The following is a 56,550-nucleotide window of genomic DNA, read 5'->3' on the forward strand; positions in this document are numbered from 1 at the left end:
AAGCCGGGCAGGCTTGGCGGACGCTCTTCCCGCCAGGCCTGCCCGGCTTTGGCCTGCCTGGGGTGCCCGTAAGGGCCCCATGTCAAATCGAGCCGGCCCCAACCACCACCCTGAGCGTTCAACACGCGAGGGCCGGTCAGCCGGCCAGGTCTCGCACCGTGCAGCAGAGTTCTTGGGTGCGCACGGCATCGGCGTAGTCGCACACCAGCAGGCTCGGGTCCTGGTGCCGCACCGCGCTCAGGAACCGTTCATCCGCGATCACCAGCGGGTCGCGGCCGACGGGGAGTTCGTGGCCGCCCTCGGCGTCCTCCCACCTCAACGCCTTGCTCGACAACGTCACCTTCCGCCCCTCGCAGAAGAACTCGATCCCAGCGTCCACAGTGCCGTGCAGGACACAGGTCGCCGTGAACACCCCCACCGCCCCCGAGCCGAACGCGAGCGTCGCCGCGCTCACCGTCGCCACGTCCAACCCGGGCTGGTCCACGAGCTCCGAACGCCGCGCCACCGCGTGCACCACCTCCGCCTCCCCGAGCAGGAAACGCGCCAGGTCGAACAAGTGCGTGGCCTGCTCGACCACCTGCCCACCGCTCTCCGCCTCGACCCGCCACCACGGCGCCGGCGGCACCAGCCCGTGCCACGCGGCCCGCACCAGGTGCGGCGGCGTCTCGGCGAGCATCCGGCGCAGCTCGGGAATCACCTCCGTCCCCCGCCAGTAGTAGCCGGCGCAGGCCATCACCCCCCTGTCCCGCAACCCCGCCTCCACCCGACGCGGCCCGACCACGTCCGTCCCGATCGGCTTCTCGACGTAGAACGGCACCCCGGCCTCGATGAGGGCGTGCTCGATCTCCCCGTGGGCCGCCGGCGGAACGCAGATCCACGCCGCGTCCACCTCTTCCCGCGCCAGCAACCCGGCAGTGTCCCGGTACGCCCGACCACCCCACCGCGCCGCCGCCTGCTCAACCCCGGACCGCCCGACGTGACCGACGATCTCAACCCCTAACCCGGCCAACGCCGCCGCGTGCCGACCCGCGATGTACCCGGTCCCGATCAACGCCACCTTCATCACGTCGCCTCCACCCCGCGCCAGACCTCGATCCGACTCCGCCAGTCCTCGGTGTGCCCGGGCGCGGGCGGCGGCGGGAACGCCGAAGGCAGACCCACCGCCATCAACGCCGCCCCGGTCGTCACGAGCCCGTCCCCCGCACGCCGGTAACGCCGCTCGGCGTCCAACCCCCGCAACCGGATCCGACGCGGCCCCTCCCCCACAGCCCCGCGCACCTGGTACACGAACACCACCACCTCACCCCGGTCACGGGACACGTACTGCACCGCGCACGGCCCGGTGTCCGACGGCGGCACGAGCCAGTGCTGGTCACCGTCGTGAATCGTCGGCCGCAGTCGCTTGTACTCGGCGATCAGCCCCGCCGCCCGCGCCCGCTCCTCCTCACCCCACCCCAGGATGTCGCCGGAGATCCCCAACACGCCCTGCATCGCGACGTGGAACCGGAACTCCGCCGGGCTGGTGCGGCCGGTGGTCGGCTCCGGCGCGTCGGCCACCCACCCGACCATCGCCCTCGGCGCGTAGGCACGGCTGAACCCGTACTGCACCCGCAAGCGGTCCGACGGGTCGGTGTTGTCGCTGACCTGCGCCAGGTCGGCCACACCGAGGATGCCCAGATCAGCCCGCCCACCCCCGCCCGCGCACGTCTCGACCATCAGGTCGGGGAACTCCGCGCGCAACCGCCCGATCACCTCGTAGACACCCCGGACGTGACGCACCCACACCTCGCGCCGCCGCGCCACCGGCGCCTGGGGCCAGCCCACCTCCGTGTACGGCCGGTTGTGGTCCCACTTGACGAAGTCGATCCGGTGTTCGCCCAACAGCGCGCGCACCCTCTCGAACACGCCCTCCCTCACGTCGTCCCGAGCGAAGTTGAGCACGAGTTGGTTGCGGGACAACGTGGTCTCGCGGTCCGGCAGGTGCAGCACCCAGTCCGGGTGGGCGCGGTGGAGGTCGCTGTCCGGGTTGACCATCTCGGGTTCCAACCAGATCCCGAAGTTCATCCCCAACCCGTGCACCTCGTCGATCAGCTCCCCCAAGCCCCGGGGGAACTTCACCGGGTCGACCACCCAGTCACCGAGCCCCGCGTGGTCGTCGGTCCGCCCCGCGAACCAGCCGTCGTCCACGACGAACAACTCGACCCCGAGCTCGGCCGCCCGGCTGGCGAGCCGGACCTGGTGACCCACCTCCACGTCGAACGACGTCGCCAGCCAGGTGTTGTAGTGCACGGGCGGCGGCGTGTCGCGGTGCCGTGCGGGCAGCACGTGGTCGCGCTGGTAGCGGTGCATCAGCCGGGCGGCCCCGTCGAGACCGCCGTCGCTGTGCCCGCACACCAGCGACGGGGTGCGGAAGTCCTCGCCCGGTTCGAGGTGCCAGGCGGAGTCGAACGGGTTCACGCCCGCGACCACGTGCAGCGCGTCGTTGCGCTCGGTCTCGAACACGATCGACCAGTTGCCGCTCCACGCCAACGCCCCGAACCAGACCGGCCCCTCCTCCCCCACCCTGCCGAGCGCGAACCAGGGGTTGGCTTCGTGGCTGGTGAACCCACGCCGGCTCTCGACCACCACCTTGCCCGGCGTCAGCTCGCGTCGGGTCAGCTGGTACTCGTCACCCCACCGGCCGTGCAGCGTCCACGACTCGTAGCGCGCGGGAGGCAGGCCGAGCACGGCGCTGGCGATGCGCTCCACCCGCAACGGCGCCGCGCCCCGGTTCTCCACCCGCACGTCACGCACCACGACGCCGTGCTCGACCACCGCCTCGAACCGGTGCTCCACCACGAGACCCGAACCCGGGTCCTCGAACACGAGCCGCAGCACGTCGTCCTCGACGTGGTCCTCGCGCAACGACAGCCGCGACACCGACGACCCGTCCTCACGGACCACCACCAGACCCGGCTCCTTGAACGCCCGGTCGCCGTGCACCGAGTACGCCAGCGGCACGCCGTCGAGGAAGTGGGCCTGCGACGGCCGGTTCCACGGCGTGTGCGGCAGGTACGAATCACCGCCCAGACCACCGCCGTCGCCGCCCCAGTGGTCGAGCACCAACGCCCCACCGTCCGCGACGGACAGCAGCATCGCGTTCCACGCCGTGCGCACCAACCAGGCCGGTCGCCCGGCGCAGGTGGTCCGACTGATAGCAGGCATCGCTCTCCCTCGATCTCGAGAAATCGCCCGGCTTTCGACGTACCGGGCCCTCGTCGGCCTTCAGCCACGAGCCGCAGCAGCGCTCCGCCCGAGCCCCGGTCGGCGGCGCCGGCCGCGGTCAGCCCTCCGGCGCGAGCCGCGCGTCGACCGCTTCGGCCGAGAAGACCTGGTCGATCACCATGTGCCGCGCCCCGTGCACACCCGCCCGGTCGCCGAGCCGGCTCTGCACGACCGCCAAGCTGCTGGTCAACGCCGACACGGTCCGCTCGTACAGCCGCTCGCGCACCGCGATGAGGAGGTGCTCGCGGGTGAGCGCGAGGTCGCCGCCGATCACCACGACGGTCGGGTTGAGCAGCGCCACCGCCGTCGCCAGCACCTCGCCCAGCAGCAGGCCCGCGTCCCGGACCAACGTGATCGCGTCCGCGTTGCCCTCCAGCACGAGGCGCACGACGTCACGGCTGGTCCGCGCCTCGATCCCCCGTTCGCCGAGCTGACGGGCCAGCGCCGCCCCGCTCGCGTGCGCGGCCAGGCAACCGGTCGCGCCGCACCGGCACCGCGCGCCGTCCACCGGCCGGGCGATCCGGATGTGGCCGATGTCCCCGCCCTGGCCGGTCGAGCCCCGCTCGGGCCGCCCGCCGAGGATCACCCCGGCCCCGATCCCGGTGCCCACCTTCACGAACAGCAGGTTGTCCACGTCCGGGTAGTGCTCGCGGACCTCGCCCAGCCCCAGCAGGTTGGCGTCGTTGTCCACGAACGCCGGGCACCCCAGGGCGTCGGCGAGCGTCTTCGCCACCGCGGTCCCGTGCCAGCCGGGCATGATCGGCGGCTGCACGGGCCGCCCGGTCCGGAAGTGGACGGGCGCGGGCAGCCCCACGCCGACCCCGGCGAGCGTGGCCCGATCCCGGCCGGCGCTCTTCAGCAGCTCGCGGCACCGCCGGATCACGAGCTTCAGCACCACGTCGGGGTCCTGGCCGATCAGCAGGTCCTCGGTGCGCTCGCCCAGCATCCGCCCGCCCGCGTCGGTCAACGCGAACCGCGCGTGCGTCGCGCCGAGATCGGCCGCCAGCACCAGCTTGTCGCTCTCCTCGAACGACAGCACCTCGGCCGGCCGCCCCGCCGTGCCGCGCCGCTGCTCGACCGCCCGGATGTACCCGGCGGAGATGAGCTGGCTGAGCCGCAGCGCGACCGTGGAGCGCGACAGGCCGGTGAGTTCCTGCAGGTCCTTGCGGGTCTTCACCCGACCGGACCGGACCAGCGCGAGGATCTCGCCCGGTGACGCCGTGAACCCGCTGCGCCCCACCCGGGATTCCCTCCTCGCCAGAGGTGTCGGACCCGCTGCCACCACCGCGTTCAGCCCTTCTCCGCGCCGCTGGTCAGCCCTTGTGAGAGTAGCCGTTCGGTCAGGAAGAACAGCAGCACCACCGGCACCGTGATCACGACCGACCCGGCCATGAGCACGGTGGTGGGGATCTCGATGCTGCCCGACAGCTGCGCGAGCCCGAGCGAGACGGTCCAGCTGTCGCGCCGTTCGACCAGGAAGAGCAGGGCGAACAGGAACTCGTTCCAGGCGATCATGAACACGAAGATGCCGGTCGCGATCACCGACGGCAGGGCCAGCGGCAGGCTGATCCGCCGGATGACGCCGACCCGGCTCAGGCCGTCGACCAGACCCGCCTCCTCGACGCTCGCCGGGATCGTGTCGAAGTAGTTCTTGAGCATGTAGATCGCCACGGGCACGGTCTGCGCGATGTAGACCAGCACCAGTCCGACCAGCGAGCCGCGCAGCTGCATCCGGGTGAGCAGCACGAACAGCGGGATCGCCAGCACGATGCCGGGGAACAGGTACACCGCCAGGAACAGCGAGCTGACGTGCCGCCTGCCGAAGAACTCCAGCCTGCTCACCGCGTACGCGCCGGGGATCGCGATCGCCAGCGCCAGCGCCACCGACGCCGTGGCCACGACGGCGCTGTTGCCCAGCAGGCTCAGGAACCCCTGACCGCCCCGCTCCACGGGCCGCAGCACGTCGACGTACGTGGCCAGGGTCAGCTCGCCGAGGTCGGGCAGCAGCGAGTCCGGCCGCCGCACCAGGTCCTCGATCGGCCGCACCGACAGCACCAGCATGGCGTAGAACGGCAGCAGCGTGGCGATCAGGAGGCACCCGATCACCACCGGCCGCAGCACGGCGATCACCGCCCGTTCGAACCGGTCGCGGGTCATGCGCCCGCCCCTTCCCGCCGCCGCAGCAGCCACAGGTAGGCGCCCAGCAGCACGGCCAGCACCAACGCCAGCAGCACGGACTGGGCGGCCGCGGCGCCGACGTTGCGCTGCACGGTCAGCAGCTCGTACACCCGCACGCTCACCACCTCCGTGCCCGCCGCGCCGCCGGTGAGCAGGAAGACGTCGTCGAACTCGTTGAACGTCCAGATGGTCCGCAGCACCACGAGCACCGCGATCACCGGCATCAGCTGCGGCAGCACGATGTGCCGGAACCGCTGCGTCGGCGTCGCGCCGTCCACGGTCGCGGCCTCCTCCTGCTCGCTCGGCAGCGCCGACAACCTGGCCAGCAGGAACAGGAACGCGAACGGGAAGTAGCGCCAGCCCTCGAACGCGATCACGGTGAGCAGCGCCGTGGGCACCGGCACGTCGAGGCCGAACAGGGTGATCTCGCCGCGTGCCCGCGACAGGAACGCGATCGGGTCGTCCCACCCGAACAGCCGCCTGCCCCAGCCGTTGACGAAGCCGAACTCCGGGTTGAGCAGCACCCGCCAGACGAACGTGACCGCCACGACCGGCGCCACGTAAGGGATGAGCATCGCGGCGCGCACGAACGACCGGCCGGGGAACGGTCGCCGCACCGCCAGTGCCGCGACCAGCCCCAACGCCACGGCGGCGAACGTCGAGCCGGCCGTGTAGACCACCGTCGTCCGCAGGCTGTCCCACATCACGTCCGACGCGAGCACGCGGGCGAAGTTGTCCAGCGTGAGCTTCTCGATCAGCCCCGTGCGGCCCACGTCGATCAGCCGCACGCGCTGGAACGCGATCAGCACCGACCACGCCAGCGGCACGAGCACGACCGCGAGCACGATCAGGAGCGTCGGGGTGAGCAGCAGCAACCCGGTGCGGGCGTCGTGCCGCCTCAGCGTGCGCGCCACCGCGGGCCCGCTACTCGCCGAGTTCCCGGGCGAGGGTGGCGGCCTGCTCGCTCGCCTTGCGCGCCGCCGCGGGCGCGTCTCCACCGCCGTTCACGGCCTCGGCCAACGCCTTGGGCACGACCAGTTGCCCGGCGACCGCGCCCGCGAGTTCCGCTTTGCCCTGGGGGAAGCCCCACCGGCTGAAGCTGCGCGGGCTCTCCTGCACCACCCGCAACGTCTCCTCGTCGTAGAACTTCGACAGCGGCGCCTTGGTGTCGACGCCGACGTCGAGCGCGCGCCACGCCTCGACGTACTGCCGCGGGTTGTCCTTGGTGCCCGCGCGGACGGGCACCTTGCCCTCGGGCGCGATGGCCAGCCAGTCCCGGTACCCGTCGGTCATCAGGTGCTCGACGAGCTTCTTCGCGTCGTCCGTGGCGGCGTCCTTGAGCACCGCGAACGACGCCGTCTCGCCGAAGGTGGTCGCCTCGCCGCCGTCGGGCCCGCTCAGCGCGGCCACCACGCCGGTGTTCCTCGCCAGGAACGTCGGGTCCGCCTGGCACTGCGGGCACGTGGGCAGCGCGTCGTTCCGCAGGCCGGCGAGCTCGTCGAGCAGGTACGACGACCAGATCACCATCGCCGACCGGCCCGCGAAGTACGTGGCGCGCGTGGTGTCGACGTCCTGGTTGCCCGCCACCGAGTGCCGGGTGATCAGGTCGGTGTAGAACTGGAACGCGCCGACGCACTCGGGGCTGTGCAGCGCCACCTGCCCGTCGTCCCCGACGAGCCCGCAGCCGTTGGCGAGCGCGAGGTGCTCGAACGTCTGGTGGGTGAACACGTCGGCGGGCGAGGTGGCGGCGGTGATCCCGGCGACGTCGCCCTGATCGAGCCGTTCGGCGGCCTGCCGGATCGCGTCGTAGCTGGTCGGCGGGCGCAACCCGGCCGCGGCGAACAGGTCCTTGCGGAAGAACAGGAGTTGGGCCCACCCGTCGCTGGGCACGACGAGCTGCGCGTCGCCCTCGCGGGTCAGCTCCAGCGACTGCGGCGCGAACGTGTCCGCGCCGAGGCCGTCCACGATCTGCTTGGCCGCGTCGGTGTCGAGCAGGTCGTCGGTGCGCAACCGGCTCATGATCGGCAGGGAGATCGACCCGATCACGTCGGGCAGCTCGCCGGACGCGGCGGCCGAGGTCAGCACGGTGGTGAGCTGGTTCTCGGCGATCGCGACCACCTCGGTCTCGATGCCGGTCCGCTCGGTGAACCGCGCCAGCAGGCGTTCCTGGGCGCGCACGCGGTCGGCGGTGTCCTCGATGGTCCAGAAGACCAGCGGGCCGTCCGCCCCGCCACCGGGATCGCCGCTGCCGCAGGCCGACAGCACGAGGGCGACGGGCGCCGCGGCGGCGAGCAGGCGCAGTCCACGTCGGGTCATGGTTGCTCCCTTCCGGCGGTCCGCGACCTCTCACGGGCCGGGGCCGGGTGTTCGGTGGCGCCACTGAACACCCCGGTTTGTCCCGTGACAACCGCCAATCCGGACGTGACTTCGGGCCCGCACCCGGGGTGTTGGCAAGCCGTTCGCCGATCGGGCCGCACCGGGATCGGGATGCCGCATTGTCGTTTTGACTGATGACGGGATTAATGTCGGCCATGCCGCAGTGGAAGATCGCCTGTCAGGAGCAGCTGCTCCCGGGCGCCTCGATCGAGCAGAAGTGGGAGTTCGCGCAGTCGGCGGGTTTCGCCGGCATCGCGCTGCGCACGCGGGGCGGCGAGGCGTTCGCGAGCAGACTGGCCGGGCTGGAGCGCGCGGCCGGCAACGGTGTCGTGATGCCTTCCGTGCGCCTGGACGTGCCGCCCCACGTCGGTGACGTCGATCGGCAGGTGTCCTCCATCGCGGCGCTGGGTGCGCTGGCCGTGGTGGTGCCGGTGTCCGACACGCGCCGGGTGCCGCTGCCTCGTTCGTCCACACAGGACAGCCCGGATCACGGCGCGCCGGCGCACGGCCTGCTGACCGACGGCCTGCGCCGCCTCGCCGAGCGGACCGCGCGGGAGGGCTTGTCGCTGTGCCTGCTGCCGGTCAACCGCTACGAGGGCCAGCCCGTCAACACGCTCGACCAGGCGGCGGAGCTGTGCCGCGCGGTGGGGTCCGCGCGGGTCGCGGCGGGCACGTTCCACATGAACATCGAGGAAGCCGACCCCGCCGGCGCGCTGCTGGCCGCGGGGCCGTGGCTCGGGCACGTCGAGCTCGCCGACTCCAACGGGCTCGAACCAGGCGCGGGCCACCTCGACTGGCCCTCGCTCTTCGCGGCGCTCGACGCCGCCGCGTACGAGGGGTGGGCGAGCGTCGCGTGCCGGCTGTCCGGTCCGGCCGACTCGGCGTTACCGGCGGCGGTCGGCGTGCTGCGCCAGGCGGGCGGATGAGGTGGTGACCATCGGGACGACACCGGAGCCACGCGCGCCGGACATCGCCGACCTGCGGCGCAAGGCCGCCGCGACCCTGCTGCGGAACTGGCGCGGGTCGGCCACCGTGCCGACGAGCGCGCTCTACCCGCACCAGTGGAGCTGGGACTCGGCGTTCATCGCCATCGGCCAGGCGCACCTGAGCCCGCGGCGGGCGTTCGCGGAGCTGACCGCGTTGCACGGCGCGCAGTGGGGTGACGGGCGGGTGCCGCAGATCGTGTTCAACCCCGCCGTGCCGGAGGACGCCTACTTCCCCGGTCCGGCGTTCTGGCGACCGCTGCCGCGGCACGGGCCACCGGCCGGTGTGCCGACCACGGGCCTGGTCCAGCCGCCGGTGCACGCCGCCGCCGTGCTCGCCGTCGCCGAACGCCACCCCGGTCAGGCCACCGACGCGGCCGTCCGGCGCCTGTACCCGCGGCTCGCGCGCTCGCACGACTACCTGTTCGAGCGGCGACGCGTGGCGTCCGGGCTGGTCGGCATCGTGCACCCGTGGGAGTCGGGGCTGGACAACAGCCCGGCGTGGGACGAGCCGCTCGGCGCGGTCGACCCCGGCCTGGCCGACGACATCACGGTCCTGCGGCGCGACCTGCGCCACGCCGACGCCGGGCACCGGCCGACGGACGACGACTACGCGCGTTACATGGGCATCGTCGCCGCCTACCGCGACCGCGGTTACGCCGACGACGACCTGCTCAGCCTGCCGTTCTGCGCCGTGGACCCGTTGTTCTGCGCGGTGCTCGCCTGGTCGGAGCACGCGTTGGCGACGCTCGCCCGGCGCGTCGGCGTCGACCCGGGCCGGCACGTCGAGCGGGCGCGGGAGTTGGCGCACCAGCTCCACACCCGGCTGTTCGACCCGGTGCTGGGGTGCTACGTGGCGCTCGACGCGCGCACCGGGCGCCGGCTCGCCAAGCGCACGGTGTCCGGCCTCGTGCCGCTGCTGCTGCCCGGCGGGCACCGGTCGGCGCTGCTGGCGACGCTCACCGGGCCGGCGTTCGCGGCTCCGGGCGTGCGCGGCGTGCCCAGCTACGACCTCACCGCGCCCGACGCCGACCCGCGCCGGTACTGGCGCGGACCGACCTGGCTCAACACCACGTGGTTGTTGTGGCGGGCGCTGCTCGCGCACGGCGAGACCCGCCACGCCGAACGGCTGGCGTCCGACATGGTCGGCCTGGTCTCCGGCGCCGGGTTCCGGGAGTACTTCCACCCGGTGACCGGCGAAGGTCTCGGCTCCGACCACTTCAGCTGGACGGCGGCGCTCCTGCTGGACGTCCTCGCGCGTGAACCGGAAGGGCGGCGATGGGAACGGTAGTGCGGCTGGACGCGCCCGGATGCGTCTCGATCACGGAGGAACCCGACCCGCCGCTGCACGCGACCGGCGTCCGCCTGCGCACGCTGTACTCGGGGATCTCGGCGGGCACGGAGCTGACCCAGTACCGCGGCACCAACGCGCACCTGGTGAAGACGTGGGATCCCGACACGCGCCTGTTCGTGCCGGGTCGGCCGGCGGTCGCGTACCCGACCGTGGTGGGCTACGAGGAGGTCGGCGAGGTGGTCGAGGTCGGCGGCGAGGTCACCGCGGTCCGGCCCGGCCAGGTCGTGTGGGGCGTGTGGGGGCACCGCTCGGGCACCGTGGTGGAGGAGGGGTACGCGGCGGCACGGGTGCTCGACCCGGCGGCGGACCCGGTGCTGGGGATCTTCAGCCACATCGGCTCGGTCGCGCTCAACGTCGTGCTGGACGCCGACATCCACGTCGGCGAGACGGTCGTGGTGTTCGGCCTCGGCGTGGTGGGGCAGATCGTCGCGCAACTCGCCCGGCGCAACGGCGCGCGGGTGATCGGCGTCGACCCGCTCCCGGACCGGCTGGAGCTCGCCCGGGCGCTGGGCGCGGACGTGGCGCTGGACGCCCGCGAGGGCGGGATCGCCGAGCAGGTCCGCGCGTTGACGTCCGGTCGCGGCGCGGACGTCGCCCTGGAGGTGAGCGGCAACCCCAAGGCGCTGCACGAGGCCGTCCGCACGGTCGCCTACAACGCGCGCGTCGTCACGGGCGGCTTCCACCAGGGCGAGGCGCGCGGCCTGTTCCTCGGCGAGGAGTTCCACCACAACCGGGTCGACCTGGTCTGCTCGCAGATCTCCGGCGTCGCGCCCGGTCTCGCGCACCGGTGGGACCGCGAGCGGCTCAACGCCACCGTCATCGACCTGGCGGTGGCGCAAGACGTGCTGCTGCGGCCGTTGGTGTCGCACGTAGTGCCGTTCACCGACGCCGCGTGGGCCTACGACCTGCTCGACTCCCGGCCGGACCAGGTGACGCAGGTGGTGCTGGAGTTCCCGGCGCCGGATGGGTACGACCACCGGCGCGGCGACGCCTAGCGCCCCGCCCCCTCGGCGGTGGCGTCGGTGGGACATCGGTGGTTTCGCCTGTCCCCCACGTCCTCGCTGGCCGCGGGTGGGTCCGGTGCGCCAGATTCCGATTGCGCCGCACCAAATCCACCTACGCCACCGATGGAGAAACCCATGCGATTGCGCAGTGCGATTCTCACCGTCCTCGCCCTGGCCGGGGTGCTGACCGCGACGAGCGCCGGCCCGGTCGGCGCAGCGGCCGAAACCGGGGCGCCGCCCTCGGTCATGGGCGGGTCCGGCCCCTACTCCGCGGGCTACGAGACGACCCTGAGGTTGACCAACCACACGATCTACCGGCCCAACACCCTGCCGACGGGCGTCAAGCTGCCCATCGTCGCCTGGGGCAACGGCGCGTGCCGCGCGGACGGGACGTGGTTCCAGAACATCCTGACCGAGTGGGCCTCGCACGGCTTCCTGGTCATCGCGAACGGCCGGCCGGGCGGCAGCGGCTCCACCGACTCGGACATGCTCGTCGACTCCATCGACTGGGCGATCGCCGAGAACTCCCGGCGCACCAGCAAGTACTACGGCCGGATCGACACCACCAAGATCGCCGTGATGGGCCAGTCGTGCGGCGGCATCGAGACCTACGAGGTGGCCGCCGACCCGCGGCTGACCACGACGGTGCTGTGGAACAGCGGCATGCTCAACGACTCGCAGAACTACCTGTTGCAGCGGCTGCGCGTGCCGATCGCCTACTTCATCGGCGGACCGACCGACATCGCCTACGAGAACGCGATGGACGACTGGCGACGGCTGCCCGCCGGGCTGCCCGCGTTCATGGGCAACCTCGATGTCGGGCACTTCGGCACGTTCGACCAGCCCAACGGCGGCGAGTTCGGCCGGGTCGGCGGGCACTGGCTCAAGTGGCACCTCAAGGGCGACCAGGCGAGCAAGGCGCAGTTCGTCGGCCCGAACTGCGGCCTGTGCGCCACCGAGTGGGACGTGATGCAGAAGAACCTGGTCTGACCTGCCCGAACGCCCCGTTGCCCGCCGCGGTCGTCGCGGCGGGCAGCGGTCGCGCCTGTGGTACGAACGGACCACAGCGCACAGGGCCGGGTGCGGCTACGGTCGGGGCCGTGCGGTCGAGGCGACTTCGGCCGCGTCCCCCTGTCACGCACGCGCACGCCGGCGCCGTTCGGCTTCGAGGAGATTCACCCATGCACGTCAATCGCACGCTGGTCGCTTCCGTGGGCGCGCTCGCGCTCCTGCTGTCGGCCTGCGGTGACGCCACCACGGGCACCGCCGCGCCCGCCGCCACCACCGAGGCGACGACGGAGAAGACCACGTCGAGCGCCGCGACGAAGAGCTCGGCCACCACCACCGCCGACGCGCCGGCCGGCGACGTCACCGCCCCCGGCGCCAAGCTCAAGGTCGGCGAGCGCGCGGTGGTCCCGTTCAAGTACGGCTCGGACAAGAACGGCACGGTCGCCATCACCGTCACGGCGATCGACCAGGGCGCCAACGCCGACCTGGCCGCGTTCGGCGAGAAGGCCAAGGGCATCACCCCGTTCTACATCAGGGTCACCGTGGAGAACGTCGGCGGCACCGACCTGTCCTACAGCTCGCTGAGCCTGCGTGCGCTCGGCGCGGACGGCAAGGGCACCGGCGTGATCATCAGCGGTGACACGAAGCAGTGCGAGTCGGAGACGGCGAAGAAGGACTTCACCACGGCGGGCGCGAAGTACGAGACGTGCGTGCTCCAGGGAGCCCGCGAGGGCGCGACCGTCGCGGGCGCGAGCTACGCCAACGGCGACGGCTACGAGGACTCCCCGATCACCTGGTCGAAGTGACCTCAGGTCACCGGCTCACGGGCAGCTCGCAGACGCGGTAGCCGAGCCCGTCGCGCTTGACCGGGATCCGCTCGAAGTCCGCCGCGAGCCGCAGGTCCGGCAGCCGTCGGCGCGGGGTGCGGTAGGCGGTCTCCGGCTCCGGCCACGCCCTGCGTCAGGTCGGCGGCGGGTCGGAGAGGCGCCCCGCCGCCTCGGGCAGGGGTAGCTCGGCGGGCTCCGCGGTCATGGTCGTGCTCCCGGGGCGAGGACCTGGCCGAGCAGGCTCTGCCGGAGCCGTCGCGCTTGTTTGGGCATGTTCCAGCCGAGGACGCCGACGGGTTCGCCGGCCTGCTCGTAGAGCGCGACGAACCGCCGCGCGGTGACGTCACCGTCCACGACGGACACCTCCGCGTCGACCGGCAGCCGGCCGAAGACCTGGAGCTTGGCGTCGAACTGGTCGGTCCAGAAATAGGGCACGGGCGTGTACGCGCGGTCCGCGCCCAGGATGTTGTCGGCCACGACCGCGGCCTGCTCGGCGGCGTTGGTCCGGTTCTCCAGGCGCAGCAAGGCGCCCAGGTGCTCGTGGTGCCACCGCGCCACGTCGCCGACCGCGTAGACGCCGTCCGCGGCACGGCACCTCGCGTCGCACACCACGCCGTTGTCGAGCCGGAGTCCGCTGTCGAGCAGCCAGTCGGTGTTGGGGACGGCGCCCAGCGCGACCACGACCACGTCGGCCGGCAGGACGTCGCCGGTGGCCGACCGCACGCCGGTCACGCGCCCGTCCCGCCCGGTCAGGCCGAGCACGGCGGCCCCGAGCCGCAGCCGCACGCCGTTCCCCGCGTGCAGGTCGGCGAGCAGGCCGGACGCGAGCGGTCCCAGCTGGGCGGCCAGGGGTGCGGCCTGCGGCCCGGCGAGGGTGACGTCCAGGCCGAGGCCGCGCGCCGTGGCGGCGACCTCCGCGCCGAGCACGCCGTCGCCGACGACCACGAGCCGTTCGGCGGCGAGCAGGTCGGCCCGCAACGCCACCGCGTCGTCCACGGTGCGCAGCACGTGCACACCGCCCAACCCGCCCTGGTCGGGCAGGGTCCTCGGCCGCACGCCGGTGGCGACGACCACGGCGTCGGCCCGCAGCACGGCCCCGGACGCGGTGCGGACGGCGCGCGTGGCCGGGTCCAGGGACACCGCCGGGTCGCCCGGCAGGTGCGTCGCGCCCAACTCCTCGAACAAGTCCGGGCCGCGCAGCTGGGCGCGTTCGGGCTCCCAGGCGCCGGCGAGGACCTGCTTGGACAGCGGCGGCCGGTCGTACGGCGGGTGCGCCTCGTCGCCGAGCAGGGTCAACCCGCCGGTGAAACCCTTGCGGCGCAAAGCTTCCGCAGTGGCCAGGCCGGCCGCCGAGGCGCCGACGACGAGCACGTCGGACACCTCAGTCACGCCCGGTCACCCAGCAGGATCGCCGCCGCCGGGCACACGTCGGCCGCCTCGCGGACCGCGGCGTGCAGGTGCTCGGCGGGTTCGGGGTCGAGCAGCACGACCACGCCGTCCTCGTCCCGCTGGTCGAACACGTCGGGCGCGGCCAGCACGCACGAGCCCGCCCCGCAGCACTTGTCCTCGTCCACGGAGACCTTCATCGGTCGCACTCCTTCGGTTCGTCGGTCCGTCACCAGCGGACGGGCAGTTCCTGGAGCCCGCCGACGACCAGGCCGTCGACGCGCGCCAGCTCGGTCGCGGGCACGGCCAGTTCCAGCGTCGGCAGGCGGCGCAGCAGCACGTCCAGCACGGCCTGGAGCTCGGTGCGGGCCAACGACTGCCCGAGGCACGAGTGCGCGCCCGCGCCGAACGCCAGGTGCGCGTTCGGGGTGCGGGCCAGGTCGAGCCCGTCGGCGTCGGCGAAGGCGTGCTCGTCCCGGTTGGCCGCGGCCAGGTTGCACACGACGGTCGTGCCGCGCGGGATGACGGCGCCGCCGACCTCGGCGTCCTCGGTGATGTAGCGCGGGATGCCGAACCCGGGGTTGGCGTCGGCGCGCAACGCCTCCTCCACCGCCGTGCGCACGAGGGCGGGGTCGGCCAGCAGCGCCTCCCACCGCGTCCGGTCGGCCAGGAGCATCCCGACCATCTTGCCGATCATGTTGGCCGTGGTCTCGTGCCCGGCCACCAGCAGGCCCTGCGAGGTGGCCAGCAGGGCCTCGTCCGGCATGACGTGCCCGGCGTCGACCGCGGCGGCGATCAGCTCGCTGATCAGGTCGTCGCCGGGGTCCGCTCTGGTGGCGGCGATGTGGGCGCTCATGTAGGCGGCGAACTCGGCCTGCGCGGCGTCGATCTCGGCCTGCGTGTAGCGGGTTAGGCTGAGCAGCGTGTTCGACCAGTAGGCGAACTTGTCCCGGTCGCTCTCCGGCACGCCGAGCATGTCGCAGATGACCCACACCGGCAGCGGGAAGCCGAGCGCCGACTTCAGGTCGGCGGGCGCGCCGTCCGCCACCATCTCGTCGATCAACCGCTCGGCCATCGCCTCGATGCCGGGCCGCAGCGCCGTCATGCGCTTGGCGGTGAACCACTTGCCGACCATGCGCCGCCACTGCTGGTGGTACTCCTCGGGCAGGGCGTTGCCCAGGCCGCTGTTGAACACGCCGCCGGACTCGTTCGCCGAGATCCGGGCCGCGTCGGGCGCGTCGAGGTTGCGGGTGAACCTCGGGTCGGACAGCACCTGCTTGACGTCGTCGTAGCGGGTCAGCAGCGACGCCCGGTCGCCGCTGGGCAGCCGGACGTGCGCGACCGGGCACCCCTGCCGCAGCTCGGCCCACTCCGCGGGCGGCTCCAGCGCGGCCGGACTCGGGATCGGGTAGTCCAGCACGTGGTCGGTGTCCCCGAGCGCCACGGCAACCGCCTCCTTCAGACTTGAGTCAATCAACTGACTTAAGACTGCCGGCGATCGGGGCGCGACGCAACGTGATGGGTCGAACGCGCAGCGGGAAGGCCTGCTACCCGCGACGTTCGGGGCCGGCGGTGTACGGGGCCGTCCACAGGCCGGTGATCGCGTCGATCAGGCCGGTCGCGGCCTCGTCCCAGGTGGACCTCGGCGTCGCGGTCCCCTCGGCGAGGGCGCGCTCGCGCTCGGCGCACACGTGCACGATCAGGTGCCGGACCATGGCGGCGCGGTCCTCGCGCACGTCGGCGGGCATGTCGGGCAGCAGGCCGATCAGGTTGTCCACCACGTGCCGCAACGAGTCCTCGGCCAGCGCCTCCTCCGCCAGGACCACCCGGAACACGGGGTCGGTCATGACCTGGGCGCTGAACCGGGCGAACCAGGTCGGGCCGCCCGCCGAGGCCAGGTAGGTGGTCACCGGGCGGACCAGGCAGGCCACCCAGTCCCGCACCTCGCGCGACCCGGCGACGGCGGCCACCGCGTCGTGGCGCAACGACTCGATGCGGGACGTGTGCCGGAGCATGATCGCCCGGACGAGGTCGGCCTTCGCGCCGAAGTGGTAGCCGACGGCGGTGTTGTTCCCCTGCCCCGCGGCGGCGCTGATCTGCCGGTTGGACACCGCGTACAGGCCCTGCTCGGCGAACAGCCGCTCCGCGGTGGTGAGGATCTGCTGCCGCGTAGCTCCGACCTGCTCCGCCCGAGGGGTCCTGCCGACGTCCGCCACCACGGTCGACACCGTACCCGGACGGACGCGACCGGACCCGTCGCCGCCGGGGGTTCGGCGCCGACGCGATCACGCGCCGACACCGGACCCCGCTCGCCGGCGCCGGTCAGGGCCGCTCCCGGCGGCTACTCGGCGTAGTGCTGGTCCGCTCCCCTGGCGCTGTGGGCGACGCTCCAGACGTAGCCGTCCGGGTCCGCGAAGGTGCCGCCGTACCCACCCCACGGCAGGGCGCCGGCGGGCTTGAGGATCGTGGCGCCCGCCTGCTCGGCCTCCGCGATGACCTCGTCGACCCGCGACTGGGCGCGGACCACGTACGTGAGGACGACCCCGCTGAAGCCGGTGCCCTCCGGGCTCGTGCCGACCTGCTCGGCCAGGCCCTCGCGCCGGTAGAAGCCGACGAGCGAGCTGCCGTCCGACTCGTAGAACACCGAGACGCCGTAGTCGTCCTTGACCTCCCAACCGAGCCCTTCCCCGTAGAACCTCTTGGACCGGTCCAGGTCCCCGACGCCGAGGAGGATCGCGGTGACGTGCGCTTGCATGCTTGTCTCCAGGTGGTTGCGCTGTGTCCGCTGCTCGGACCGGCGGGCTCGCCGCCCCGGGCCCGGCCCGGGTGTCACATCGGCGCTGCTCCGCCGGTCAACCGGTATGACAGGTCGAGAGCGGGGAGTGTGACGAATGGTCGAGCGGGACTGGCTGAGCGAGCGGTTCGCCGAGCACCAGGGCCGCCTGCGGGCGATCGCCAACCGGATGCTCGGCTCACCGGGCGAGGCCGAGGACGCGGTGCAGGAGGCGTGGCTGCGGGTCAGCCGCGCCGACACCAGCCGGGTGGAGAACCTCGGCGGGTGGCTGACCACGGTCGTCGCCCGGGTCTGCCTGAACGTGCTCGAAGCACGCCGGTCCCGGCCCGAGGACTCGGCCGGCGCGCTGCCGCCGGAGCCCGAGACGCCGCACGCGGCCGACCGGGCAGGCCCCGAGGAGGAGGCGGTGCTCGCCGATTCGGTCGGTGTCGCGCTGACGGTCGTGCTGGACACCCTGACGCCGGTCGAGCGGCTCGCGTTCGTCCTGCACGACGTCTTCGCCGTGCCGTTCGGCGAGATCGGCCCGATCATCGACCGCTCGCCGGCCGCCGCCCGGCAGCTCGCCAGCCGGGCCCGGCGCCGGGTCCAGGGCACGGCCGAGACCTCCGCCGCCGCGCGGTCGGGGAAGCGGGAGATCGTCGCCGCGTTCCTCGCCGCCTCCCGGAACGGGGACTTCGCCGCCCTGCTCGCCCTGCTCGACCCCGACGCCGTCGCGGTCGACGACCTCCGCGGGGCCGAGGCGGTGGCGGCGTTCTTCGCCGGCCGGGCCCAGGCCGCCCGCCTCGCGCTGGTCGAGGGCGAGCCTGGGGCCGTCTGGTCGCACCACGGCAGTCCGAGGGCCGTCTTCGCCTTCACCACCGAGAACGGGAAGATCACCCGCATCGCCATCGACACCGACCCGGACCGACTGCGCGACCTGGACGTCGTCTACCTGGCCACCGGCCGCGAGGAGCGGCCGTGACCGGTGTCGACCTCAGGCTCGCGTCCTTCGCCCTCGCCGTTCGCGACCTCGACGAGGCGCTCCGCTTCTACCGCGACGTGCTCGGGTTCGAGGTGCGCGACGGCGCCGGAGGGGTGCGCCGGGTCGCCGTCGGCCCGCCGTCGCAGCCGGACGTGCGGATCGTCCTGCTCGAATCGCCGGGTGACGAGCGGACCGGCGAGGGCTGCCTGGTCTTCGTGACCGACGACTGCGACGCCACCTTCGAGCACGTCGAGGCAGCGGACGCGGAGGTGCTGCAGGAACCGATCAGCAGGCCCGGCGGCGTCCGCGACTGCGCCTTCCTCGATCCGTCCGGCAACCTGCTTCGCTTCACCCAGTCGTGACGGCACCTCCCGTGGCACGTGCCCGGCTACGCTGCCGAAGTGCAGCCGGACCACCCCCTCGTGCGCGACGTCCACCCCGGGCTCGTCGACGAGTTGACCGCCCTCCTGGAGGCCGCGGGGGAACACGACCTGGCCGTCCGCGTCCGGGACGTCCGCCTGGTCTCGCGGTGCGACTGCGGTGACGACTTCTGCCAGAGCATCCGCACCGCCGACCACCCCGCGGGGCAGCCGTACGGCGAGGGGCACCGGTGCGTGCCGCTCCTGCCCGCGACCGGCATGCTGAACCTGGACGTCGTGGTGGACCGGATCATGTACATCGAGGTGCTCGACCGGCCGCCCCTCCGGGTGAGCTGACGTCCCGCTGGGAGGAGAACTCGATGGTCCCGGTTTCGGTCGTGACGGGCGCCGGTTCGGGTGTGGGGCGCGCGGTCGCCCGCGCGCTGCTCGACGCCGGTCACCGGGTCGCGCTCGCCGGACGACGTGCCGACCGGCTGGCCGAGACCGCCGACCGGTCGCCCGCCGGGCAGGTGCTGGTCGTGCCGACCGACGTCACGGTGGAGGCGTCGGTGGACGCGCTCTTCGCCACCGTGCGCGACCGGTGGGGGCGGGTCGACGTGCTGTTCAACAACGCCGGGACGAACGTGCCGCCGACGCCGTTGGAGGACTTCACCGTCGAGCAGTGGTCGACGGTGGTCGGCACGAACCTGACCGGCGCGTTCCTGTGCGCCCGCGCCGCGTTCCGGGTGATGCGCGAGCAGGACCCGCAGGGCGGCCGGATCATCAACAACGGCTCGGTCTCCGCCCACACCCCGCGCCCCGACGCCGTGGCCTACAACGCGAGCAAGCACGCCATCACCGGGCTGACCAAGTCGATCTCGCTGGAGGGCCGCCGCCACCGCATCGCCTGCGGCCAGATCGACATCGGCAACGCCGCGACGCCGTTGACCGGGCGGATGGCCGAGGGCGTCCGGCAAGCCGACGACTCGATCGCGGCCGAGCCGACCATGGACGTCGGGCACGTCGCCGACGCGGTCCGCTACATGGCCGGCCTGCCGCTGGACGCCAACGTGCAGTTCATGACGGTCATGGCGACCACGATGCCGTTCATCGGGCGTGGCTGACCCGCCCGGTCAGCCCCTCACCGCCGCGGCCACGTCCCGGATCGTGCCCGGACCGACCTGGCAGCAGCCGCCGACCAACCGCGCGCCGCCCGCCACCCAGCCGGCCACGCGCGCGGGCTCGAAGGCCGGTGCGCCGGTCCAGCTCCGGGCGGTGGCGTCCCAGCCCTGACCGCTGTTCGGGTACACCACGACGGGCTTGCCGGTGACCCGCCGCGCGATGGCCACGGCCTCGCCGACGTCGGCCGGGTCGCAGCAGTTGACGCCGACGGCGACCACCTCGGCCACGCCCCGCACGGCCTCGAACGCCTCCGCCAGCGGCTGACCGGCGCACGTCCGCGTGCCCCGCGCGCTGTAGGACAGCCACAGCGGGACGCCCGACCCGGCGACCACCCTCAGCACCGCCTCGGCCTCCTCGACGTCGGGGATCGTCTCGACCGCGAGCAGGTCCGCCCCCGCCTCGGCGAGCACCTCGACCCGGGGCCGGTGGAACGACTCCAGGGCGCCCGGCGCGAGGCCGTACCGGCCGCGGTACTCCGAGCCGTCGGCGAGCATCGCGCCGTACGGGCCGACCGACGCCGCCACCCACCGCGGTCCGTCCACTTCGGACGCGGCACGGCGGGCGAGGGTCACGCTGTCGCGCAGCAGGCCGGCCGTGTCCGCCGCGGTGAGGCCACGCCGGGCGAAGCCCTCGAACGTGGCCTGGTAGCTGGACGTGATCGCGACCTCGGCGCCGGCCCGGTAGTACGCCAGGTGCGCGGCCGTGATCGCGTCCGGGTCGGTGAGCAGCAGGCGGGCCGACCACAGCGAGTCGGACAGGTCGTGCCCGGCGGCCGTGAGCGCCGTCGACAAGCCGCCGTCCAGCACCACGACCCGGCGGGCCAGCACGTCGGACAACCGTTCCTCGGGCACGGCCACGACCCTACAGAGTTGACACTTGTCAATTTCATGACAGGTGTCATACTCGGTGCGTGGACCAGGCGGCACGCGGCACGGATCGGAGGGTCCGCCGCTCGCGGTCCGCCCTCCTGGGGGCGGCCGTGGCGCTGGTCTCCGAACGCGGCACGACGAACATCCCGATCTCCGACCTCGCCGAGGCCGCGGACGTCAGCCGGCAGCTCGTGTACCAGCAGTTCGGCGACCGCGACGCGCTGCTGACGGCCGCCGCGCTCAATCTCGTGGAGACCGGGTTGCTGCCGGACGTCACGGGGGCCGCGGACCCGTCCGACGAGCACGCCCGGGCGTTGATCGCGGCCCGGCACTTCGCGCGGCACCGGCCGTTCTACCGGGCGATGCTGACCGGACCGTGCGCCTACCGGCTGAACGTGGCGTTGAGCGGCCTGCTCAGCCCGTTCGACCGGGAGCTCGTGCGGCGGATGCCCGGCGTGCCGCAGGCGCCGGACGTGCTCGACGACCTCACCGCGTTCGTGACCGGTGGGTGGGCTGCGGTGGTCAACACGTGGGTGGTCGAGGGGCCGGAGCCGCTCGACCCGGAGGCGTTCGCCGAACGCCTGATGCAGGTGTTCTCGGTGATCACCGGGGGCGTCCGGACCGAGGAGGACGATCGGTGAACCTGAGCAGCCACCGCATCCAGCGCCTGCTGGGCCTGGACCCGCCGATCACCCGGGACCTCGTCGTCCAACGCGACCTGCGCACGCCCATGCCCGACGGCGTCGAGCTGCTCGCGGACCGCTGGGCGCCGCGGGTCGGCGGCGAGTCGTTGCCGACCGCGCTGCTCCGCGGCCCGTACGGGCGGCGTGGCGCGATCGGGACGGCCCTGGCGCGGCCGTTGGCCGAACGCGGGTTCCAGGTGCTGGTGCAGAGCGCGCGCGGCACGTTCGGCTCGGGCGGCGCGTTCGACCCGATGCGCCACGAGCGCGAGGACGGCCTGGCCACGCTGGCGTGGCTGGTGGAGCAACCGTGGTTCGGCGGCTCGATCGTGCTGGTGGGCGCGAGCTACCTCGGGCACGTGCAGTGGGCCGTGGCCGACAGCCTGCCGCCGCAGGTCAAGGCGATGATCCCGCAGGTTGTCGAGTCGGCGTCGACGCTGGAGTTCCTGCGCGCGGACGGGTTCTCGCTGGAGGCGCCGTTCGCGTGGGCGGTCGCGGTCGCGGGCCAGGAGCGCCGCTTCGCCCGGCTGCGCAACGTGCTCCAGGGCCGCAGGACCCGCCGCGCGCTGACCACGCTCCCGCTCGGTCGCGCCGACGTGGCCGCCACCGGACGCCGCTCGGACTACTTCCAGGACGTCCTGGCCCGCGACGCGGACGACGAGCGGTGGGTCGCGATGGACCACCGGCGCCGGGTGGCGCGAACGACGGTGCCGGTCAGCTCGATCGCCGGCTGGTACGACATCTTCCTGCCCGGCCAGCTGCGCGACTTCCGGGTCCTGCGGGAAGCCGGACGTCCGGCGCGGCTCACCGTCGGGCCCTGGACGCACATGTCCCAGACCGACACCGCGATCCGGGAGGCCCTGGGGTTCGGTCTCGCCCTGGCACGCGGCGAGGAGCCGCCCGAGCGCGCTCCGGTGCGGCTGTACGTGACGGGCGAGGAAGCCTGGCGCGACTTCGACTCCTGGCCACCGCACGGCTACGAGCCCCGGCGCTTCCACCTCCGGCCCGGCGGCGGGCTGGGCGAGCAGCCTCCCGTCGAGTCGACGCCCGACCGGTACCGGTACGACCCGGCCGACCCGACGCCTGCCGTGGGCGGTGTGCGGCTGGTGTCCGACAGCGGTCCGGTCGACAACACCGCGCTGGAGGCCCGGCCGGACGTGCTCACCTACACCACCGAGCCGCTGGCCGAGGACGTCGAGGTGATCGGCGACGTGACGGCCGAGGTCTGGTTCCGCTCCAGCCTGCCGCACGCCGACGTGTTCGTCCGGCTGTGCGACGTCGACCCGCGCGGCCGTTCGGTGAACGTCTGCGACGGCCTGGTGAGCCTGTCCGGCGCGGACGCGACGACCCGCGCCGAGGTCACGCTGTGGCCGACCGCCCACCGCTTCCGGCGGGGGCACCGGGTCCGGGTGCAGGTGTCCAGCGGCGCGTTCCCCCGGTACGCCCGGAACACCGGCACCGGCGAACCGCACGCCACCGCGACCCGGCTCCTGGTCGCCGAGCAGTCCGTCCACCACGACCCGGACCACCCGTCGGCCATCGTCCTGCCCGTCCGGCGGCCGTCGGGCGATTAGCGGTCAGGCGGGCGGCAGCGGGCGGCAGCGGGCGGTCAGGCGGGCGGCGGTCAGGCGGCACGGGCGGCGACGACGAACTCCCGCATGAGCCCGTGGTCCTTGACCCCGCGGCTCGCCTCGATGCCGCTCGACACGTCCACACCCCATGGCCGGGCGCGGCGGACGGCTTCGGCGACGTTGTCCACCCCGAGGCCGCCCGCCAGCAGCCAGTCGCCGTCCGGCCGGGCGCCGTCGAGCGCGGCGAGGTCCCACTGGTGGCCGGAGCCGGCCTGGGGCGAGTCGAGCAGGAGCATCCGCTCGCCGTACGCGCCGACCCGCACGTCGGTGTCCGCCGTCAGCGCGACCGCCCGGACCAGCGGCACCCCGGCCGCCGCCACCTCGTCGAACGCCGCACGCGGGTAGTCGCCGTGCAGCTGCACCGCGCCGATACCGGTCTCCTCGGCGAGCCGCCGCACGTCCGCCGCCGCCACCCCGCGGAACACGCCGATGGACAGCACGTGCGGCGGCACCTCGCGCACCAGCCGCCGCGCGGTCTCGGGATCGACCTGCCGGACGCTCGCGCTGAGCACGAAACCGACCGCGTCGGCGCCCGCGTCCACGGCGGCGGCGACGTCGGCCGCCGTGCGCAGCCCGCACAACTTCACGTACATGCCGCAGACCTTAGCGACGAGCCTCCCGTGCCATCGGAGCCAGGCCAGGCGCCACCGCCGTCCTCACGGCGCGGGGATCAGGCCCTCGTGCCGCACCGTCCACCCGTCGGCGGGGAAGCCGGGGTTCGGCGGGCCACCCTCCCAGCCCGCCGCCATCAGGGCGACCGCCGCCAGCAACCCGCCGTTGCCCGGCAGGTACACCGGGAGCCACTCGGACTGCCGGTTGTGCCCGTTGGCCAGGTAGCCGTTCTTCGGCGTGTCCATGAGCAGCACGTCCAGCGCGGTCCGGGGCTCGCCCAGGCGGGTCGCGGTCATGGCCATCGCCGGGTAGTCCCAGCCCCACGTGCTCGACCAGTCCCAATCGGACAGCACGTCGTGCAACGTGGCCCGCATGACCCCGTGGTCGACCACACCGGTCTCGGGCACGAGACCCAGCGCGCACAGCATCGACGGGTGGTCCTCGCGCACCGTCCACGGCGGCGTGCCGATCGCGGCGTACCGGCCGGCGCGCACGGTCGGCGGCACGAGGCCGTCCGCCACCGCCGTCCACGACGGCTCCTCCGCCAACCCCGACCACACCCGCCACCGCTGCGCCACCCGCAACGCCCACGCCCAGTACGCCAGCTCGAACGTCGGGTTCACGACCGCCGCCCGGTCGCGGTAGTACGACTCCTGGGCGGGCACGAGCGGCGGCCCGAGCGCGTAGCCACCGCCCGTGGCCACCGCGAAGTCCGCCATGAACGCCGCCGTCTCCAGCACGCACTCGCCGTAACGCGCCACCGCACCGCGATCACCCGACCGGCGCACCAGCTCGGCCAGGTGGATCAGGTGCGGCTGCTGCCACACCAGGAACGCCCCGATCGGGCTGGGGCTCTCCCGCCCGTCCGGCCCGACCTGCTTCGGCCACCGCGCGCCCCGACAACCCTGGCCACGCGCCGTGGCGCGGGCGACGCCCAGGCTGCGCGAGTACCAGCCGAGGCTCCTGGCCAGCAGCGAAGCCCTGCCCCACAACGGGAAGTGCGCGCCGTGCCACCAGTGCATCTCCAGGTGGAACCGGCCGCGCCAGCTGTTCGCCGTCAGCCCGGTCTCGGCCGGCGGCAGCGAACCCGCGCACTGGATGGCCGTGAGGTACTGCGACAGCACGATCCGCCGCTGCAACTCCGGCGCGCGTTCGTCCGCGCTGGAGTCGAGCTCGACCACGCCGCCGGACGACCAGAACCGCGGCCACCAGCGCTCGCTCGCGATCAACGCCTCGGTGAACGCCACCGGCTCGGCGCCGCCGCCGAACCGCACCCCGAGTTCCAGCACGTCGCCGTCGGTCGCCACCACGAACTCGTGCGGCCCGGTCCGCCGCACCGCCGCACCCGCGTTGACATGGACGCGCACCGAGAACCGGGTCGAGTCGAGCCTGCGGTCGATCCGGACGCCGTCCGCGAGCACGTGCGGCACGCTGTCGTGCCGGTCGGGGCGCTCCCAGTCGGCGGCGTCGTGCCACGACTCCGAGCCGTACGGGAACGCGATCCGCACGGCCAGCCGACCGCCCGCGAGCCCCGGTGACGCGACCCGCACCCCGAGCGCGTCGAGCTCCGGGTGGCAGCACGTGGTCACCCGCACCGGCATCCCCGCCAGCAGGAACGCGCTGGTGATCGTCCCCGTCCACAGGTCGAGCCGTTGCCTCGGCTCGTGCAAGTCGACCGGATCGGGCGACGTCCCGTCGACGACCAGCCCGATCCGGGCCAGGTCCAACCGGTGCGGGTTGGCGCGCAGCCACCGCTGGCCGGGTGTGGCCGCGTCGAAGTCGGCGAGGTCGACGTACGGCACCCGGCCGCGCGGCGTGTCGTACGAGCGGACGCTGTCGGCGAGGTCCGGCACGTGGCCGGGCGCCGGCACGCTGTGCCAGCCCCACTGCGCCATCGTGCCGAGCAGCGTGCCGCCGTCACCCGCGTACACCTGCGGGAACGTCTGCAACCCGGTCACGTCGACCGTGGCGCACAGCTCGCCGTTGCCCACCGACAGCGGCGACCGCGGGTCGACCCCGGTCACCTCCACGGCGTACCGGTCCACCAGCGCCCTGCGGTCGATCGGGGTCATCAGCCGATCGCCGCGGCGACCTCGTCCACGAACCGCCGTGCCGCGTCCGGCGGGCCGAGCCGGTCGAACAGCACGTCCGAGTTCACCCGCTGGAGGATCTGCACCGTGTCCGTGGACCCGACCGGGCCCGGCACCAGCTCCTCGGTGACCTTGCCGCCGACCTCGTCGATGAACGCCACCTCGACCTCCTGGTGCTCGTCGAGCGAACCGGCGATGCGCTCGCGGATGGCCTCGTTCGCCGGGATGCCGCGGTCCGTGCCGATGGCCGCGCCCGCCGCCGGGTCGTTGACCAGGAACGAGATCAGGTTCGCCGCCGCCTCGGGGTGCTCGGTGGCGGCGTTGACCGTGTAGAGCTGCGAGGCCTGCAACCACATGCCCGGCTGCCCGGCCGTCGACTCACCCGGCGCGCGCAGCATCACCAGCGGCTGGGCGGACGCGGTGCGCAGCGCGGTCAGCCGGTTGCTCCAGTCGAACCGCATCCCCGCGACGCCGCGGCCCATGAGGGTCTGCTCGGGCGCGGACAGGGCCGCCTGCTCGATGGTCACGGTGGCCTGCGGCGTGCTGCCGGCGTCACGCAGCCGTGTCGTCATCCGGAACCACTCCTCGACGCTGCCGGTGCTGATGCCGACCTTGCCGTCGGGAGTGTGGAGCCCTTCGCCGCGTTGCTTGGAGAAGATCTCCAACGTCTCCGGCGCGGTCGGGTCCTCCACGCCGACCGTGCCCTCCGGGGCCTTGTCGGCGAGCTCGCCCGCGATCCGCTCGCAGTCCGCCCACGTCCACTTGTCGTCGTCGGGCAGCGGCACCCCGGCGGCCTGGAAGACCGCCGGGTTGACCACGATCCCGTAGGTGTTCACGCCGGTCGGCACGCCGTACTGGACGCCGTCGAACCTGCCGTTGGCCACCGCGGGCCCGTCCAGCCCGCCCAGGTCGAGCGAGCCGCCCACCTCGGCCAGGTCGAGCAGCGCGCCGCGGCCGCCGTACTCGCGCGGGTACACGCCGCCCATCGTGATCACGTCCGGCGCGTCGTCCGCCGCGACCTGGGTGGCGATCCGGTCGAAGTAGGCGTTGAAGTCGGCGTAATCGCCCTTCACCGCGATGCCGGGGTTCGCGGCCTCGAAGGCGTCGATCGCCTTCTCCGTGGCCTGGGCGCGCTGCTCGTTGCCCCACCACGAGAACCGCAGCTCCACCGGTCCCCCGGCCTCGTCCGGGCCGGACGAGCAGCCCGCCAACGCCAGCGCCGCGACACCGACCAGGCACAGCACCAGTCTCGTCATGACCGTCTCCTCACTTGATGCCCGTCGTCGCGATCCCCTGGGTCAGGTAGCGCTGCCCGGCCAGGAAGAAGCCGAAGATCGGCGCCAGCCCGACCACCGACATGGCGAACAGCGGCCCCCACGAGCTGCGGCCCTGACCGTCCACGAAGGTGCGCAGCGCCACCGGGACGGTGTGCAGGTCCTGGTCGGTCAGGAAGATCAGTTGGCTGAAGAAGTCGTTCCAGGTCCAGATGAACGTGAACACGGCCGTGGTGGCCAGCGCCGGCGTGCACAGCGGCATCACGATCCGCCAGAAGATCCGCCAGTGGCCGCAGCCGTCGATGCGGGCCGCCTCGTCCAGCTCCGTCGGCAGCGACCGGATGAACTGCACCATCAGGAAGACGAAGAACGCGTCGGTGGCCAGGAACTTCGGCACGACCAGCGGCAGGTAGGTGTTGATCCAGCCCAGCTCGGAGAACAGCACGTACCGGGGCACGATCAGCACGTGGATCGGCAGCATGATCGTGGCCAGCATCATCGCGAACATGACCTTCTTGCCGCGGAACTCCAGCCGGGCGAACGCGTACGCGGCCATCGAGCACGACAGCAGGTTGCCCACCACCGAGGCCACCGCGATGATCGCGGAGTTGGTGAGGTACCGCTGGAACGGCGCGCCGAGCGCGGTCCAGCCCTCGACGTAGTTGGCCAGGGAGAACTCGCTCGGCCACGGCGACGGGTCGCGGAAGATCGTGTCGGTCGGCTTGAACGAGCTGGACACCAGCCACAGCAACGGGTACAGCATCACCACGCCGAGCACGACCAGCAGGCCGTGGCGCAGCGGCGCCGGCAGCCGGCGTTCGCTCCGGAACGGGTCAGTCACCGTAGAACACCCATCGCTTGGCCAGCAGGAAGTTCACCGCGGTCAGCGCCGCGACGATCACCAGCAACAACCAGGCCAGCGCCGAGGCGTAGCCCATCTGGAACGAGCCGAAGCCGCGTTGGTAGAGGTACAGCGTGTAGAAGAGCGTCTTGTCGGACGGACCGCCCGTGCCGCCGCTGACCACGAACGCCTGCGTGAACGCCTGGAACGCCCCGATCAGCTGCAGCACCAGGTTGAAGAAGATGATCGGGGTCAGCAACGGCACCGTGACGTGCCGGAACCTGGCCCACCGGCCCGCACCGTCCACTGTGGCCGCCTCGTAGTACATGGCCGGTATCTGGCGCAGGCCGGCCAGGAAGATCACCATCGGCGCGCCGAACGTCCACACGTTGAGCAGCACCAGGGTGCCCAGCGCGAAGTCCGGGTGCGCGATCCAGCCGACGCCTTGGACCCCGACCAGGGCCAGCAGGTCGTTGACCAGGCCGGCGGTGCCGAACATCTGCCGCCACAGGATGGCGATCGACACGCTGCCCGCCAGCAGCGACGGCAGGTAGTAGACCGAGCGGTAGAACGCCAGGCCGCGCAGGCCCCGGTCGAGCAGCAGGGCGAGGCCCAGTGCCACGGCCAGTTGCAGCGGCACGGAGACGAACACGTACCGGAACGTCACGCCGAGCGAGTTCAGCAGGCGTTCGTCGCCGACCATCCGGGTGTAGTTGGCCAGGCCCGTCCACTTCGGCGGGCGCAGCAGCGAGTAGTTCGTGAACGAGAGGTAGAGCGAGGCCAGGATCGGGCCGATGGTGATCGTGACCATCCCGATGATCCACGGCGCCAGGAACAAGTAGGCCGCCCGACCGTCGCGGCGGCGCAGGTTGCCCTTGGTCCGGGAGTCGGCCATGCGTCCTCCTCGGCGAGGTCGCGCGCCGAGCCGGCCCGGCGCCACAGTCGGGAAACCGCTTTCTTCCGCGAGGACCTGTCTACCATCCAGCGCGCATTCCCTTGCCCAGCTTCGATAATTTGCGCAATGTTCAGAAAAGGAGGCGTTGGCGTTGCGGGCTCGGCGGCTGGATCAAAATGGAGAACTTCACCACCGGCTACCCGGCCAGGGAATCGTTGCAGCGCGCGGGTTGCGGTCGGCGTTGGGCGAGGAGGGGTACCGCCGCTTCTCCGACCGGTTCCTGGACGACTTCTTCGGGCCCGAACGCGCGCGACCGGCTCATCGGGCGGTGCGCGGAGCAGGGCATCTACACGATCCTGGACCTGCACGCGTTGCCCGGCGCGCAGAACCAGCACTGGCACAGCGACAACCCGATGCACCGAGCGCAGTTCTGGGTGCACCGGCCCTTCCAGGACCGGGTCGTGCACCTGTGAGAGGCGATCGCCGCCCGTTACGCGAACCGGCCGGAGGTGGCGGGCTACAACCCCGTCAACGAGCCGGCCGACCCGACCGGCGAGGTGGTCGGCCCGTTCTACCGGAGGTCGGAGCGGGCGATCCGGGCGGTGGACTCGCGGCCCGTGCTGTTCCTCGACGGCCACCGCTGCTCGACCGATTTCCCGGTGTTCGACGAGCCCTTCGCCGACGCGGCGTGCAGCGCGCACGACTACGCCCTGCCCGGGATCGCGCGGGACGGCCGGTACCCGGGCACGACGCGTGGCGGGTTCTTCGACCGGGGTGTCGTGGAGCAGACCTTCCTGCGACGCACGGAGTTCATGCGGCGCACCGGCACGCCGAGCAGGATCGGCGAGCTCGGCCCGGTCTACACCGGTGACGAGTCGATCGACGCGTCCCGGTATCGGTTGCTGCGCGACCAGTTGGAGATCTACCACGAGCACGGGGCGAGCTGGAGTTCGTGGACGTACAAGGACATCGGCTTGCAGGGCCTGGTCCACACCCGGCCCGATTGCGCCAACCTGCGCCGCGGCTCCGCCCGGACCACCGCTCCTGACCTCGGACCTCCGACAACCGCTCCCCTGCCCCTGCTCCCCTGCTCACCGGCCCCTCCGCTGACCTCTGTCCCCTGACCTATGCCCCCTGACCGTTTGCGTTGGACCCCCGTCCACCTCCCTTCGCCGTGACCGGCACTACCGCGGGTCGCCGCGATGCCGTCCCAATCGCGATACTGGACCCGTGACCGCGAGAGAGCCCCGCCTGGAGATCGAGTACTGCACGCAGTGCCGGTGGCTGCTGCGCGCCGGGTGGACCGCGCAAGAGCTGCTGACCACCTTCACCACCGAGCTGGGCGAGGTCGCCCTCGTCCCCGGCACGGGCGGTGTTTTCGACGTCCGGCTCGACGGCGAGACCCTGTGGTCCCGCAAGGCCCAGAACGGCTTCCCCGACTTGGCCGTGCTGAAGCAACTCGTCCGCGATCGAATCGCCCCCGACCGCAACCTCGGACACACCGACCGCCACCGGAAAGCGCCACCCCAGTAGGTCAGGGCTCGACGGGGCGGCGGCGGTGCGGTGAGTCGGCGGCGGTGCGGCAGGTCAGCGGTTGCGGTCGGCGGTTGCGATGGGTCAGCAGGTCAGGAGGTCGGCAGCTCTGCGGGCCCAAGTCCCACACCTCAGACTCGCCACCCGGTCGGCCCCACGACCGATCAGGCCGCGAGCCGGTCGGACACACCACGGTGAGACCCGCCATCCGTCATGCCCCGCCGCTCAGGCCCGCGACACAGCACACACCACCGGCCCTGCCCGCGACCGAGCAGGCACACCGCCCGCCAGGCTGCCACGCGGTGAGACCCGCCACCCGCCAGGCGCGCCACTCGTCAGGTGCGCCGCCGGTCGGCCCCACCGCCGAGCAGGCGCGCCGCCGGCCAGGACCGAACCCGCCCGGCACGCCACCGGTCGCCCGTGACCGGTCAGGCGCATGACCGGTCAGGCGCGTGAACGGTCAGGCGCGTGAACGGTCAGGGGGTGGTAAGTAGGCGGCGACCTCGGCCAAGGCGTCCAGCGTCTCCGGTTCGAGGTGGCCGGCCGCCGGTTCGGCTTCGGCGATGGTGATGGTGCTGCCATCGGTGTCGGTGCCGTAGTGGTGGCCGGTGAACGCGATGTCGGCCAACCCGAGCAACGACGCCCCGAGCGGCCGGATGTCGCCGCTGCCATGGCGGTCCTCGATCCGCTTGAACGCCCGCACGTCACGCGCGCTCCGGAAACCGACCCAGGCCACCGACACCACCGCGTTGTTGCCGCTCCCATCCCCGACCGCGATCACCATCCGGTCCAGCGAAGTGCACGGCGTGCGGGTGAAGAACTCCCGGACCTCACCGTGCGACGCCGACAGGCACTCCACCTGCTGCCGCACCCTGTCGTCCAACCTCCGCATCCCCATCCGCTGCCACGCGCCGTCACGATCACCCCGCTTCGCCGCCCTCTGCCCGTCCACCTTGCGCGCGGCCACGCCGGGCGACCCCGCCGAACTGCCCGCGCTCGCCCCCAGCAGTCCGCCCCCGCCGGCCACGCCCGCGGAACCGACCAGGCCCAGCACCAGCACCCCGGCCGCCACCACGGCCCCCGCACCCCCCTTCTTGCCGTTGATCGGCCTGACCCGGCCCTGCCCGTCGGTGTAGAAACCCGGTGCCATCACTCGCTCCCCCGCTCGGTCGGTATCCCCGATCGGCAAGCTATCGACGGGCACCGACAATTCCGGCCCCTTCTCCGACCTGGTCACCCGATCGAGCGACACAGAAAACGGGGCCCCGCGCGCGAACGCGGGGCCCCGTCCTCAGTGGAGCGTGGTTCAGCTGGTCGGGAAGTTGTCCGTCGTGCTGATCCGGCTCTTGAGCAACGCGCCGGACTCGGTGAGCACACCGCTGCTGGAGTAGTCACCGCCGTTGCACGTGCCCGGGCGCAGCGCGGCGCTGCTCTCGTTCGCGTCCGAGTACGTCCAGTTCGCGTAACCGATCTTGAGCTGGTCCAGCAGGTCCAGCCAGGCGACGGTGCTCGCCCGGTCGAACGTGCCGCCACCGGTGGCCAGCACCGTGCCGAACTCCGTCACGAAGAGCGGCAGCCGCTGCGCGGCACGGCTGACCGCGGCGCGGTAGTTGTCCTTGTGGCTCGCGGCGTAGAAGTGGAACGCGTACATGATGTTCGTGGCGTTGACCGGGTTGTTGATGACCTCGGTCTCGCTGGAGCCCTCCGACACGCCCAGCGACGACCAGGCGCGCGTGCCGACGATGACGACGGCGTCCGGGTCGGCCGCGCGGATCACCGGGATGACCTGCTCGGCGTAGCTCTTGATCGACGCCCAGCTCACGCCGTTCGGCTCGTTCGCGATCTCGTAGATCACGTTCTTCTTGCTCGCGTTGCGCTGCGCGACGGCGGCGAAGAAGGTCTTGGCCCGCTCCAGGTTGAAGTTCGGGTCGCCCGGGGTGAGGATGTGGAAGTCGATCATCGCGTACATCCCGCGCGCCTCGGCCATGTCGACCAGGCTGTTGACGCGGCTGGTGAACCCGGACGGGTTGGTCTCGTAGCCCTGTTCCTGCACGTACATCGCGATGCGGAACAGGTCGGACTTCCAGTCGGTCGCCAGCGCGTTGAGCGAGTTGTTGTTGTAGCACTTGTCGAACCACTGGATGCCGTGCGTGCTCATGCCGCGCAGCTGGATCGGCCGGTTGTACTGGTTGCACAGGTTGACGCCGCAGACCCGCAGCTGGCCGTTGATCTCGACGGGGGTGCGGCCGACCGGCGGGTTCGTGGTCGACGTCGTCGTGGTGGTTGTCGTGGTCGTGCCCGTGGTCGAACCGGTGCAGGCGACGCCGTTGAGCGCGAACGACGTGGGCGTCGGGTTGCTGCCCGAGTACGCGCCGACGAACCCGAGGTCGGTCGACGCGCCGGTGGACAGCGTCCGGTTCCAGTCGACGTTGGTCGCGGTGGCCGTGGAGCCCGACTGGGTCCACGTGGCGTTCCAGCCCTGGGTAACCCGCTGGGAGCTGTTCGGGAACGCGACGGTCAGCGACCAGCCGCTGACGGGGTCGCCGAGGTTGGTGACCTTGACGCTGGCCTGGAAGCCGCCGGACCACTGGCTCGTCACGGCGTAGTCGACCTTGCAGCCCTGGGCGGCGGCCGCGGCGTTCGGCAACATCGTCGCCGCTGAGCCGAGGGCCACCGCGCAAGCGGCAAGCACTGCGGTGGAGCGCTTCACTGAGCCCCTCCTCATCTCGAAGGATGTCTGGGAGCGCTCCCAGACCCGCCGGGAACGTACACCCGGATGGGCGCGCGCGTACAGAGGGCGTCTCACACAATGACATCCCGCCGTGACGCTCCGTGTCGCCGACTCGCCGCTCGGCCACCGCCGACCAGCGGGATCAAGGCCGGGGAAGCGACCCCCGGAGGCAGGCCACCCGGAGCACGGTGGCGAGGTCGGCGGTGGCCGGTCGGCCGGCCAGGCGAGGGGGCAGGTCCACGGTCACCGCACCCCCTCCACCGCCTGGGCGCACCGACGGCACTCGCGGGCCGACGCCGCGACCGTGCCGTGCGCCGCGGTGGCCAGCACGCCGGCGATCGCGGTCAGCGGCCAGTCGGTCGACAGCGCCGCGGTGACGCCCAGCGCGACGGCGGCGAGCGCCATGCCCACCGCGGCGGCGGACGCCGTCCACGCCACGGCCAGCGGCAGCCGGTGCGGCGTGGGCAGCATGCGGGTGAGCGGACCGGTGGCCACCAACGCCGTCACCGCGAGCAGGCCGGCGGCGGTGGCCAGCGCGGCCAGGTGGACGGCGAGCGCGCCCAGTCGCCAGTCGCCGGCGGCGCCCACGAGCAGTTGGCACACCACGAGGACCGGCACGGTGACGGCGGCGACGCGGGCGGTGCGGCGGGTCTGGGCGATGGTGAGCTCGCGCTGGAACGACGGCGCGATCTCCTCCGCCGCGCCGAAGTCGCGCACCGCGTGACGGGCCGCCTGGTCCTGCGGCACGCCGAAGCGGGTCTGCGCCTCCACCGCGTCGACCAGGCCGTCGCGCACCTCGCGCATCATCGCGGCCTTCGCCCGCGCCGGACCGTGCAGGGACGCGGCCAACGCCTCCAGGTAGTCCTCGACCGGCTGCGCGGCGCTCACGTGGCGTGCCCCGTCGACGGGGTCAGGTCGAGCACGGCGCCGATCGTGGCGGTGAAGTCCCGCCACGTCGACCGCGCGTCGGCCAGGCCGCGCCGACCGGCGTCGGTGAGCTCGTAGCAGCGCCGGGGCCGGTCGGCCACGGGCTGCCAGCGGCTGCGCAGGAAACCCAGCCGTTCCAACCGGTTCAACGCCGGGTAGACGGTGCCGGTGCGCAGTTCGAGCGCACCGCCGCTGCGCCGCTGGACCGCGGTGATGACCGCGTAGCCGTGCAGCGGTCCCGGTTCGAGCACCGCGAGCAACATCGCGTCCAGGTGCCCGCGCACCGCGTCCGCCTTCATGGGTTGGCAGCCTACACACCATCTAGGTAGGTGTGATACCTATTGGCAGCCGACATATGTCGTCTGTCTACGTACCAAGGAGCCCTGGTGACCAAGCTGCTGCTCTCGGTCCACGTGATCGCCGCGATCCTCGCCGTCGGGCCGATCGCCGTGGCCGCCTCGCTGTTCCCCCGCTTCGCGCGCGAGTCGCCGACCGGCGTCGCCGCGTTCCTGCACCGGACGTGCCGCACCTACACCGTCGTCGGCGTCGCCGTGCCGGTCTTCGGCGTCGCCACCGGCGCGAGCCTCGGCGTGCTCGGTGACGCGTGGCTGCTGGTGTCCGTGCTGCTGACGGCGGTCGCGGCGGGCCTGCTGGCGTTGGCGATCCTGCCCGCGCAGCGGCGGGTGCTCGACGGCGCGACCGGTGCGGCGAAGCGGCTCGCCATGACGACCGGCGTGTTCAACCTGCTGTGGGCGGTCGTGGTCGTGCTGATGATCGTGCGCCCCGGCTCCACGACGGGGGCGTGACGTGAGACGGAAAAGCCCGGTGCGGTGGCCGGGTGGGCCACCGCACCGGGCTGTCCGCTACGCGATCAGCTCGCGGCGCAGGTCGGCGTGATGCCCGACGCCGAACCGGTGCCCTGGAAGCCGAACTCGGTCGACATCCCGGCCGGGACGCTGCCGTTGTAGCTGACGTTGCGCCACTGGACGGTGCCCGTGTTGCCGCTGCGATCGGCGCTCCACGCGTTGGTGACCGACACGCCGGACGGCAGGTTGGTCGTGACCGTCCACCCGTTGATCGCCGACGATCCGGCGGTGACCTTCACCGTGGCGACGAACCCACCGTTCCAGGAGTTCAGCGACACCGAAGCGGTGCAGCCACCCGGGCCGGGGATCGTGGTGGTGGTCGTCGTCGTGGTGGTCGTGGTGGTGGTGTCGGTCGTGGTCGTCGTCGTCGACGTGGGCACGGTGGTGCCGCCGCTGTTGAGGGCGTTGAGGGTGGAGGTGTAGGCGGGCTTCTTGTTGCCGGAGCCGTCGAACAGCAACGGGGTGCCCGAGGCGCGCCACGAGTCGGTGTCGCGGATGCCCCACACGGTGATGCCGGTGCAGCGGGCGACCGCGAGGCACGCCTTCACGACGCGCTCGTAGTTGGAGGCCTGCGCGGAGCCGGAGCCCTCGATGTCGAGCTCGGTGATCTGCACGTCCACGCCGAGGTTGGCGAAGTTCTGCAGCGTGGTCTGGTAGTTGCTCGGCACCGGGCTCTGGCTGTTGAAGTGCGACTGCAACCCGACGCAGTCGATCGGCACGCCGCGGGACTTGAAGTCCTGGACCATCCGGTAGACGGCCTGGGTCTTGGCGTGGGTCCAGTCGTCGGTGTTGTAGTCGTTGTAGCAGAGCTTCGCGCCCGGGTCCGCCGCCCGCGCCGCCCGGAACGAGGCCTCGATCCAGTCGTTGCCGGTGCGCTGGAGGTTGGAGTCACGACGCGCACCCGAACTACCGTCCTGGAACGCCTCGTTCACCACGTCCCACGCGTAGATCTTGCCGCGGTAGTAGGTGGCGACCTGGGTGACGTGGTTGAGCAACGCGGACCGCAGCGCACTGCCCGACATGCTCTGCATCCACCCCGGCTGCTGCGAGTGCCACGCCAGGGCGTGGCCACGCACCCGCATGCCCTGACTGCGTGCGTGGTTGACGATCCGGTCCCCGTTGGTGTAACTGAACCTGTTCTGCTGCGGCTCAGTCGCGTCCATCTTCATCTCGTTCTCGGCCGTCACCATGTTGAACTCACGGTTCAGGATCCCCATGTACGTGGAGTCGCCCATCCTGCCCGCGGCGACAGCCGTGCCGAAGTAGCGGCCCGACTCGGCCGCGGAGGCGCCGAGAGTGGTCCCTGCGCTGGCCGACGTCGCCAGGAGCACCGCGGCACCCGTGGTGGCGGTGACCAACGTCGACACGAGTGCCGCTCGCAACACTGACCTCGATGTCAGCTTCATGTTTGCACCTTCTGGGAGCACCTGCGGGTTCGGCAGGTGGTGGTTGGGTTGCTCGGGCGACCCGGACCGCCGGAGCGGGGTGATCCGGATCCGCACACTTGGCGAGGGAGGGCCCGGTGCCACGGGATTCCTCCACGCCAACGACAGTTCGTTGAGTTCGGTCCTCCAGAGCGTGCGCGGCGCAGGCCGGAACCGTCGGGGGCGGCACCCGACCGCGTCCGGCCTGAAACTTTTAGAAGTATTAACCGAAACAGATAGGTCTGGCAAGCACCGAAAATCGGCAGCCTTTCGGGCCTGCGCAGGCTCCGACCTGGCCGTCGACCAGGTCATCAGGCACCCGAACTCAGCCGAAACGGTTCACCGCAGCCCGACCTCCTGGCCCATAAACCCTGTTGAGACACCATATGGCGGCCCTCTGAACCGATACCGGCCGCCGCCATCCGACACCGGGTGCCATATTCGGCCAACTTCGAAACTGTTCGAAAGAAGATTCGCAACTTTATCGGTCCGCGTGGTCCGATTACCGGCAGTCGGATTACGCCGATCGCACCTGTGCCGACCCGTTCGGCCGCACCGCTACAGCGGCCAACCCGTGTACGCCTCGGCGAGGTGCGTGGCGGCGGCCGTGCTGGAGGTGACCAGTTCCAGCTCGCCCAGCTGCCGCTTCACGTCGAACGGCGAGCCGGCCGGGTCCGTGTGCAGCATCGACGTCATCCACCACGAGAAGTGCTGCGCCCGCCACACCCGGCGCGCCGCGGTCGGGGCGTAGGCGTCCAACGACTCGGTGGACCCGGCGCCGAAGTACTCCTCCAACGCGCGGGCGAGCACGACGACGTCCGCCACCGCGAGGTTGAGTCCTTTCGCGCCGGTGGGCGGCACGACGTGCGCGGCGTCCCCCGCCAGGAACAGCCGGCCGTGCCGCATCGGCTCGCACACGTAGCTGCGCATCGGGATCACGCCCCGGTCGAAGATGCGGCCCTCCGCCAGGCCGAACCCGTCGCCCGCGACCCGCGCGTTCAGCTCGGCCCAGATCCGGTCGTCGCTCCAGTCCTCGGCGCGCTCGTCGGGGTCGCACTGGAAGTACATCCGCTGCACCTGCGGCGTCCGCGTGCTGATCAGCGCGAACCCGCGTTCGGAGTGGGCGTAGACGAGCTCCTTCGAGGACGGTGGCGCCTCGGCCAGGATGCCGAACCACCCGAACGGGTAGGCGCGGAAGTAGTCGGTGCGCTCGCCGTCCGGGATGGAGCGCCTGCTGACGCCCGACGAGCCGTCGCACCCGGCGATCACGTCGCAGCGCAGCTCCACCGGCGTGCCGTCGGCGTCGGTGAAGGAGATGACCGGCTCGTCGGACGTGACGCCGTGCAGCGCGACGTCGCTCGCCTCGAACCGGATGTCGGCCCCGGCCGCGAGCCGTGCCGCGATCAGGTCCTTGAGCACTTCGTGCTGCGGGTAGAGCCACACCGCCCGGCCGGTGAGCCCGGCGAAGTCGATCCGGTGGCCCTGGCCGCCGAACCGCAGCTCGATCCCCTCGTGCCGCGCGCCCTCGGCCAACGCACGCGCGCCGACACCCATGGCGGACAGCAGCTCCACCGTGCCCTGCTCCAGGACGCCGGCGCGGATCGTCTGCTCGATCGCCGCACGGCTGCGCGTCTCGACGACCACGGAGTCGATGCCGCGCTCGGCCAGCAGGTGGGACAGCACCAGGCCGGCGGGGCCCGCGCCGACGATTCCGACTCTTGTTCGCATGGGTCAACCCAAGGGCGGCGTGCGACCGTTCGCCAGGATCGACTTCCACTGGGTGAAAGTCGCGGCGATTCCGCGCCGGCCGGGCGGATACGTTCGGTGTCCGGCGTTCGAAGGAGGACCTGCATGGCGGTCAACCGCGACGCGCCCCGGCGCTCGATGGCCGGGCGGGCGCTGGCGCTGCTCGGCGTGTTCGACGCCGAGCACCCGCGGCTCACGCTGACCGAGCTCGCGCGGCGCGCGGACCTGCCGTTGGCGACGGTGCACCGGTTGGCCCGCGAGCTGGTGTCGTGGGGCGCGCTGGAACGTGACGCGGACGGGGGCTACAGCATCGGCCTGCGCCTGTGGGAGGCGGCGACGTTGGCGCCGGTGGCCGGTCGGCTGCGGGAGGTCGCGCTGCCGTTCATGCAGGACCTCTACGAGGCGACGCGCGAGAACATCCACCTCGCCGTGCACGACGGCTTCGACGCGCTGTACGTGGAGAAGCTCTCCGGCCACCGCTCCGTGCCCATCATCTCCCGGATCGGCGCCCGGCTGCCGCTGCACGCGACGGGCGTCGGCAAGGCCCTGCTCGCCCGCGCAGACCCGGAGTTCGTGCGCCGCTACCTCGCCCGGCCGCTGCGCCGCCACACCCGGTACACGATCACCGAGCGGGCGCGGCTGGCGCGCGACCTGCGTGCCACGGCGGAACGCGGGTACGCGCTGACCAACGAGGAGATGACGCTCGGCTCGTGCTCGGTCGCCGTCGCCATCCCGGCGGACGGCCACGAGCCGCCCGGCGCGCTGGGCATCGTGGTCCGCTCGGTGCGCACCGACCTGCACCGCCTCGTGCCGGACCTGCGTGCGGCGGCGGACGCGATCGCACGGCGGCTGGACGACCTCGCGCAACGCGGGGTGTGGACGTAGGACGCGCGGGGTCAGGGGACGGAGACCGAGCTGAGGTCGCGGGTGCCTGTCTCCTTCAACGCCAGCACGCACACCACGGTCAGCAGGCAGAACGCGGCGATGGTCGACGAGATGAGCGTCAACCCCTGCCCATCGGTCGCCCGCTGGATCTCGGCGAACAACAGCGGCGCGATCCCCGCGCCCAGCCCGGCGACCTGGTAGCCCAGGGACGCGCCCGTGTACCGGTTCTCCGTGCTGAACAGCTCGCTGTAGAGAGCCGCGAGCGGCCCGTACATCATCGGGTGGATCACGCCCTGGCCCAGCACCAGCGCCACGGTCAGCAGCACCGTGTCACCGCTGTCCACCAACGGGAACAGCACGAACGCGTACACCGCCATCGCGATCGCGCCCGCCACCACGACCGGCCGCCGGCCGAACCGGTCCGACGCCGCCGCGAACCCGAGGATGCCCACGACGGCGCAGGCGGAGGACAGCGTGAGCGCGTTGAGCACGGTCTGCCGCGCGTGACCGGCCGCCACGCCGTGTGCCAGGACGAACGTCGTCAACGTCGACTGCGCCACGAACGCGGCCAGCCCCACACCGATGCCCAGCAGCAGCACGCGCGGGTGGTTGCGCAGCACCTCGACCACGGGCGCCCGCCGCTTGACGCCCGCGTCCAGCACCGCCTGGAACGCCGGTGTCTCGTCGACCCGGTGCCGCACGAACAACCCGACGCCGAGCAGCACGATGCTGAGCAGGAACGGGATCCGCCAGCCCCAGTCCAGGAACGCCCGTTCGCCCACCAGCGCGGCGGTCGCCGTCAGCGCCAACGTCGACAGCACCATCCCGCACGGCGCGCCGGCGTTGGTGAACCCGGCCCACAGCCCGCGCCTGCGGGTGGCGTGCTCGGCGGACATCAGCACCGCGCCGCCCCACTCGCCGCCGACCGCGATGCCCTGCACCACGCGCAGCGCGACCAGGCCGACCGGCGCGAGCCAACCCACCTGGGCGTAGGTGGGCAGCAGTCCGATGAGGAAGCTGGCCACGCCCATCAACGTCATGGTCAGCACGAGCATCCGCTTGCGGCCCAACAGGTCGCCGAAGTGTCCGAACAGGACCCCGCCGAGCGGGCGGGCCAGGTAGCCGGTGGCGAACGTGCCGAAGCTCGCGATGGTGGCCACGAGCGGGTCGAGGGAGGAGAAGAAGACCTTGTTGAACACCACGGCTGACGCGGTGGCGTAGAGCAGGAAGTCGTAGTACTCGATCACGCTGCCGACGAAGCTCGACGCGACGGCGCGGCGGAGTTGGACGTTGGGTGCGTTCGGCGTGGTCGACATGGTGGTGGCCCCCTCAGGGGTAGTGCCGGTACACGGCGCGCGCGACGCACGCCGGCTTGTCCGAGCCGTCGATCTCGACGGTGAAGTCCAGCACCAGCTGGACGCCGTCGCCCGCGACCTCGTCCGCCGAAGCGACGCGACCCGCGAGCCTGATCTTGTCCCCGACGCGCACCGGGCTGGGGAAGCGCACCTTGTCCAGCCCGTAGTTGACGCTCATCCGGACGCCGTCGACCGCCAGCAGCTCCCCGAACATGGGGATGATCAGCGACAACGTGAGGTAGCCGTGCGCGATGGTCGTGCCGAACGGTCCCGCGGCCGCCCGCTCGGGGTCGACGTGGATCCACTGGTGGTCGTCGGCGGCGTCGGCGAAGGCGTCCACCCGGTCCTGGGTGATCTCGCGCCACCCGGTGTGCCCGAGGTCGTGCCCGGCCAGCGCGAGGAGTTCCGACGCTCCGGTGACGGTGGTGGTCATGTGCGCTCCGAGTCCGTGGTGTCGAGGCCGAGCAGCCTGGCCGCGTTGTGCTTGAGGATCTTGGGGCGGACGGCGGGCTTGAGGTCGAGCGCCTCGAAGTCCGCCAGCCAGCGGTCCGGCGTGATCACCGGGTAGTCCGAGCCGAAGAGCACCTTGTCCTGCAGGAGTGAGTTCGCGTAGCGGACGAGCTGCGGCGGGAAGTACTTGGGCGACCACCCGGACAGGTCGATGTGCACGTGCGGCTTGTGCGTGGCCACCGCCAACGCCTCGTCCTGCCACGGGAACGACGGGTGCGCCAGGATGATCCGCAGCTCCGGGAAGTCCACGGCCACGTCGTCCACCAGCACGGGGTTCGAGTGCTTCAGGCGGATGCCGCCGCCACCGGGCAGGCCCGCGCCGATCCCGGTCTGCCCGGTGTGGAACAGGGCGGGCACGCCGAGTTCCTCCATGACCTCGTACAACGGGTACGCCATGGGGTCGTTCGGCGCGAAGCCCTGGAGGCTGGGGTGGAACTTGAAACCGCGCACGCCGTGCCGCTCGACCAGCGCGCGCACCTCCCGCGCGCCCGCACGGCCCTTCCACGGGTCGACGCTCCCGAACGGGATCAGCACGTCGGAGTGCTCGGCGCAGTTCTCGGCGACCTCCTCGTTCGAGATCCGCGGGTGGCCGGTGGCGTGCTCGGCGTCGACGGTGAAGACGACCGCCGCCATCCGCCGTTCCCGGTAGTACGCCGCGGTCTCGTCGACGGTCGGTTGGCGGTGGCCGTGCGCGCCGAAGTACGTCGCCGAGGCGGCCAGCAGTTCCGGGCTCAACGAGGGGTGGCCGTCCCTCGACACCTCGGCGTGCGTGTGCACGTCGATGGCCACGAGCTCGTCCAGGGCGAGGACCACGTCAGGCCTCCGGCGGTGTCGGCGCCGGGATGCCGAAGGTCTCCGGTTCCGCGCCGACGCCGCTCGCCCACGACTCGGCGATGGCGTCCGCGGTCCACCCGCCGTCGGCGAGCGCCACCGCCTTCTCGCGGGGGTGCGCCCAGAGGGCGAGCCGGTCGCCGCCGATGCCGATGGCCTGGCCCGTGATCCGCCGTGCCGCGTCGGAGGCCAGGAAGACGATCAACGACGCGACGTCCTCCACCGTGCCGAGGCCCTCGTCGCGGCGCAACCAGTCCGGGAACGGCGCGCCGGTGCGCTCGGCCTCCTCGATGACGGGCGCGAACGCCGGGATGGTCCGGGTCATCTCGGTCGCGGCGACCGGCACCACGGCGTTGACCGCGATGTCCGCGCGGGCCAGCTCGAGCGCCCACGTGCGGGCCATCGCGACGATGCCCGCCTTCGCCGCCGCGTAGTTGGTCTGCCCGAAGTTGCCGCGCTGACCGGCGGGCGAGGAGATCAGCACCAGGCTGCCGCCCCGACCCTGCTCCCGAAGATGGATCGCGGCCGCGCGGGCGCAGGTGAACGTGCCGCGCAGGTGCACGTCGACCACCGCGTCGAAGTCGTCGTCGGACATCTTCCACAGCACGCGGTCGCGCAGGATGCCGGCGTTGGCGACCAGGACGTCGAGCCCGCCGAACTCCTCGACGGCGGTCGCGACCAGCCGGTCCGCGGTCGAGGTCGGACCGACCGGCGCGACCACGGCGACCGCGCGTCCGCCGTCGGCCGCGATCGTCTTCACCACCGCGTCCGCGGCCTCCGCGTCCACGTCGTTGACCACGACCGCCGCGCCCGCCCGCGCCAAGGCTTCCGCGTACGCCCGGCCCAGACCACGGCCACTGCCGGTGACCACCGCGACCTTTCCCAGCAACTCCATGCCGGCGAACATACGGCACTTTTGTGACGGCGGTCCAGAGTCTGCCCAACATTGGGGGTGTGGAGGTGGGGTGGGATCGGTGTGGCGGCGCGGCGGCGCGGGGTGAGTTCGGCTCGATTTGACATGGGGCCCCTACGGGCACTCCAGGCAGGCCAAAGCCGGCAGGCCCGGCGGGGAAAAGCGTCCCGCCAGGCCTGCCGGCTTCGACCAGCCTAAAGCACCCGAACCCATGTCAAATCGGGCCTAGGTGGGGATGTGGCGGGTCCGTTGTGGGTAGTTGGTGAGGGCCTCGGAGGTGGAGGCCCGTTGTGGTAGTTGGGTGAGGGCCTCAGAGGTGTGGAGGTCGGTGAACCGGGTGCGGGCTCCCGGCGCGGTGGGCGGGAGCCCGCACGGGGCTCAGGGCGGCTCAGGGCGTCACAGGGTCCGCTCCAGGTGGTCCGACATCAGCCGGACGAAGCGGGACGGGTCGGGCAGGTCGCCGCCCTCGGCGAGCAGCGCCATGCCGTGGAGCAGCTCGGCCGACTCGGCGAGCGACGGGTCCTCGCCGCCGCGGTCGGCGAAGGCCTTGTGCAGGCCGGAGACCAGGGCGTGGTCGGGGTTGAGCTCCAGGATCCGCTTGACCGGCGGCAGCTCCTGGCCCATCGCCCGGTACATCTTCTCCAGGGTCGGGGTCAGGTCGTGCGCGTCGCCGACGACGCACGCGGCCGACGTGGTCAGGCGCGAGGACAGCCGCACCTCCTTGACCTGGTCGGTCAGGGTGGAGGTCATCCAGGTCAGGAAGTCGGCGAAGTCCTTCTGCCGCTCCTCCGCCCGCGCCTTCTCCTCCTCGGTCTCCAGGTCGACCTGCCCCTTGGCGATCGACTGGAACGTCTTCTCCTTGTACCCCGGCACGGCGTCGACCCACATCTCGTCGATCGGGTCGGTGAGGATCAGCACCTCGAAGCCCTTGGCCCGCAGCGCTTCCAGGTGCGGCGAGTTCTCCACCGTGGCCCGCGAGTCGCCGGTCATGTAGTAGATGTGCCGCTGGTCGTCCTTCATCCGCTCGACGTAGGCCGCGAGCGTGGTCGGCTTCTCCGCGTCGGCCGTCGAGGCGAACGAGGCGATGTCGAGGATGGCGTCGCGGTTGTCGGGGTCGGCGAGCAGGCCCTCCTTGACCGCGCCGCCGAACTCGCGCCAGAACGTCTCGTAGGACTCGGGCTTGTCGGCCATCATGGCCTTGACGGTCGAGAGCACCTTCTTCACCAGCCGCCGGCGCACCTGCTGGATCTGGCGGTCGTGCTGGAGCAGCTCGCGCGACACGTTGAGCGACAGGTCCTGGGCGTCCACCACGCCCTTGACGAACCGGAGGTACTCCGGCATCAGCTCTTCGCAGTCGTCCATGATGAAGACGCGCTTGACGTAGAGCTGCACGCCCCGCTTGCGCTCGCGCATGAACAGGTCCAGCGGCGCCTGGGACGGGATGAACAGCAGGGCCCGGTACTCGAACACGCCCTCGCCGTGCATCCGGATCGTCTCGAGCGGCTTGTTCCAGTCGTGGCTGACGTGCCGGTAGAACTCGGCGTACTCCTCCTCGGTGACCTCGGAGGCGGGCCGCGCCCACAGCGCCTTGCGCGAGTTGATCGTGGTCGGCTCGGCGCCGTCCTCCGCGGCCAGCCGGATCGGCCAGGTGATGAAGTCGGCGTACTTCTTGACGATCTCGGTGATCTTCGCGGTCGACGTGTAGTCGGCGAGGTGGTCCTCGGGGTCGGCCGGCTTGAGGTGGAGGGTCACGGAGGTGCCCTGCGGCGCGTCGTCGACGTCCTCGATCGTGTAGGTGCCCTCGCCGGTGGACTCCCACCGGACGCCCTCCGCGCGCGGGTGCCTGGTCACCAGCGTGACCTTGTCGGCGACCATGAACGAGGAGTAGAAGCCGATGCCGAACTGGCCGATGAGGTCCTGCGAGGCGGCGGAGTCCTTCGACTCCTTCAGCTTCTGCAGGAACTCGGCGGTGCCGGACTTGGCGATCGTGCCGATGAGCCCGATCACGTCCTCGCGGGTCATGCCGATGCCGTTGTCCCGGATCGTGAGCGTGCGCGCCTCCCGGTCCACCTCGATGGCGACGTGGAGGTCCGACGTGTCCGCGACCAGGTCCTTGTCCCGGAACGTCTCCAGCCTGAGCTTGTCCAGCGCGTCCGAGGCGTTGGACACCAGCTCGCGCAGGAACGTGTCCTTGTTCGAGTAGACCGAGTGGATCATCAGCCGCAGGAGCTGACGCGCCTCCGACTGGAACTCGAGCGTTTCCACGTTCGTCCTTTCTGTTCGACCTTCGTCGAATCGTCATCGTATCCAGTCGTCCGGCGGACCGGGACACCACCGAAAACCGGTCGATCAGCGGGGTCGGCGATCTCTATGGTTCACCCGGAATCCAGTGGTGGGAGGGGTCATGCGCACGCCGTACCCGCGCACGCCGCACCTGCCGTGGTCGCCCGGCGCGTCGGCGGACGACGTGCGGGTCGCCGACCTGGACGCGCTGAGGGGCCGTGAGGTGGTGGTCACCGAGAAGCTCGACGGCGAGAACACCACCCTGTACGCCGACGGGGTGCACGCGCGGTCGCTCGACTCGGCGCACCACCCGTCCCGGTCGTGGGTCAAGGGGCTCCAGGGGCGGATCGGGTCGCGGTTGCCCGCAGGGTGGCGGATCTGCGGCGAGAACGTCTACGCACGTCACTCGATCGGGTACGACGACCTGGAGAGCTGGTTCTACGGGTTCTCCGTGTGGGACGGCGACCGCTGCCTGGACTGGGACCGGACCGCGCGGTTCCTGCGCGACCTCGGCGTGCCCGTGCCGCCGGTGCTGTGGCGCGGGGTGTTCGACGAGCGGGCGTTGCGCCGGCTGCGCGTCGACGCGGCGCGGCAGGAGGGGTTCGTCGTGCGGACCGCCGAGGGGTTCGGGCGGGCCGAGTTCGGGCGGCGGGTGGCGAAGTGGGTGCGCCCGCACCACGTGCGGACCGGCACGCACTGGATGGCGGCGCCGGTGGTGGCGAACGGGCTCGGGCCCGGCTCCGTGCTGTGGGACGTGCGGTCGGGCGCGCCGTTCGAGCTGTCCGCGCTGCTCGACGCGGTCGGGCTCGACGGTGACGAGGGCGACGTGGAGCCGGCCGCGGCGGTGGCGGCGGGGTTGAGCGGGGAGGCCCGGCTGGCGGGGGTGCTGGCGGTGGCGGCGCGCCGGCTCCGGCGCGGGCGGGTGATGTCGTTGCTGGCGGGTCCGGTCGGGGTCGGGGTGGCGCGGCGCGTCGGCGATCTCGTGGGGTTGCACCGGCTGCTGCACGAGCCGTTCCCGGACGAAGCGCGGCGGGCCGGGCTGCTGCGCTTCTCGACCGCGGTGGACCTCGACGTGCTGCACGCCGTGTCGGCCGCCGTCGCGCCCGGCGCGGACGCGCGTGACCAGGTGGCCTGGTCCGCCTTGCACGCGGAGGACGTCGGGTCGTTCGACCGGTTGCGGTCGGGGCTGCGCGAGCGCTCGGGGCCGGCCGCCGACCGGTGCTGGGCCGAGGCGCGGGACGCGGGCATCCGGGCCGGGCGGGTGCCGGACGTGGAGGAGGCCGTCGCCGCGACGTGGCGGTGGCGTGCCGGCGGGTTCGGGTCGGTGGTGCACCTGGTGGGGTTGTCGGGCAGCGGCAAGTCGACGTTCGCCGCGGGGCTGCCGGCCGACGTCCGGGTGTCGTTGGACGACCTGCGCGAGGAGGCGGGTGACCGGGCCGACCAGCGGGTCAACGCCCGGGTGCTGCGGGCGGGGCTCGACCGGCTCGACGCCGCGCTGCGCGCGCGCCGGACCGTGGTGTGGGACGCGACGTCGCTGGTCGAGCCGCAACGGGCGTTGGTGCACGCGGTCGCGCGGCGGCACGATGCGATGGTGACGCACGCGGTGGTGCTGGTCGACGAACGGGAGGTCGCCCGGCGCAACGGGTCGCGGGCGCACGCCGTGCCGGCCGCGGTGCTGGACGCCCAGGCCCGGCGGTTCAGCCCGCCCTACCCGTGGCAGGCCCACCGCACGTGGTACGTCGGCGCGGGCGGCGCCGTGGAGTCCGCGGACGATTCCGGGGAGCCGTGATGCGCACGAGCGAGCAGGTCTACCACCAGGTCCGCTGGGATCCGCGCTTCGACCCGGCGCGGTTCGTGCTGGGCGTGCAGCAGCGCGGGGTGGGGCCCAAGCGGATCGCGCTGCCCGCGTTCACGCCGGGCGGTGAGGTGCCGTGGCACCGGGTGCTGTTCGTGGAGGCGGACGGCGAGGTGGTGTGGGACCGGGCCACCGGGCTGGACCGGGTCGGCGAGTCGGCGGCGGGCCGGGTGCGGGCACCGCGCCTCCTGCGTGCGCCGGTCTTCACGGCGAGCACCCCGCACGCCTGGGACCCGTTGCACGGCTGGGTCCCCGCCGGCGAGGTCACGTCGGTCGTTCGCGACCCGTCTCCCGGGGGTCGCGCTTTTCGAGGTCGGGCGCTCAGTGGCGAGGCCGGCTCCGGCCGGGCTTCAGAGGCGGCGCGATTCCTCACGTGGAACGTGCTGTGGGACCGCTACGACAGCGATCGCATCGACACGGCCCGCCGCCGTCCGCTGCTGTTCGGCGAGCTGGCGGCGGCCGACGCGGACGTGATCGCGTTGCAGGAGGTCGAGCCCGACCTGCTCGCCGCGCTCATCGCCCAGCCGTGGGTGCGTGCGGGCTACACGCTCGACGTCGACCCGACCGGGCCCGACGTCGACCGCACCGGGCTGGTGGTGTTGAGCAGGCTGCCGGTGCTGGAGGCCGCCCGGTTCCCGCTCGGCTCGCACAAGGCCGTCGCCGCGATCGTGGTGGAGACCGCCGGCGGGCCGCTCGTCGTCGCGGCCACCCACCTGACCAGCGATCACACCGCGAACGGGCAGGCCTTGCGGAAGGCGCAGCTCGGGCGGGTCGCGGAGGCGTTCGCCGGGGTGGCGGGCGACGTGGTGCTGGTCGGCGACTTCAACGACGGCGGCCGGCGGCCGGCCGCCGCGCTCGGGATGCGCGACGCGTGGCTGGAGGCGCGTGACGACGAGCCGCCGACGTTCGACCCGGTGGTGAACCCGCTGGCGGCGGTGTCCTCGCTGTCCGGCCGCCGGTCGCGGCTGGACCGGGTGTTCGTGCGCGGCGGGTGGCGGTGCGTCGGCGCGGAGCTGGTCGGTGATCGGCCCGTCGACGGCCGGTTCGCCTCCGACCACTACGGGGTGCTGGCGCGGTTGGCGGCCGTCGTGCCGTCCGCCGGTGTGCTCGACTCGGCGCCGACGCCGCGGACCGCGGTGGTGTGGCTGCCGGGGCCGTGGGAGGAGGTCGAGCGGGTGCGGCGGGAGCACGACTACCGGGCCGACCGGTGGCCGCCGCACGTGACGCTGCTGTTCGGGTTCGTGCCGGAAGCCGACTTCGACGGGGCCGTGCCGCTGCTGGCCGAGGCGGTCGCCGGTGTGCCGCCGTTCCCGGTGGTGGTGGACGGCGTGCGGGAGTTCGGGCCGGGTGTGGTGTGGCTCGACCCGGCGGCGGCCGGTGCCACGCCGTGGAGGGCGCTGCACGACGCGGTGCGGCGGCCGTTCCCCGCCTGCCGGACCAGGGACGACTTCACCCCGCACCTCACCGTCGGCCGCTCGCGGCAGGCGGCGGAGCGGGTCGGCGCGCGGTCGGGCCGGGTGGACGAGGTGGTGGTGCTGTCGAGGCGGGGCGACGGGCCCATGCTGCCGCGCGCGGCGGTCGCGCTGGGCACCGGCGAGGTGCGGTGGTTCGAGGAGCCGGCCACCCCGCCGGGACCGTCGCTGGACGCGGTGGCCGACCGCGTCACCCGCGCCTTATCGGCTGCGCTCGGCACCCGGTCGGGCGCGCCGGACGTGGTGCACGTCGTCGGCTCGCGGCGGATGGGGTGTGGGTTGCCCGAGGCCGACCTCGACCTGGTCGTCGAGGTGGCGGATTCGACGACCGTGGCCGAACGGGTCGCCGCCGCGCTGCCCGGGGTGGTTGTCCGGCCGGTGGTCGGTGCGCGGTCGCCCGGGTTCCGCTTCGTCGTGGACGGGCTCGGGGTGGACCTCGCGGTGGCGGCGGGCGACGGGGTGGCGTTGAGCGCGGTCGGTGACGCGGAGGCGGTGCGGGCGGCGGTCGGTGGGCGGGGTGAGGACTTCGCGCGGTTGGCCCGGGCGGTCAAGGGGTGGGCGCGGGCGCGTGGTCTGGACTCGGCGCCGTTCGGCGGTGTGCCCGGGCTGGGGTGGTCGGTGCTCGCGGCGCGGACCGTGCGCGAGTGGGACGGGCCGGACCTGCTCGCCGGGTTCTTCGCGACCTGGGCGGCGTGGGACTGGCGTGACCCGATCGGTTTGGCGACCGCCCCGGAGCGCACCGGCGCGCCGGTGACGATCATGACGCCGACCGCGCCCGTGCGCTCGTGCACCGAGCAGGTCGGCCCGGGGTTCCGCGACCTGCTGACGGCCGAGCTGTACCGGGCGTGGGAGCTCGTGGAAGCGGGAGCTCCCGGGCTGTCCGCACCGCCCGACGCGCACCGCGTGCACGCCGCCTGGGCGCTGGTCACCGTGCCGCACGACCTGGTCGGCCCGGTCCGCGGCCGGATGCGGGCGTTGCTCACGGCGTTGGAGGTGGCGGGGACGCCGGACGCGCACGCGTGGCCGCGGCCGGTCGAACGCACGCCGGACGCGGTCCGGTACGCGATCGGGTTGGGCCGGCGCCCGGTGTCTCCCGCGGCCCTCGCCGATGTGGTTGCCTCGTGGCGGAGCGGGCTGCGCGGTGTCGACGTCGTCCGGGTGGGCAACGGCGACGTGCCGACCCTGCGCTGAGCAGGCGATCGGTCGAGGAGGAGGGGGTTCTCGTGGAGTTCCAGGACGTGGTCCGGCGCAGGCGGATGGTGCGGGAGTTCACCGACGAACCGGTGTCGGACGAGAGCGTGCGGCGGATCATGCGCAACGCGTTGCGCGGCCCGTCGGCCGGGTACTCGCAGGGTCAGGCGTTCCTCGTGCTGCGCGGCGAGGAGACGGCGGCGTTCCACGAGTCGGTCCGGCAGCTGTGGACCGCGGACACCGCCAAGACCGCGCCGGTGATCGTGGTCGCGTTCGCGGTGAAGGACGCCTACCTGGACCGGTACGCCGAGCCGGACAAGGGGTGGACCGACCGGAGCGAGGACCACTGGCCGGTGCCGTTCTGGCACATCGACACCGGGATGGCCGTGCTGCTGATCCTGCAGACCGCGGTCGACGAAGGGCTCGGCGCGGTGTACTTCGGCATCGCCGAGGAGGACTTCGACCGGCTGCGCGCGGAGTTCGGCGTGCCCGCGAGCCACGTGCCGATCGGCGCGATCGCGATCGGGCACGGCGCGGAGCAGGGCGTCTCGGAGGGCGCGTCACCGTGGACCCGGAGGCGGCGGCCGTTCGAGGAGGCCGTGCGCTTCGGGCGCTGGTAGCCGGCCGCGCTGCCCGTGCGGCGTGCCGCACGGGCAGCGCGCGGGTCAGTCGGACTTCGTGCCGTACACCCGGTCGACCTTGATCGTCACGAGCACCCGCCGGTCGGACACCATGGCCGCCCGGTACTCGTCCCAGTCGGGGTGCTCGCCCGCGGCGCGGCGGTAGTAGTCCACCAGCCCCTCGACCTCCGGGCCGTGCGGGTCCGTGCTCGGCCCGGCGATCGTGGCCGTGCCCTCGACGGTGGCCCACTTCCACCCGTCCTGGCTGGTCACCTCCAGCGCGACCCGGGGGTCGCGGCGCAGGTTCGCGACCTTGGCCGTCCCTTCCGTGGTCGACACCCGGATGACGCCCGCCTCCTGGTCGTAGGAGGGCATGATCGGGGAGAGCTGGGGACGGCCGTCGGCCTTGATCGTCGCGAGCACGCCGATCTTGCTCTGGGCGAGCAGCGCGTGCGGGTCGAATCCTGTCTCGGTCATGCAGGCACCAACCTCCGGCCGACCGCCGCGTATTCCACGTTCCGCCGCACTTTCAGGTGAACTCCGTGCCCCCACCAGGATTCGAACCTGGACTGGTCGCGTTCTGAGCGCGATGCCTCTTCCGTTGGGCTACAGGGGCTTGGTGCGGTTCCGGGGATTCGAACCCCGACTGGACTGGCCCTCAACCAGACGCCTCTACCACTTGGGCTAGAACCGCGAGCGGACGCGCTCCGCGAAACGACGAAGCCGCCCGGATCGGTCTCCCGATGGGCGGCTCCCGCAGTCCTGACGCGGTCACGTCACGGCGGGGAGTCCGCAAGACCCAGCAGGAGCAGGAGCTCGTGCTGCCGCATGTCCGCCATGACTCCCGCCCTTCCGCTGTGGTGTGCGATCAGCTTGCCCCGAACCACCGGGCAGCGCAACGCTTTTATCGCACGGCCCGCACTATCCACTCAGGACAACGATCGCCCCGGCCTCCTCGGCAAGGTCGAGAGCGAGACCGCCGACGCCGCCAGGAGCAGCAGCATCGCCGTCGGGGCGAGGGCCGCCCACGGCGCGCGCTCCAGGTACGGCAGCGACTCGGCCAGCATCAGCCCCCACTCCGGCGTCGGCGGCGGCGCACCCAGGCCGAGGAAACCCAACGACGCCAGGGCCAACGCGATACCGGGCAGCCGCAGCACGGCGTGCCGCGCGACCGGACCCGCCACCGCGGGCAGCACGTGCCGGGTCAGGACCCAGGACGGCGCCGCGCCCAGCGCACGCACCGCGGCGACGTGCGTGGCCGCGCGGTTCTCCCGCACCAGCGCCGCCGCGTGGGCGGCCAGCGGCGGCCACGACACCAGGCCGACCGCGATGGACGCGCCGACCGCGCCCGGACCGACGGTCGCCGCGACCAGGATGCCCGCGATCACGGGCGGCACGGCGTTGGCGGTCTCGGCGGCGCCCTCGGCCAGGCCGGGCAGGAAGCCGAAGACCAGCGCCACCGCGAACGAGCACGCGCACACCAGCACCGTGACGCCGAGCGTGGCCGCCGCACCGTGCCCCACCCTGGCCAGCACGTCACGGCCCAGCGCGTCCGTGCCGAACGGGTGCGCCCACCCCGGCGGCGCGAGCCGGGCCGCCGCGTCCACCCGCAGCGGCTCACCCAGCAGTCCCCAGCAGACGACGACCACCGGCACCACCGCGCCCACCACGACGACCACGCGGTGCGGCAGGCCGACCGGGGCCGTCACGGGCGGTGGAGCAGGCAGGACCGCGTCGCGCAGCGCCTGCCCGAGCATCCGCCGCCGGACACCGGCCACGAGCGCGCCGCCCACCAACCCGAGCAGCACGAGCGCGAGCACGGACCCCTGCAGCAGCGGCAGGTCCTGCGCCTCCGCGGCGCCCAGCGCGGTCCGGCCGAGGCCAGGCACGGCGAACACCACCTCCACCGCGACCGCTCCCCCGGTCAGCCCCACGGCGACCAGACCGAACTGCGGCAGCACGGCGGGCAGCGCACGACGTGCCGCGGCCCGCCCGATCACCCCCGGCGAACACCCCCACGACCGCCACAGCACGACCCAGCGCTCCTCGAACACGGCGGGCAGCGCGTCGTCCACCAGCCGGCCGAGGATGCCGCCCGCCGGCAGGCCCAGCGCCAACGCGGGCAGCACCAGGTGCTGCGGCCCCCGCCAGCCGTAGGGCGGGAACCAGCCGAGCCACACCGACAGGACCACCAGGAGCACCGTGGCCAGCAGGAACTCGGGCAACGCGGCCGGCACCGCGGCGGTGGCGCCGGTGCGCGCCCGTGCCGTCCCCCTGGCGCCGCGCACGACCGTCGACGCCGACAGCGCGGCGGCCAGCGCCAACGCCACCACCAGCGCCGCGCCCATCAGCGCCAGCGAGACGCCCAGCGCGGACAGCACGGAGGGCAGCACCTCGCCGCCACCGACCCACGACCGGCCGAGGTCGCCCCGCAGCGCGCCCGCGAGCCAGTCGCCGAACAACGCCACCGGCCCGGCGTCCAGCCCCAGTTCGCGGCGCACCGCGTCCAGCGCCTCCGCCGTCGGCTCCTGCTCGGCGGAACGGGCGCGCAGCACCGACAGCGCCGGGTCGCGCCCGGACAGCCACGGCAGCAGGCCGATCACCGCGACGACCGCGGCGAGCCCGCCAGCGCGGGAGACCAGCGCGGTCACCGCAGGCGGGTCGCCGACGTGATCAGCGTGCGCTCGCGCGGGTCCTTGGCCGAGTCGACCACCGACGTCGCGTCGCCCTGGATCACGCGCTCGTGCAGCATCGGGATCGCCGCGTCGGTCCGCAGCACCGCCGCCTCGGCCGCCAGGATCGCGGCCCGCCGCTGCTCGCCCGCCTCGGTGGCGGCGGCGGTCCGCACGGCCGCGTCCACGTCACCGTCGCACAACCGGGCGATGTTGAAGGAGCCCGCGCAGGTGAAGTCCGACTGGAGGTACGCGACGGGGTCGCCCGAGTCCAGCACGGTCGCCCGGGACAGGATGAACGCGTCGAACTTCCCGGCCAGCGCGTCCTCCTCGATGTGCGCGTACTCGCGCACGACCTGGGTGACGGTGAACCCCGCGTCCTGCAACTGCTGTTGCAGCACCGAGGCGACCTCGGGCAGCTCGGCGCGGTCGGAGAACGTGGCCAGGGTGATCGGGACGCCCTTCGGGTCGGAGGCCTTGGCGCGCTCGGCGAGCGGGGCGCGTCCGGCCGCGGCCCACGGCAGCGCGGGTCCGAGCAGCCCTCCGGCCACGTCGGCGCGGCTCTCGTAGACGCTCCGGACGATCTCAGCGGCGTCGATCGCCTCGCGTGCGGCGGCGCGCAGGCCCTGGTCCTGGAACGGTCCCGCCTTGGTGTTCAGGTACAGGGTGTTGGTGCGCGGCATCGGCACCTCGGTGATCGTCGCCTGGTCGAGCAACGCCGCCTGCGAGACCGGCACGGCTTCCGCGACGTGCGCCTCACCGCTGCGGATCGCGGCGGCACGGGCGGTGCCGTCGGGGACGAACGACACGTCGATGCCCTCGGCGGCGGCCTTCGGGCCCCAGTAGCCGTCGTAGCGGTCGAGGGTGGCGGTCGTCGTGCCGTTCACCGCGACCAGGCGGAACGGTCCGGTGCCCGTGCCGACCGGGTCGACCTTGCCGTCCGCGCGGTAAGCGCTCTCCGCGAGGATCGCCAGCTGCGGTGACGAGAGCCGTTGCGGCACCAGCGGGTCGGGTGTGCCGGTCGTGACGACGACGGTGTCCCCCGCCGCCTCGGCGGTCAGCTCGACGCCGTCGAGGATGCGCGGCTTGGGCGAGGCGGCGGTGGCGCGGGTGAGGGTGTTGGCGACGGCCGCGGCGGTCAACGCGGTGCCGTCGTGGAAGGTCACGCCCTGGCGGACGGTGAACTCCCAGGCCTGCTCCGAGATCCGCCGCCACCCGGTGGCCAGGCCGGGCCGCGCGTCGCCGTCCGCGTCGAGGGTGACCAGCGTTTCCGCGGTCGACCAGCGCGAGAGCTTGAACGCGTCGTCGCTGAACGGGGTCAGGCCCGAACGCGGCGGTTGCAGCATCGCGAGCTTGATCCGCCCGTCGGACGGTTCCGCGGCAGGGGCGAAGCAGCCGGTCAGCAGCAGGGCGCACGCCACGAGAGCGGCGGCGGAGGAGCGGTGGCGCACGGATCGTCCCAGCGTTCGGTGACAGGGCGCCGTGAACCTAACAAGATGATTATCGTTCCCAATAGCGGATGTGGGCACCGCCACGTGAGGCGGGCGTCGCGGCCTGCCTCACGTGGTCGGGCGCGCGTGACCAGGCCGAAGGCGATAAGCAGCGTGACCAGCTACGGCGTCGTTCGGCGGACGACTACCATCCCCCGCATGCCGGAACCCCGGGCGCTCGCGGACCTGTCGTTCGCCGCCTACCTGGAAGACCACGACGGCGGGCGACTGGAGTCGGGTGGTGACTACAACGTCGTCCACATCGCCGACCGGGAGTTCCCCGAACCCGCCGCCGGCAACGCGCGGTTCAGCGAGTCGGCGCTGTCCGCGGTCCGGTTCACCGAGGGCACGCTGCGGCGGTCGCGGTTCAACGACGTGTGGCTGCACGGCGTCCAGGTCATCGGCACCGACCTGGCCGAAACCGGGTGGCTCGACGCGGAGGTGGTGAACAGCGCGTTCGCCGGGGTGGCGATGTTCGAGGCCGGCCTGAGCCGCGTCACGTTCTTCGGCTGCAAGCTGGTCTCGGTCAACCTGCGCGGCGCCGCGCTGCGCGAGGTCGCGTTCGTCAACTGCGTCCTGCGCGACGTGGACTTCACCGAGGCCGAGCTGACCGACGTCACGTTCCCCGGCTCGACGCTCGAAGACCTCCGGTTCGAGGGCGTGAAGCTGAAGAAGGTCGACCTGCGCGAGGCCGCCGAGCTGGGCATCCGCGACGGGTTCGCCTCGTTGCGCGGCGCGACGATCACCTCCACCCAGGCGATCGACCTCGCGCCGGCGTTCGCCCACACGCTCGGCATCGTCATCAAGGACAGCTGAGCTCCCACGGGCTCACGGCACGGGCAGGGTGATCCGGAACGTCGCGCCCGAGCCGGGTTCGGCGGCGGCCGTGACCGTGCCGCCGTGCGCCTCGACCAGGTGCCGGGTGATGGCCAGGCCCAGGCCGCTGCCGCCGGTGCTGCGGCTGCGCGACTTGTCCGCCCGCCAGAACCGCTCGAACACGTGCGGCAGGTCGTCCGGCGCGATGCCGACGCCGGTGTCGGCCACCTCGATCACGACGCCGCCGTCGAGCCGGGCCGTGACGGTCACCGCGCCACCGGCCGGCGTGTAGCGGATCGCGTTGGTGACCAGGTTCTCCACCGCCTGCCGCAGCCGCACCGGGTCGGCGACCAGGAACAGCTCCCCCTCGGTCCGCGCGGTGACGGCGACGTCGCCGTTGGCGTGCGCGGCCACCACCTGCTCGATCACGTCGGCCGCGTCGATCGGCTCCGGGTGCAGGCGCAACGTGCCCGCGTCGGCCTGCGCCAGGTCGTGCAGGTCGTCCACGAGCCGTTGCAGCACCAGGGATTCCTCCGCCAGCAACGCCACCAGCCGCTGGTCGGTCGCCGCGACGCCGTCCTGGGCCGCCTCCAGCCACCCGGTGACGTTGCTCAACGGCGTCCGCAGCTCGTGCGCGACGTCGCCGACCATCGCCTGGCGCTGCCGCTCGGTGTCGGCGAGCTTGGCCGACATGGCGTTGAACGACCTGGCCAGCTCGCCGATCTCGCCCTTGGCCGCGGTCACGCGCACCTCCCGGTCGCCCGCGCCCATCCGCTGGGTCGCGGCCGTGAGCGCGCGGATCGGCCGGACCAGGTGGTTGGCCGTCAGCCAGGACGCGAGCCCGGCCAGGGCCAGGATGCCGAGCGCCGTCCACGCGATGCGCGTGACGCCCGCCGTGGACAGGTCGACGGTCGCCGGTCGCGCACCCGTCGGTTCGGTCAGGAACAGCAGGGCGGCGGGTGCGACGTACGGCGCGAGCTGCTGGCGCCGGGCGGAGGCCAGGCACGCCGCTTCCGCGGGCGTGCTCTCCGCGGTCGGGCGCGGCCAGTCGGAGCCGTCCCGCGCCAGCCACGGCGTCAAGGCCGCCTTCAGAGCCGAGGCTCCGGGACAGCCCTTGACCAGCTCGTACAGTTCGGCGCCCGCCTTGTGCTCCGTCTCCGTGGGCGTGTACAGCGCGTCCTCCACGGGGCACTCGTCGTACCGGGCCGGCGGCAGGGTGCGCGGCCCGCGCAGCACCGGGCGCCCGCTCGGCTGCACCACCACGGTCCGCCCGTCGCACGCGGCGACGGTCTCGGCCCGGGCCTGCAGGTCATGGCGTTCGGCCGGGCTGAGCTTGAACGGCCCGATCGCGCGGGGGTCGATCTCGTCCTCCACGCCCGGCTTGAGCACCGGGTTCACGTTCAGCGGGTCCACGACCACGGTCGGGTTCACCGGCAGCTGCGGCGAGCCGGCGTCACCGGAGTCCGCGATCGGCGCGCGGTCCCACGTGGTCAGCGCGATCCGCCGGCCGGTCTCGTCCGCGAGGGCGTCCACTGTGGACTGGACGTCGGCCCAGGACGGGTGGTCGGCCGCGTACCCGAGCAGCCGGTCGTAGATCGACGCGTCGGTGGCCAGCGCCTCGCCCTGCTCCTGGCGGATGCTGCCGGTGGTGGCCTGGGTGGCGAGCCAGGCGGTGACCGCGATGGACGAGCCCGCGATCAGCAGGGACACCGAGAAGATGCGGAAGAGCAGGCTCATACCAGCTTGTAGCCGATCCCGTAGACGGTCAGGAGCCGACGCGGCCGGCGCGGGTCGTGCTCGATCTTGCGGCGCAGCTTGACCACGTGCACGTCCACGGTCCGCTCGGTGGTGAAGCCGTCCTG

The 56,550-nt window shown here is 72.8% G+C and carries 53 protein-coding genes and 2 tRNA genes (1 of these 55 only partly in view); 20 read left to right on the plus strand and 35 right to left on the minus strand.

Annotated elements, in window-relative coordinates:
* Window positions 1-136: 136 nt before the first annotated feature.
* From ACZ7GX_RS19445 to ACZ7GX_RS19470, 6 genes are all read right to left on the minus strand, one after another.
* A complete protein-coding gene (locus ACZ7GX_RS19445; protein WP_498778435.1) occupies window positions 137-1,063 on the minus strand; it encodes a Gfo/Idh/MocA family protein in 927 nt (308 codons plus the stop codon).
* Window positions 1,063-3,204: an alpha-galactosidase gene (locus tag ACZ7GX_RS19450; RefSeq protein WP_498778436.1), complete on the minus strand. Its 2,142-nt coding sequence runs from the start codon at window positions 3,202-3,204 to the stop codon at window positions 1,063-1,065. Before ACZ7GX_RS19450 ends, ACZ7GX_RS19445 begins: the two co-directional genes overlap by 1 nt.
* 118 nt (window positions 3,205-3,322) lie before the next feature.
* On the minus strand, window positions 3,323-4,504 hold the full coding sequence (locus tag ACZ7GX_RS19455; protein WP_498778437.1) for an ROK family protein: 1,182 nt from the start codon (window positions 4,502-4,504) through the stop codon (window positions 3,323-3,325).
* Between the two features lie 50 nt (window positions 4,505-4,554).
* Complete coding sequence (locus tag ACZ7GX_RS19460; protein ID WP_498778438.1) at window positions 4,555-5,421, minus strand: carbohydrate ABC transporter permease; 867 nt, start codon at window positions 5,419-5,421, stop codon at window positions 4,555-4,557.
* Window positions 5,418-6,356: a carbohydrate ABC transporter permease gene (locus tag ACZ7GX_RS19465; protein WP_498778439.1), complete on the minus strand. Its 939-nt coding sequence runs from the start codon at window positions 6,354-6,356 to the stop codon at window positions 5,418-5,420. The genes ACZ7GX_RS19460 and ACZ7GX_RS19465 overlap by 4 nt, the downstream gene beginning before the upstream one ends.
* Window positions 6,357-6,366: 10 nt before the next feature.
* Window positions 6,367-7,758, minus strand: coding sequence for an ABC transporter substrate-binding protein (locus ACZ7GX_RS19470; RefSeq protein ID WP_498778440.1), 1,392 nt, complete (start codon window positions 7,756-7,758; stop codon window positions 6,367-6,369).
* Between the two features lie 194 nt (window positions 7,759-7,952).
* On the opposite strand from ACZ7GX_RS19470, the gene ACZ7GX_RS19475 reads away from it, so the two are divergent.
* The 5 genes from ACZ7GX_RS19475 (at window position 7,953) to ACZ7GX_RS19495 (ending at window position 12,973) form a co-directional block, all read left to right on the plus strand.
* A complete protein-coding gene (locus ACZ7GX_RS19475; protein WP_498778441.1) occupies window positions 7,953-8,744 on the plus strand; it encodes a TIM barrel protein in 792 nt (263 codons plus the stop codon).
* A 4-nt stretch (window positions 8,745-8,748) separates the two neighbouring features.
* Window positions 8,749-10,092, plus strand: a complete 1,344-nt coding sequence (locus tag ACZ7GX_RS19480) for an MGH1-like glycoside hydrolase domain-containing protein (RefSeq protein WP_498778442.1) — start codon at window positions 8,749-8,751, stop codon at window positions 10,090-10,092.
* On the plus strand, window positions 10,080-11,150 hold the full coding sequence (locus tag ACZ7GX_RS19485) for a zinc-dependent alcohol dehydrogenase (protein ID WP_498778443.1): 1,071 nt from the start codon (window positions 10,080-10,082) through the stop codon (window positions 11,148-11,150). Before ACZ7GX_RS19480 ends, ACZ7GX_RS19485 begins: the two co-directional genes overlap by 13 nt.
* A gap of 144 nt (window positions 11,151-11,294) precedes the next feature.
* Window positions 11,295-12,149, plus strand: a complete 855-nt coding sequence (locus tag ACZ7GX_RS19490; protein WP_498778444.1) for a poly(ethylene terephthalate) hydrolase family protein — start codon at window positions 11,295-11,297, stop codon at window positions 12,147-12,149.
* 191 nt (window positions 12,150-12,340) lie between these two features.
* Window positions 12,341-12,973 (plus strand): hypothetical protein, encoded by a 633-nt coding sequence (locus ACZ7GX_RS19495; protein WP_498778445.1) that lies wholly within the window; start codon window positions 12,341-12,343, stop codon window positions 12,971-12,973.
* 222 nt (window positions 12,974-13,195) lie between these two features.
* On the opposite strand, the gene ACZ7GX_RS19500 is transcribed toward ACZ7GX_RS19495, so the two are convergent.
* The 5 genes from ACZ7GX_RS19500 to ACZ7GX_RS19520 form a co-directional block, all read right to left on the minus strand.
* A complete protein-coding gene (locus ACZ7GX_RS19500) occupies window positions 13,196-14,383 on the minus strand; it encodes an NAD(P)/FAD-dependent oxidoreductase (protein ID WP_498778446.1) in 1,188 nt (395 codons plus the stop codon).
* Window positions 14,380-14,580, minus strand: a complete 201-nt coding sequence (locus ACZ7GX_RS19505; RefSeq protein ID WP_053719766.1) for a ferredoxin — start codon at window positions 14,578-14,580, stop codon at window positions 14,380-14,382. Before ACZ7GX_RS19505 ends, ACZ7GX_RS19500 begins: the two co-directional genes overlap by 4 nt.
* A gap of 29 nt (window positions 14,581-14,609) precedes the next feature.
* Entirely contained in the window at window positions 14,610-15,824 is a 1,215-nt protein-coding gene (locus tag ACZ7GX_RS19510; protein WP_498778447.1) for a cytochrome P450, read from the minus strand.
* Between the two features lie 103 nt (window positions 15,825-15,927).
* Window positions 15,928-16,608: a TetR/AcrR family transcriptional regulator gene (locus tag ACZ7GX_RS19515; RefSeq protein ID WP_498778448.1), complete on the minus strand. Its 681-nt coding sequence runs from the start codon at window positions 16,606-16,608 to the stop codon at window positions 15,928-15,930.
* Window positions 16,609-16,721: 113 nt separating this feature from the next.
* Window positions 16,722-17,135, minus strand: a complete 414-nt coding sequence (locus ACZ7GX_RS19520; protein WP_498778449.1) for a VOC family protein — start codon at window positions 17,133-17,135, stop codon at window positions 16,722-16,724.
* A 136-nt stretch (window positions 17,136-17,271) separates the two neighbouring features.
* Here ACZ7GX_RS19520 and ACZ7GX_RS19525 point away from each other — a divergent pair, with 136 nt between their 5' ends.
* From ACZ7GX_RS19525 to ACZ7GX_RS19540, 4 genes are read left to right on the plus strand one after another with little or no spacing between them, the layout of a single operon-like run.
* Window positions 17,272-18,135, plus strand: coding sequence for a sigma-70 family RNA polymerase sigma factor (locus tag ACZ7GX_RS19525; RefSeq protein ID WP_498778450.1), 864 nt, complete (start codon window positions 17,272-17,274; stop codon window positions 18,133-18,135).
* Window positions 18,132-18,497: a VOC family protein gene (locus ACZ7GX_RS19530; protein WP_498778451.1), complete on the plus strand. Its 366-nt coding sequence runs from the start codon at window positions 18,132-18,134 to the stop codon at window positions 18,495-18,497. The genes ACZ7GX_RS19525 and ACZ7GX_RS19530 overlap by 4 nt, the downstream gene beginning before the upstream one ends.
* 39 nt (window positions 18,498-18,536) lie before the next feature.
* Window positions 18,537-18,851: a hypothetical protein gene (locus tag ACZ7GX_RS19535; protein ID WP_498778452.1), complete on the plus strand. Its 315-nt coding sequence runs from the start codon at window positions 18,537-18,539 to the stop codon at window positions 18,849-18,851.
* Between the two features lie 23 nt (window positions 18,852-18,874).
* A complete protein-coding gene (locus ACZ7GX_RS19540; protein ID WP_498778453.1) occupies window positions 18,875-19,618 on the plus strand; it encodes an SDR family oxidoreductase in 744 nt (247 codons plus the stop codon).
* Window positions 19,619-19,627: 9 nt separating this feature from the next.
* Here ACZ7GX_RS19540 and mmuM read toward each other — a convergent pair whose 3' ends face one another.
* Window positions 19,628-20,527, minus strand: coding sequence for a homocysteine S-methyltransferase (mmuM, locus tag ACZ7GX_RS19545; protein WP_498778454.1), 900 nt, complete (start codon window positions 20,525-20,527; stop codon window positions 19,628-19,630).
* A 59-nt stretch (window positions 20,528-20,586) separates the two neighbouring features.
* Here mmuM and ACZ7GX_RS19550 point away from each other — a divergent pair, with 59 nt between their 5' ends.
* Window positions 20,587-21,186: a TetR/AcrR family transcriptional regulator gene (locus ACZ7GX_RS19550; protein WP_498778455.1), complete on the plus strand. Its 600-nt coding sequence runs from the start codon at window positions 20,587-20,589 to the stop codon at window positions 21,184-21,186.
* A complete protein-coding gene (locus ACZ7GX_RS19555) occupies window positions 21,183-22,799 on the plus strand; it encodes a CocE/NonD family hydrolase (RefSeq protein WP_498778456.1) in 1,617 nt (538 codons plus the stop codon). The genes ACZ7GX_RS19550 and ACZ7GX_RS19555 overlap by 4 nt, the downstream gene beginning before the upstream one ends.
* A gap of 50 nt (window positions 22,800-22,849) precedes the next feature.
* Here ACZ7GX_RS19555 and ACZ7GX_RS19560 read toward each other — a convergent pair whose 3' ends face one another.
* From ACZ7GX_RS19560 to ACZ7GX_RS19580, 5 genes are all read right to left on the minus strand, one after another.
* Window positions 22,850-23,449, minus strand: a complete 600-nt coding sequence (locus ACZ7GX_RS19560) for a phosphoribosylanthranilate isomerase (protein ID WP_498778457.1) — start codon at window positions 23,447-23,449, stop codon at window positions 22,850-22,852.
* 63 nt (window positions 23,450-23,512) lie between these two features.
* Window positions 23,513-25,540: a hypothetical protein gene (locus ACZ7GX_RS19565; RefSeq protein ID WP_498778458.1), complete on the minus strand. Its 2,028-nt coding sequence runs from the start codon at window positions 25,538-25,540 to the stop codon at window positions 23,513-23,515.
* The gene (locus ACZ7GX_RS19570) at window positions 25,540-26,814 is read right to left on the minus strand and encodes an ABC transporter substrate-binding protein (RefSeq protein ID WP_498778459.1); all 1,275 of its coding nucleotides are present in this window, start codon (window positions 26,812-26,814) and stop codon (window positions 25,540-25,542) included. Before ACZ7GX_RS19570 ends, ACZ7GX_RS19565 begins: the two co-directional genes overlap by 1 nt.
* A 10-nt stretch (window positions 26,815-26,824) precedes the next feature.
* Complete coding sequence (locus ACZ7GX_RS19575; RefSeq protein ID WP_498778460.1) at window positions 26,825-27,673, minus strand: carbohydrate ABC transporter permease; 849 nt, start codon at window positions 27,671-27,673, stop codon at window positions 26,825-26,827.
* Window positions 27,666-28,568, minus strand: a complete 903-nt coding sequence (locus ACZ7GX_RS19580; protein ID WP_498778461.1) for a carbohydrate ABC transporter permease — start codon at window positions 28,566-28,568, stop codon at window positions 27,666-27,668. The genes ACZ7GX_RS19575 and ACZ7GX_RS19580 overlap by 8 nt, the downstream gene beginning before the upstream one ends.
* Before the next feature lie 176 nt (window positions 28,569-28,744).
* Here ACZ7GX_RS19580 and ACZ7GX_RS19585 point away from each other — a divergent pair, with 176 nt between their 5' ends.
* The 3 genes from ACZ7GX_RS19585 (at window position 28,745) to ACZ7GX_RS19595 (ending at window position 30,101) form a co-directional block, all read left to right on the plus strand.
* The gene (locus tag ACZ7GX_RS19585) at window positions 28,745-29,041 is read left to right on the plus strand and encodes a hypothetical protein (protein WP_498778462.1); all 297 of its coding nucleotides are present in this window, start codon (window positions 28,745-28,747) and stop codon (window positions 29,039-29,041) included.
* A gap of 36 nt (window positions 29,042-29,077) precedes the next feature.
* Window positions 29,078-29,692: a glycoside hydrolase family 5 protein gene (locus ACZ7GX_RS19590; protein ID WP_498778463.1), complete on the plus strand. Its 615-nt coding sequence runs from the start codon at window positions 29,078-29,080 to the stop codon at window positions 29,690-29,692.
* Window positions 29,693-29,798: 106 nt separating this feature from the next.
* Window positions 29,799-30,101, plus strand: a complete 303-nt coding sequence (locus ACZ7GX_RS19595) for an Rdx family protein (protein WP_498778464.1) — start codon at window positions 29,799-29,801, stop codon at window positions 30,099-30,101.
* 460 nt (window positions 30,102-30,561) lie between these two features.
* Here the strand turns inward: ACZ7GX_RS19595 and ACZ7GX_RS19600 are convergent, their stop codons facing one another.
* The 4 genes from ACZ7GX_RS19600 to ACZ7GX_RS19615 form a co-directional block, all read right to left on the minus strand.
* Complete coding sequence (locus ACZ7GX_RS19600) at window positions 30,562-31,251, minus strand: hypothetical protein (RefSeq protein ID WP_498778465.1); 690 nt, start codon at window positions 31,249-31,251, stop codon at window positions 30,562-30,564.
* A gap of 156 nt (window positions 31,252-31,407) precedes the next feature.
* Entirely contained in the window at window positions 31,408-32,811 is a 1,404-nt protein-coding gene (locus ACZ7GX_RS19605; protein WP_498778466.1) for a cellulase family glycosylhydrolase, read from the minus strand.
* 264 nt (window positions 32,812-33,075) lie between these two features.
* Window positions 33,076-33,720, minus strand: coding sequence for a permease prefix domain 1-containing protein (locus ACZ7GX_RS19610; protein WP_498778467.1), 645 nt, complete (start codon window positions 33,718-33,720; stop codon window positions 33,076-33,078).
* On the minus strand, window positions 33,717-34,058 hold the full coding sequence (locus tag ACZ7GX_RS19615) for a PadR family transcriptional regulator (RefSeq protein ID WP_498778468.1): 342 nt from the start codon (window positions 34,056-34,058) through the stop codon (window positions 33,717-33,719). The genes ACZ7GX_RS19610 and ACZ7GX_RS19615 overlap by 4 nt, the downstream gene beginning before the upstream one ends.
* Before the next feature lie 87 nt (window positions 34,059-34,145).
* Here ACZ7GX_RS19615 and ACZ7GX_RS19620 point away from each other — a divergent pair, with 87 nt between their 5' ends.
* Complete coding sequence (locus ACZ7GX_RS19620) at window positions 34,146-34,565, plus strand: hypothetical protein (RefSeq protein WP_498778469.1); 420 nt, start codon at window positions 34,146-34,148, stop codon at window positions 34,563-34,565.
* A gap of 65 nt (window positions 34,566-34,630) precedes the next feature.
* On the opposite strand, the gene ACZ7GX_RS19625 is transcribed toward ACZ7GX_RS19620, so the two are convergent.
* Together ACZ7GX_RS19625 and ACZ7GX_RS19630 are read right to left on the minus strand one after the other, a co-directional pair.
* Entirely contained in the window at window positions 34,631-36,031 is a 1,401-nt protein-coding gene (locus ACZ7GX_RS19625) for an endo-1,4-beta-xylanase (RefSeq protein ID WP_498778470.1), read from the minus strand.
* Between the two features lie 576 nt (window positions 36,032-36,607).
* Entirely contained in the window at window positions 36,608-37,777 is a 1,170-nt protein-coding gene (locus ACZ7GX_RS19630; protein ID WP_498778471.1) for a 4-hydroxybenzoate 3-monooxygenase, read from the minus strand.
* 123 nt (window positions 37,778-37,900) lie between these two features.
* Here ACZ7GX_RS19630 and ACZ7GX_RS19635 point away from each other — a divergent pair, with 123 nt between their 5' ends.
* Window positions 37,901-38,680, plus strand: a complete 780-nt coding sequence (locus ACZ7GX_RS19635) for an IclR family transcriptional regulator (protein WP_498778472.1) — start codon at window positions 37,901-37,903, stop codon at window positions 38,678-38,680.
* Window positions 38,681-38,691: 11 nt separating this feature from the next.
* On the opposite strand, the gene ACZ7GX_RS19640 is transcribed toward ACZ7GX_RS19635, so the two are convergent.
* The 5 genes from ACZ7GX_RS19640 to htpG all read right to left on the minus strand — a co-directional run bounded on the left by ACZ7GX_RS19640 (window position 38,692) and on the right by htpG (window position 44,554).
* Window positions 38,692-39,996 carry an MFS transporter gene (locus ACZ7GX_RS19640; RefSeq protein WP_498778473.1) on the minus strand — a complete coding sequence of 435 codons (1,305 nt, stop codon included), beginning with the start codon at window positions 39,994-39,996 and terminating at the stop codon, window positions 38,692-38,694.
* Window positions 39,997-40,009: 13 nt separating this feature from the next.
* Entirely contained in the window at window positions 40,010-40,468 is a 459-nt protein-coding gene (locus tag ACZ7GX_RS19645) for a MaoC family dehydratase (protein WP_498778474.1), read from the minus strand.
* Window positions 40,465-41,358 carry an amidohydrolase family protein gene (locus ACZ7GX_RS19650; protein WP_498778475.1) on the minus strand — a complete coding sequence of 298 codons (894 nt, stop codon included), beginning with the start codon at window positions 41,356-41,358 and terminating at the stop codon, window positions 40,465-40,467. Before ACZ7GX_RS19650 ends, ACZ7GX_RS19645 begins: the two co-directional genes overlap by 4 nt.
* Window position 41,359: 1 nt before the next feature.
* Entirely contained in the window at window positions 41,360-42,271 is a 912-nt protein-coding gene (locus tag ACZ7GX_RS19655; RefSeq protein ID WP_498778476.1) for an SDR family oxidoreductase, read from the minus strand.
* Window positions 42,272-42,685: 414 nt separating this feature from the next.
* Complete coding sequence (htpG, locus tag ACZ7GX_RS19660; protein ID WP_498778477.1) at window positions 42,686-44,554, minus strand: molecular chaperone HtpG; 1,869 nt, start codon at window positions 44,552-44,554, stop codon at window positions 42,686-42,688.
* 139 nt (window positions 44,555-44,693) lie between these two features.
* Here htpG and ACZ7GX_RS19665 point away from each other — a divergent pair, with 139 nt between their 5' ends.
* The 3 genes from ACZ7GX_RS19665 to ACZ7GX_RS19675 are packed head-to-tail and all read left to right on the plus strand — an operon-like array spanning window position 44,694 to window position 49,710.
* Window positions 44,694-46,361 (plus strand): RNA ligase family protein, encoded by a 1,668-nt coding sequence (locus ACZ7GX_RS19665; RefSeq protein WP_498778478.1) that lies wholly within the window; start codon window positions 44,694-44,696, stop codon window positions 46,359-46,361.
* Window positions 46,361-49,090 (plus strand): RNA repair domain-containing protein, encoded by a 2,730-nt coding sequence (locus tag ACZ7GX_RS19670; RefSeq protein ID WP_498778479.1) that lies wholly within the window; start codon window positions 46,361-46,363, stop codon window positions 49,088-49,090. The genes ACZ7GX_RS19665 and ACZ7GX_RS19670 overlap by 1 nt, the downstream gene beginning before the upstream one ends.
* Before the next feature lie 32 nt (window positions 49,091-49,122).
* Window positions 49,123-49,710, plus strand: coding sequence for a nitroreductase family protein (locus ACZ7GX_RS19675; RefSeq protein ID WP_498778480.1), 588 nt, complete (start codon window positions 49,123-49,125; stop codon window positions 49,708-49,710).
* A 45-nt stretch (window positions 49,711-49,755) separates the two neighbouring features.
* On the opposite strand, the gene ACZ7GX_RS19680 is transcribed toward ACZ7GX_RS19675, so the two are convergent.
* From ACZ7GX_RS19680 to ACZ7GX_RS19700, 5 genes are all read right to left on the minus strand, one after another.
* Window positions 49,756-50,187, minus strand: a complete 432-nt coding sequence (locus ACZ7GX_RS19680) for a PPOX class F420-dependent oxidoreductase (protein ID WP_498778481.1) — start codon at window positions 50,185-50,187, stop codon at window positions 49,756-49,758.
* 66 nt (window positions 50,188-50,253) lie between these two features.
* Window positions 50,254-50,326 (minus strand) — tRNA-Leu (locus ACZ7GX_RS19685).
* Window position 50,327: 1 nt separating this feature from the next.
* Window positions 50,328-50,404: transfer RNA gene (locus ACZ7GX_RS19690), tRNA-Leu, on the minus strand.
* 235 nt (window positions 50,405-50,639) lie between these two features.
* Complete coding sequence (locus tag ACZ7GX_RS19695; protein ID WP_498778482.1) at window positions 50,640-52,361, minus strand: ABC transporter permease subunit; 1,722 nt, start codon at window positions 52,359-52,361, stop codon at window positions 50,640-50,642.
* The gene (locus ACZ7GX_RS19700) at window positions 52,358-53,833 is read right to left on the minus strand and encodes an ABC transporter substrate-binding protein (protein WP_498778483.1); all 1,476 of its coding nucleotides are present in this window, start codon (window positions 53,831-53,833) and stop codon (window positions 52,358-52,360) included. Before ACZ7GX_RS19700 ends, ACZ7GX_RS19695 begins: the two co-directional genes overlap by 4 nt.
* 198 nt (window positions 53,834-54,031) lie before the next feature.
* Between ACZ7GX_RS19700 and ACZ7GX_RS19705 the strand changes: the two genes are divergently transcribed.
* Window positions 54,032-54,688, plus strand: a complete 657-nt coding sequence (locus ACZ7GX_RS19705; protein WP_498778484.1) for a pentapeptide repeat-containing protein — start codon at window positions 54,032-54,034, stop codon at window positions 54,686-54,688.
* Window positions 54,689-54,700: 12 nt separating this feature from the next.
* Here ACZ7GX_RS19705 and ACZ7GX_RS19710 read toward each other — a convergent pair whose 3' ends face one another.
* Both ACZ7GX_RS19710 and ACZ7GX_RS19715 read right to left on the minus strand, forming a co-directional pair.
* Window positions 54,701-56,425, minus strand: coding sequence for a sensor histidine kinase (locus ACZ7GX_RS19710; protein ID WP_498778485.1), 1,725 nt, complete (start codon window positions 56,423-56,425; stop codon window positions 54,701-54,703).
* A protein-coding gene (locus tag ACZ7GX_RS19715; RefSeq protein ID WP_498778486.1) for a response regulator crosses the window boundary here: on the minus strand, window positions 56,422-56,550 show its 3' portion. It continues 537 nt past the right edge of the window; only the last 129 of its 666 coding nucleotides appear in the window; the start codon falls outside the window, past its right edge — the gene reads right to left on this strand; the stop codon is at window positions 56,422-56,424. The genes ACZ7GX_RS19710 and ACZ7GX_RS19715 overlap by 4 nt, the downstream gene beginning before the upstream one ends.

Source organism: Actinosynnema sp. NPDC037264 (assembly GCF_055603705.1).

Bases quoted from the DNA above. Each gene is read 5' to 3' on its own strand.
- ACZ7GX_RS19460 (WP_498778438.1), bottom strand. From the start codon at position 5,421: ATGACCCGCGACCGGTTCGAACGGGCGGTGATCGCCGTGCTGCGGCCG.
- ACZ7GX_RS19560 (WP_498778457.1), bottom strand. From the start codon at position 23,449: ATGTACGTGAAGTTGTGCGGGCTGCGCACGGCGGCCGACGTCGCCGCC.
- ACZ7GX_RS19450 (WP_498778436.1), bottom strand. From the start codon at position 3,204: ATGCCTGCTATCAGTCGGACCACCTGCGCCGGGCGACCGGCCTGGTTG.
- ACZ7GX_RS19615 (WP_498778468.1), bottom strand. From the start codon at position 34,058: ATGAAGGCGGACGCGGTGCGCGGGCACCTGGACGCGATGTTGCTCGCG.
- ACZ7GX_RS19490 (WP_498778444.1), top strand. From the start codon at position 11,295: ATGCGATTGCGCAGTGCGATTCTCACCGTCCTCGCCCTGGCCGGGGTG.
- ACZ7GX_RS19635 (WP_498778472.1), top strand. From the start codon at position 37,901: ATGGCGGTCAACCGCGACGCGCCCCGGCGCTCGATGGCCGGGCGGGCG.
- ACZ7GX_RS19565 (WP_498778458.1), bottom strand. From the start codon at position 25,540: ATGACCCCGATCGACCGCAGGGCGCTGGTGGACCGGTACGCCGTGGAG.
- ACZ7GX_RS19520 (WP_498778449.1), bottom strand. From the start codon at position 17,135: ATGCAAGCGCACGTCACCGCGATCCTCCTCGGCGTCGGGGACCTGGAC.
- ACZ7GX_RS19585 (WP_498778462.1), top strand. From the start codon at position 28,745: ATGGAGAACTTCACCACCGGCTACCCGGCCAGGGAATCGTTGCAGCGC.
- ACZ7GX_RS19580 (WP_498778461.1), bottom strand. From the start codon at position 28,568: ATGGCCGACTCCCGGACCAAGGGCAACCTGCGCCGCCGCGACGGTCGG.
- ACZ7GX_RS19600 (WP_498778465.1), bottom strand. From the start codon at position 31,251: ATGGCACCGGGTTTCTACACCGACGGGCAGGGCCGGGTCAGGCCGATC.
- ACZ7GX_RS19670 (WP_498778479.1), top strand. From the start codon at position 46,361: ATGCGCACGAGCGAGCAGGTCTACCACCAGGTCCGCTGGGATCCGCGC.
- ACZ7GX_RS19645 (WP_498778474.1), bottom strand. From the start codon at position 40,468: ATGACCACCACCGTCACCGGAGCGTCGGAACTCCTCGCGCTGGCCGGG.
- ACZ7GX_RS19705 (WP_498778484.1), top strand. From the start codon at position 54,032: ATGCCGGAACCCCGGGCGCTCGCGGACCTGTCGTTCGCCGCCTACCTG.
- ACZ7GX_RS19710 (WP_498778485.1), bottom strand. From the start codon at position 56,425: ATGAGCCTGCTCTTCCGCATCTTCTCGGTGTCCCTGCTGATCGCGGGC.
- ACZ7GX_RS19505 (WP_053719766.1), bottom strand. From the start codon at position 14,580: ATGAAGGTCTCCGTGGACGAGGACAAGTGCTGCGGGGCGGGCTCGTGC.
- ACZ7GX_RS19680 (WP_498778481.1), bottom strand. From the start codon at position 50,187: ATGACCGAGACAGGATTCGACCCGCACGCGCTGCTCGCCCAGAGCAAG.
- ACZ7GX_RS19470 (WP_498778440.1), bottom strand. From the start codon at position 7,758: ATGACCCGACGTGGACTGCGCCTGCTCGCCGCCGCGGCGCCCGTCGCC.
- ACZ7GX_RS19655 (WP_498778476.1), bottom strand. From the start codon at position 42,271: ATGGAGTTGCTGGGAAAGGTCGCGGTGGTCACCGGCAGTGGCCGTGGT.
- ACZ7GX_RS19485 (WP_498778443.1), top strand. From the start codon at position 10,080: ATGGGAACGGTAGTGCGGCTGGACGCGCCCGGATGCGTCTCGATCACG.
- ACZ7GX_RS19630 (WP_498778471.1), bottom strand. From the start codon at position 37,777: ATGCGAACAAGAGTCGGAATCGTCGGCGCGGGCCCCGCCGGCCTGGTG.
- ACZ7GX_RS19570 (WP_498778459.1), bottom strand. From the start codon at position 26,814: ATGACGAGACTGGTGCTGTGCCTGGTCGGTGTCGCGGCGCTGGCGTTG.
- ACZ7GX_RS19525 (WP_498778450.1), top strand. From the start codon at position 17,272: ATGGTCGAGCGGGACTGGCTGAGCGAGCGGTTCGCCGAGCACCAGGGC.
- ACZ7GX_RS19640 (WP_498778473.1), bottom strand. From the start codon at position 39,996: ATGTCGACCACGCCGAACGCACCCAACGTCCAACTCCGCCGCGCCGTC.
- ACZ7GX_RS19540 (WP_498778453.1), top strand. From the start codon at position 18,875: ATGGTCCCGGTTTCGGTCGTGACGGGCGCCGGTTCGGGTGTGGGGCGC.
- ACZ7GX_RS19495 (WP_498778445.1), top strand. From the start codon at position 12,341: ATGCACGTCAATCGCACGCTGGTCGCTTCCGTGGGCGCGCTCGCGCTC.
- ACZ7GX_RS19625 (WP_498778470.1), bottom strand. From the start codon at position 36,031: ATGAAGCTGACATCGAGGTCAGTGTTGCGAGCGGCACTCGTGTCGACG.
- ACZ7GX_RS19665 (WP_498778478.1), top strand. From the start codon at position 44,694: ATGCGCACGCCGTACCCGCGCACGCCGCACCTGCCGTGGTCGCCCGGC.
- ACZ7GX_RS19475 (WP_498778441.1), top strand. From the start codon at position 7,953: ATGACGGGATTAATGTCGGCCATGCCGCAGTGGAAGATCGCCTGTCAG.
- ACZ7GX_RS19445 (WP_498778435.1), bottom strand. From the start codon at position 1,063: ATGAAGGTGGCGTTGATCGGGACCGGGTACATCGCGGGTCGGCACGCG.